Consider the following 57,671-nt stretch of genomic DNA (forward strand, 5'->3'; position numbering starts at 1 on the left):
TGTCATCGGGTATGTGGCATGCTGCCTCGCCGATGATTTCAAGGTTGCGGACCACCGCATCTATCGTTTTGGAATCCCCTTTAAATTGTTGGTAATTATACCCTTTTGTATAGTCGTGGATTCTTTCGATAGCGGCAAGGATGTCACGAATCCGGATATCCCAGCGTCTAGGCGGCATGGATAGCCTCTTTCATGATATCTGCTTTTAGCGCATGGTGGAGACCGTCGGGGGTGGTAAGGTCGACATCGCAGTTTAGCACCTGGCTGAGTTCATGTTGCAGTTGGGAAAACCGAATCATGCCGATACGTGCGTTCGGATTGAACTCCACAATAAGGTCAATATCGGAGGTTTCCGTAGCCTCATCTCTGGCTGATGAACCAAAAAGGTAGAGCTTATCTACGGAATAACGCCTTAGTAAATCCTTTTGCCCTTTGAGTATGGTTATAATTTGCTGGCGTTTCATTTAGAAATGTTTGGCCGCAAAGGCTCGGCCTGAATGGGTTTTTAAATAGTTTTCAAATGCAGCCGCTTTTTCACGGGAGCGAAATGCGATGGCAGTCTCGATTGTCCAGGGCCGATACTTGGATGTGTAAGAAACCTGACCTGCATTGTGGGCTTGGAGTCGGGTTTCAAGATTTTGGGTCAATCCTGTGTAATATCGATTGTTGTCTGATTGGCTGGTAAGGATGTAAACGTAGTGGAATGCGTTTTTCATCGGTTTTTAGCTTCAGGTTGTATTAAAGCTAATTTTAGGGGCATTTTGCAACTAGCTGATTGGCGGCCTTCATTCTCAACTGCGTTTCGTGTGAAGGCTGGCTTGCCAGGGCGTAGTTCGGAACGCAATGCGGAAGAAAGATAGTAATAGCCCGGCTTCGCCCATGGGGGCTACGCCGTGGCAGTCTTCTTTCTCAACTGCGTTTCGAACGAAGACTGGTGGAGGCGGCGGGAGTCGAACCCGCGTCCGAAAATATTCCACACAGATCTCTACATGCTTATCCTGATCTCTAAGTATCGCCTTCGCTGAGTCTCCATCAGGCGGGGTACTGCAAAGGCTATCCTGCTAAAATTTCGTCGCTACTGTAGCAGGCATTCAGTAGCGGCTATCCCACTAGTCGACGCTCTATCCAGGTTCGCGGGAAAAACCCGGTAGAACGGTAGCATTAAGCTGCTACGGCGTAGTTATAATCGTCAGCGATTATATTTAAGTCCCGCCAGTTTTACGAGTCGGCAGGAGCTCGGCATGCAATCTGAGCTTCTTTATCCCCGTCGAAGCCGTTTCGCCCCCAATTTGTTAAAGAACCATTAACCAAATTAAAATAAAGCCTGATCGGTGAAATGTCAAGATAAGCTGAAACTAAAAAATCACATGAAGCGTTTAATTACAACAAATCGTCTATCGGTGTATACGCCAAACCAAAGGCGTCGGCAACCGCTTTATAGGTGATTTTGCCGTCCACCACGTTGGCGCCCAGGCGGATTTCCCGGTTTTCCTGCATGGCTTTTTTCCAGCCCTTATCGGCGATGGCCAAGGCATAGGGCAGGGTGGCATTGGTCAGCGCCAGGGTCGATGTCTTGGCCACGGCACCGGGCATATTGGCCACGCAGTAGTGCACTACACCGTCCACCACATAGGTTGGATGGCCATGGGTCGTGGGCTTGGATGTTTCGAAACAGCCTCCCTGGTCGATGGCCACATCCACCAGCACCGAACCCGGCTTCATGGTTTTCAGCATGTCGCGGGTGACCAGCTTGGGGGCCTTGGCACCGGGGATCAGGACGGCGCCGATGACCACGTCGGCTCTTTTGACCAGGTCGCGGATGGTCGCCGGGCTGGACATCATCGTAAAACAATTGGCCGGCATGACGTCGCTCAGGTAGCGCAGGCGGTCCAGGTTCATATCCAGCAGATACACCTTGGCGCCCAGGCCGCAAGCCATCTTGGCGGCATTGATGCCCACCACGCCGCCGCCGATGACCACGACGATGCCCGGATCCACGCCAGGCACGCCACCCAACAGCACCCCCTGGCCGCCCTGGGCCATTTCCAGATACTTGGCTCCCTGCTGGATGGCCATGCGTCCGGCCACTTCGCTCATGGGGGTGAGCAGCGGCAAATGCCCATTGGCTTGCTGGATGGTTTCATAGGCGATGCACACCGCCTGGCTTTTGATCAGGGCCCGTGTCTGGGTCTCATCGGCGGCCAGGTGCAGGTAGGTGAAGATAATTTGCCCTTTGCGGATCATGTCGTATTCAGGGGGCAGGGGTTCCTTGACATGCATGACCATGTCGGCTTTGTCGAAAATCTCTTTGGGCGTGTCGATCAGGGTGGCACCGGCTTTCTGGTAGGCCGCGTCCGTAAAGCCCGACCCCACCCCGGCGTTTTTTTCCACCAGAACCGTGTGACCATTGTGATGCGCCATCACTTCCACGCCGGCCGGGGTCATGCACACCCGGTTCTCTTCTGTTTTGATTTCTTTTAAAATTCCAACAATCATGGCATCTCCTTATCAGAACCCCCAGATGATCGTTGCGGGATGGACAGACAAACAGATCCGCAGCGCTGGTTAGTAAAAGGCAAAAGCCGTTACCATACCAAAGAACAACCCAATACACAAATTATAGCGGGTTTTCATCAGGTGGGTAAGCCTTTTTTGATTCCACTGATTAGCAATATATTCCGGATGTCCCCGGATCGGAGCCCGGGCCAGGCTTATCAATCCCGGCCCGGCACATCAGGGTCTTCTTTTCGAAGTCGTTACGCCTGGCTGTCCGATTCCGGCGTGACCGTCGGTTCCTGATCATTGGCCATTTTCTTGTTGCGACGCAGGCGCATGGGCTTCCACAGGTGCGTCTGGGTAAAACAGCCCCATCCCCAGCGCAGCCAGGAGACCAGACTGAAGGCCAGCCACAGGGACCAGGCCAGCATCAGCAGGTGGTATGTCCACTGGGGCAGGCTCAGCACCCACGGGGTGGGCAGGGTTTTTTCGATCCGGTCCTGATACCAGTTGAGCTGCGTCTGGGTGGAATGGTTGCCGGCGATCTGCATGTCCGGAATACCCAGCAGTCCGCGCTCGACCGCGATGTAAAGACCGGCCAGGGCAGCGACGGTCAGCGCCACTAGCAGCAGTTGCATCAGATTGAACACCAGGGGATGGTCAGGGGCTTTTTTGCGGCAGCGGGCCCCGAGCGCCAGCAGCCAGCCCACCACCAGCACGGCAACAGGCGCCGGGATCTGGGTCAATCCCAGCCCGAGGATAATCCAGTGGTGAGTGCGAAGGGGCGTCAGGTCGGTTTTGCCCAGACCAATGGCAGCGATCAGAACCACGATCACATAGCTCCAGAAAAGCACCGCCGGCCCGAGTTTGGGTCCACCGGCAAGCAGTATCCAGCGGTTGTCGGGCATGTGAATGGTCACTGCGGCGTTAACGGCGGCATCCCCGATGTGCACCCGGGGGCCTTTGACAAGGTTCATGGATTCATTGATCTCGAGCCATTGCAAACCGATGCGTTGCAGGCCCGGTTCCAAAGGGATGCTGACCTTTCTGCCATCCTGGCGAATGGGCAGCTGAGAACCATTGACCGTCACCGACTGTAAATTGGCCATTTCAGGCAGTTCAACCTGATGATGGCCGCCCTTGCTGGACCGGATGCCAAGTGCCAGTTCCGAGCGGGCGAAGCGCTGGCCCGGCGTCAGGGTCAGCTTGGCGTCGTCAATGGTGATGGTGCGGCCCGGCACCGCCTTGGGACGGGTGACGGCAATGGTTACCTGTTCTCCCGGCCAGGGGCGCCACTGGGGCTGCCAGTTCTGCGACGCATCCTGATGGGCCACGGCGGTCAAACCGGTGATGGTGCAGTTCCATAAGGGGGCTGCATCCAGAATCCAGGATTCGGTCCAGGGCACCGTTTTGAGGGCGGTCAACACAATGGATGGGGAAATGGGAAGGGTTGCGGAAAAACGGGCCTCGGTTTGATTTGGCGCCAGGGCGATCTGGGCCATCTGATCCTCGACCAGGATGCCTTCGGTGGTCAGGGATGCACCGGTCAGCAGGGGCACGGAAAGCACTGCCGGCTGGCCCGGCGGGGTGAGTCGCTGGATACGGGTGCTCACCTCCCATTGAATGCCCAGGTGCAGGGTACGGGTGACATGAAAATAGGCCGGGACAACGGCCCTTGATGGCGCCCCTTGCGCGTTGTCGTCCGATTTTACGCGCGTCAGGGCAATGGTGGCCTCCATGCTGTTGTCCGGCAAAAAACCGCGCGCCTTCCATCCGACCCCGGCGTAAGCGCCCACATGGGGAACCATGGGAAAGACAATGCGGATTTCGTCTTTATCGTTGGTGGGACCTGTCATTTTAATCCGGTGCACCCCCTGGGAGAGTGCCATCCACAAGTTGCCCTGATCGTCACGGGCAATGCTGTCCGCCGGCATGTTGTCCAGTTTCACCGCGGTGGGACGCCAAGTGTCCTGGGTAACCGGCAGCGGGATGGCCGTGTCCACCACCGCATTTACCTGCATGATCAGACGCAATTGATCGGGTGTGGCGGCCAGCTCCAGGCGGCTCACATCGGCGCAGTGGGGATGGCAGGGGGCAGGTTCCAGCAATCGCCGCCCAAGCTCATCCAAAAGCTGTTGGGGTGGAAAAGCCGAACCGGTGTCCTCGGCCCGCACGGGCGCAGCCAGGGTTGTCAAACAAATCAGCAGCGCCAGAAAGGGTTGGGTGGCCCCACCGGTGAGCAGCGGCGCGGGAAGATGGCGGCGCCAGTTTGTGAGGTCCAGAAACACCCAGATGGACAGCAGCAGCAACACCACGCGAAGGATGCCCAGCAGCAGATTGGTAACCGGCGAAATCAGCCACAAGCGGATTTCCTGATGGCGATCCACCGGGCCGTTCCAGCGCAGGGCGACCGATTGCCACCGCCAGGCCGGCAGGCCGGGACCGGTTTGAATCAGTGCATCCGGATCGGTTGCCTGATGGGATTTGGGGGCGATGGAAGCGGCGGGGAGGGTCGACTTGAGCGATTCTGTCCGTTCGGCCAGGCGTTTTTTCATGGATGACCGCCTGGGAGCAGCCGGTCGCACTTCTTCAGCGAAATCGTCGGTGCCAAGGGTCAGCGGCCGGGGGACGATGCCAGGGTATGTCTGAACGAGCTGCGGGTAAATGGCCCTGCGCACCTGGTGGACCATGAACGGCAGGGAGATGACGATCAGGGCGATCACTGCCACGGCTCCCCACAGTTTGACGAGCCGTTTGAACCAGCTGCCCGGCAGGTACCGTAAAAGGGCGGCGACCACCAGCAGGTGCAACCACACCTGCCGGGGCGCGCCGGCTTCATGAAAGATCAGGACCAAGGTCGCCAGGATGAGGATGGCCGATTTGATGTTGCGCAGCTTGAACGTACTGATGGCAATGATCAGCACCAGAAAAAAGTCCAGCAGGGTCCAGCGTTGCAACCAGGCCCCAGGAGGTACATCCACGCCGGCAGCCGAGAAAAGCGTCCATCCCGGCGGCAGGTTGAGCGTTCCCCGGACCTGCTGGAAATCGTGATCCCAGCCCACGGCCGGAAGGGATGAGGAGTTGCGCGGCAGGCGGCTGTCGGCGTCCAGTTCAAGCTGTCCCCGGCGCAGCTGAATGCCCGGTGCCGGGGGCGTATCGCCCTGCAGGGTGATCAACTGATCCTTGCCATCCAGAGCGGCGCGGCCCAGTTCCATGGGCGGGGCCATGGCCAGATGCCAGGTACGGCTCAAGGTCCCCTCGATGCGGTCGTGAATGGTAAACCCCGCGCCGTCAAAATCAAGCCACCAGGACCGCTGTAATCGCAATTGGTCCGGTGCCGGTGCCGGATCTCCCCGGCGCAGGACATTGAAGGTCAGGCGAGCGCCCGGGGGCATCAAATAGGCTGGAAAGCGTTGCCAATTGTCGGGCATGCGGGTGCGTGAGGGCTCCACCGGGGCCGCACCGGTGATGTTGACCATACGCAGGTGATTATACGCCTTGAAGGACCAGATTTCTTCACCAAAAGGTTCATCGCCGGCGGAAAGGGCGGTGACCGGGCCAGGCAGCCGTTCCGTTAAGCGGACGTCCCATTGTCCGGGTCGGGCCTGGACCAGCAGGTCACCATTGTCCGCCAGGCGGGCCGGCAGGGGACTGTCGATCTGCATGACCGTTGCCTTATCGGGCAACCGCACGGCTAGGCGCAGTTCACGGGGGCGTCCGGAAACATGCAGGCGGATGTGGGTCAGCACCTGCATGGGGACGTCATCTTCGATCAGCCGAAACACGCTGGCGGTAATAGTGTCTTCACCCCGGGCGGCCTTGTCACGGCCATGCAGTCGTAAGCGACCGGTGGCATCCAGGTCCGGATCATCGACCTCCCGGCCATTGATTTTAAGTGAAAGCAAGGCCGCCGATACGGGCAGCTGAAGCATTTCCGGCAGTGGATCCCAGACGAATGCGCCCCGAATCCGGTAATCGCCGGGGCCAAGCCAGACACAGGGCCGGCCGCCGCGATCGGTGACCGGCAGGGGCTGCATGTCGCTGAATACGGATTCGGGCCAGTGGGTGGCATTGCCGGGCAGGGTGACCCAGGTGTTTGCATATATCGTGACCTGTTGATCGAAAAGCCCCCCCTGGTCGCCCATATCCAGGGCCAGGTGGGACGGCCACCAGCAAATATGGTGTGTGGGGTCGTTGAAAGCGGCTGGGCAACCCATTTCATCCTTGCCGTGCAGCACCCATGACTGCCACGGCGCAAGGGCCGGCGGGAGTTTGTCTGTGTCCAGCGCTGCGATAACGGTTGGAGAAATGGGGAAAAGGCAAAACAGCGTCAACACAACCACCACACAAGCCACACGATTCATGAAACCTCCTGAACAATGGATACAATGGAGCGTTTTTTTCCGCTTTTTTGTGGGCGATGAAAACGGAAACCACCTCGCTGACAGCGACAACGATTCGGAAGAAGCAACGCCCAATTATTTTGCCGGCGACGCGTTTTTTTTTACGCGCTTTTTGCTTTCAGCGCCGCGTGGGCTGCAGCCAGCCGGGCGATGGGGACCCGGAACGGTGAGCAGGACACATACGTCAGTCCCAGTTCGTGGCACAGGGCAATGGATTGGGGTTCGCCGCCATGCTCGCCGCAGATGCCGCACTCGAGTGCGGGGTTGGTCGTGCGGCCTTTTTTGACGGCCATATCGATCAGCTGGCCGACCCCGTCCCGATCCAGCGTGGCAAAGGGATTGGACGGCAGAATGCCGGTTTCCATATATTCGATCAAAAATCCGGCTTCGGCGTCGTCCCGGGAAATGCCAAAGGTGGTCTGGGTCAGGTCGTTGGTGCCAAAGGAGAAGAATTCTGCGGCTCCGGCGATCTGATCGGCGGTCAGGGCCGCTCGGGGAAGCTCGATCATGGTGCCGAACTTATAGGCGATCTCCACTTCCTGCTCGGCCATCACGGCCTTGGCTTCGGCTTCCAGCACACCTCGCTGGCGAACCAGTTCGTTGACGTGGCTGGTCAGGGGGATCATGACCTCCGGATGAACGTCGATGCCTTCCTTGACCACCATGCAGGCGGCCTCGAAAATGGCCCGTACCTGCATGGTGGTCAGTTCCGGAATGTAAATGCCTAAGCGCACGCCGCGCAGGCCCAGCATGGGATTGGCCTCCTTTAGGCTCTGGGCCCGTTTGCGCAGCTGCTCCTTCTGGCGGATATCGGCCAGAAGCGTGTCGATGGTGGTCATGTCCGGCGCATGCTTGAGGCGGATTTTCAGGTCGGCCAGCTCGGACACGAGTTCCACCAGATCGGGCAGGAACTCATGCAGGGGCGGATCGATGAGGCGGATGATCACGGGCTTGCCGTCCATCACCCGGAAAAGGCCGGCAAAATCCTCACGCTGGAAGGGCAACAGCGCGGCCAGTGCCTCGCGCCGTTCCACCGGGTAGTCGGCCATGATCATTTTCTGGAAGTGGGGCAGGCGGTCGGTTTCGAAAAACATGTGCTCGGAGCGGCACAACCCGATGCCCTGGGCGCCATACTCCAGGGCGCGCCGGGCATCCCGGGGGTAGTCGGCGTTGGTCCAGACTCCCAGGGTGCGGAATTCATCGGCCCAGCTGAGCAGTTTGATCAGCCAGGGATCCTTGATATCCGGTACCATGGTTTCCAGCTGCCCCTCGTAGACGTTGCCGGCGGTGCCGTCGATGGAAATCCAGTCCCCTTCATGGATGGTCTGGCTGTCCACGATCATCTGGCGGTTGGCCAAGTCGATGGTAAGGCCTGAAGCGCCGACCACGGCCGGCTTGCCGAACTGACGGGCCACCAGCGCCGCATGGCTGGTGCGGCCGCCACGGCTGGTGAGAATGCCCTGGGCGGCCAGCATGCCGTGCACATCGTCGGGTTTGGTTTCCGGGCGAACCATGATCACCTGTTTGCCTTCTCTTTTCGCCCAGGCCTCAGCCATGTTGGCGTCAAAGGCCACCTGGCCCACAGCGGCACCGGGGGAGACGTTAAGGCCGCGCGCCAGAAGCCGGCCACCGGCAATGGCCGTCGGTTCGAACTGGGGGTGGAGGAAAAAATCCACATGCTCGGGGTTGACGCGCAGCACAGCGGTCTTTCGATCGATGCGCCCCTCTTCGACCATGTCCACGGCAATACGCACGGCGGCCTGGGCGGTGCGCTTGCCGTCGCGGGTTTGGAGCATCCACAGTTTGCCCCGTTCAATGGTGAATTCCATATCCTGCATTTCGCGATAGTGATCTTCCAGCAACTTGGCGATACGTTCGAATTCAGCATACACATCGGGCATTTCTTCTTTGAGCTGGGACAGATCCCGGGTCATGCGGATGCCGGCCACGACGTCTTCGCCCTGGGCGTTGGTCAGGTAATCGCCCTCCAAATGCGGCTCGCCGGTGGACCCATGACGGGTCATGGCCACACCCGTGGCACAGTCATCGCCCATATTGCCGAACACCATGGTGACTACGCTGACCGCCGTGCCCAGGTCATGGGCAATACCGGCGGCATTGCGGTAATCCACCGCCCGTTTGCCGTTCCAGCTTTTAAACACCGCTTCGGTGGCCATTTTAAGCTGTTTGAAGGGGTCTTCGGGAAAATCGTGGGTCGTATGCCGGCGGTAGATGGCCTTGAACGTGTCGGCGACCTTTTTCCAGTCATCGGCGGATAGTTCATTGTCGTTTTCCACCCCGGCCGACCGGCGGGCGGCGGTAATCACCGTTTCAAAAGGCTCGTCGGCGATGCCCATGACCACACTGCCGAACATTTGAATCAGTCGCCGGTAAGAATCGTAAACAAAGCGGGCATCATCGGTCAGCCGTATCATGGCCGCCACGGTCTGGCTGTTGAGGCCGATGTTGAGTACCGTATCCATCATGCCGGGCATGGAGAATTTGGCCCCCGAACGGCAGGACACCAACAGGGGGGCCTCCTCGCCACCAAACCGTTTGCCGGTTTGGGACTCCACCGTTTGGAGGGCTGCCAAAACCTGGTCCCACATCCCCTGGGGGAAGGTACCGCCGGATTTGAGGTAGGCGTTGCAGGCCTCGGTGGAAACGGTAAATCCATGGGGCACGGGCAGGCCGATACGGACCATCTCGGCCAGATTGGCCCCTTTACCGCCCAACAGCTCCCGCACGGCATCCCAATCATCACCCACGGCGTTGTTGACCATATCCAGTTCATCAAAGGAAAAGACCCATTTTTTGGTTTGCATGGTCACCCCCATCTTTTCTCAAATTTTTAATTCTGCCTGAAAATCAGGCTCATTGATTGGATTGAAAACAAGACCTGTCGAAAAGAGCCTTTCACGATCGGAACTATTGTAAAGACCGCTTTTTATTTTGGATGGAGCGGTTTTTTACAAAAAAATAAAAACGATTGCGCCAATGCAGTCATCTGGACGATTGGCCAGATGATGGATAGGCACGTGGCTGTACAAGTGAGCAATTCGGGTTAGGAAGCGATTCGTCGATACTCGGAACGAGGAAAAATCGAATGCTTTCCAATAAGAAATGGTCGTTTGCAATTGACGGATCACTTCATGAAATGGAATAAATATTAGCTCGGAAGTGGGGAATTTGCAATTTTATTCCTTGGTATAAAAAAATTAACGGCTAATCGGGAGGAAGCCGATCAACCGTTAAGGAGGAGAAAAGATGAAAAATTATTAGGTTGAAAATAGAATTAGCAAATCGCTTGCCAGTTTTTGTCTGTTGTGTTTAAAATAAACACGGAAATTTTAATTTCTATTAATTATAAGTGGTTATAATTATTTTACCCCTTCCCGGCATTTGGTTTGGCAATTATTCCCCATGCTGCCCGTCCATAAATGTTCAAGATTATAAACCCGAAAATGCTATGTTTTTCTATATCTATTTGAAAAAACTATAATAAATCTAATTTTTAGTGAGGTTCAAAATTTTGAACCTCGGATGTCGATCATATTTGCTTTAGCCGTAACTTTTTAATACAAAAGAAAAAAATCGAGTTTCGTTTTTTAAACAGGGGGGCTTTTAAGGCCCTTGGAACTGACAATCCGAACGCTGTTACCATTGGGCCGCAAGGTGCCATGTGATCAATAATCATTCAAGGTCCACAGGGCGTCTTGACAAACCGCAAATCGCACCCATTATTGTTCATCGTATCCCTCGAACTAATTATAACCATTGGTAAATAATTGATACTGAAGCAATCAGGAGAGTCCATGGAAGCAAGAAAGGAAACCCATCAGTTTAAAACCGAAGTACAGCAGATGCTTAACCTGATCATCAATTCCCTTTATTCAAACAAGGAGATTTTTCTGCGGGAATTGATTTCAAATGCATCGGATGCCATCGACAAGGTTCGCTTCAAGGCCGAAACCGAGCCGGATATTCTTGGCGATGACACGGAGTTCAAGATCCATCTGAAACCCGATGCCATCAAACAGACCTTCGAGATCAGTGATAACGGTGTCGGCATGACTTATGATGAAGTCCTTGAAAATATCGGTACGATTGCCAAAAGCGGCACGGCCGGTTTCATGGAGGCATTGGAGCATGCCAAGGGCCATACAACACTGATTCCGGAATTGATCGGGCAATTCGGTGTTGGTTTCTACAGCGCGTTCATGGTGGCGGACAAGATCACCCTGGTCACCCGGGCCGCCGGAGCCGAGGCCAACCAGGCCGTCAAATGGGTCTCCACCGGAGACGGGTCGTTTACCATCGAAGAAGCGGAAAAACCCACCCGCGGGACCACCATTACCCTTGAGTTGAAGAAAAAAGAAAAGGACGAAAAGGATTTTACCGATCAATGGGTCATCCGCAGTATCGTCAAACAGCATTCTGATTTTGTTGGTTACCCGATCACCATGGAAGTCGAGCGCGATGAACCGCTTCCCGATGAAGAGGTCATCAAAGACAAAGATGGTAAGCCCATTGGCGCCACCACCCGCAAGGTGATGAAGGAAGAGACCTTGAACTCCATGAAGGCGATCTGGACCCGCAATTCCAGTGATGTCAAAGACGAGGAGTACGAGGAGTTTTACAAACATTTGGGGCACGATTGGAATCCGCCCATGGAGCGCCTGCATCTCAAATTCGAAGGCACCACCGAATATGATGCCCTGCTCTATATTCCTTCCAAAGCCCCCTTCGACCTTTTTACCCCTGAGCGCCGCCATGGTATTCATCTTTACTCCAAGCGCGTGTTTATTATGGATGACTGCAAGGAGCTGATGCCTGAGTATTTCCGCTTTGTCAAAGGCGTGGTCGATGCATCGGATCTGAACTTAAACGTCAGTCGTGAAATTCTGCAGCAGGATCGCCTGGTTCTTAACATCCAAAAGAACCTGGTCAAAAAACTGTTCGACCTGCTGGAAAAAATGGATGCCGAGAAATACAACCAGTTTTACGATGAATTTGGCGCCGTCCTCAAGGAAGGGATCTATACCGATCCGGCCCGCAAAGATAAAATCGCCTCCCTGGCCCGCTACAAAACCACCAAATCCGAGGACAAATGGGTATCCCTGGATGAATATGTGAAAAACATGGCCGAGGACCAGAAGGAGATTTACTTCATCACCGGCGACAAGCTTTCATCGTTGCTCAACAGTCCGCATCTGGAAAAATTGAAAGAAAAGGACTACGAAGTCCTGCTGATGACCGATCCCGTGGATGAATGGGTTGTCCAATCCCTTACCGAATATGATGGAAAACCCTTGAAGAGCGCTGAAAAGGGGGACCTGGAACTGGACACGGTGGATGACACCAAGAAAGAGGAATACAACGCGCTGTTCGGTTTCATCAAAGGCCATCTGGAAGACAAAATCAAGGAAGTCAAGCCCTCAACACGGCTTAAAGAATCGGTTGCCTGCCTTTCCGGTGACGCCTGGGATATGAGTGCCTATATGGAGAAACTCCTCAAGGCATCGGGACAGAAACCGCCTGAGAGCAAACGCGTTCTTGAATTGAACATGGATCATCCGGTGATCGAGAAAATCAAAGCCCTTTTTGAAAGCGATCGGGACAACCCCCAGCTGAAAGACTACAGCCAGATTTTGTTTGATATGGCCGTGATTGGCGAAGGCGGCAAGCTGGATAACCCGGGGCAGTTTTCCAAGATGGTGGGCGATTTGATGGCTCAGGCCATGGGATAATTGTTTTTGAGAATGAAAACGGATTCGGGGCGAAAGATTTTTCGCCCCTCCTTTTTTGTAAATGGACGTGGATTAGTCCGAGCTGTACTTGAAGGACAAATTCACCCGTGCGCGAAATGCCGTTACCTTGCCTGCTTCCACCTTCATGTCCAACTTGGTGATTTCCGCCACCCGTAAATCTTTCAATGATTTGGCAGCGGTTTCAACGGCATTTCTCGCCGCTTCTTCCCAGGAATTGGGACTGGTTCCGACCAACTCAATGACTTTGTAAACGCTTTCGCTCATGTTCTCCTCCCTTGTTTGTATGGGTTAAGCGGTGAGATGCTGCATGAACCATTCATTGCAACCGACCACCAGCTGACCAATCGCCCGATGCGCACCTGTTCATCATTTCATGAATGGGTGCGACGTGTGCATGTACTTGCTATTTTGGGGGCTTGTCTGCGGCGCCTCACGCCAGCAGTGTAACACGTGATCTTTTACAGGGAGCAATTCACAAAAAAACCAATGTATGCGTTGCGGTAACGCCTGTATCCATCAGACAGATGAAAGATAATATCAGCTTATTACGGGGCTGGTATCCGGTCAAGGGGATTTCAGGCAATGCGATTGGGGATGATTGAATTGTTTGGGAAAAATCGTTAAGAAAGAACATCAATCGTGTTCGCTGAGGGGTGACATATCCGTTGTCCGGTCCCGCAGCAACCGCGTTCATTTGCCCACAGAAAAGGTGTGATCGACGATGAAGTCGGTGAAATGGCTGTTTCATCCCATACTGGTGTTCGTTTATTCTGTTTCCGCTTTGGTGGCTTCCCTTTTTTTGTATATCTATTGGTATATTGAAGTCAGCTCCGGCCTCCAATCCACCATTGCGCGATTCAACATGGAACAGGACCAGGTCTTTGCCGCCGATACCTGGGTGGTGATCCTGGTTTTAAGTTTGCTGATCGGCATTATTTTCATGGGAATTTTCATTATTTTTGTTTTCAGTCAGAAAACCATGCAGTTGTATCGCATGCAAAATAATTTCATCAATAATTTTACCCATGAACTCAAGACACCGGTGACCTCCCTGCAGCTTTTTTTGCAAACCTTTTCCAAACATGCGTTATCGCGTGAGGATCAACTGAAATACATCCAATACATGCTCACGGATGTGAATCGATTGGCGGAAAATATCAGTCGTATTCTGGACCTGGCCAAATTGGAAGCCAGAAACTATATGGGGGACTTTGTTGCCTGTGACGTGATTCATCTTACACAGCGATTCGTGAACGAAAACGCCCATCTGTTCGGTGACGCCAAGATCACGGTCCACAGCCCGCAAACCCACCCGCTTTTCCATCGGATTAACCGCCACCTGTTCGAAATGCTCTTGATGAACATGCTGACCAATGCCATTAAATACAATAAAGCAAAAATACCACAGGTGGATATCACCATCGAATCCAAACGTCGCAGCACGCATATCCAATTTGCGGATAACGGCATTGGATTCGACCGCAAGGAGATGAAAAAGATATTCGGTAAATTTTATCAAATCGGTCGCTCGGATAACATGACCGCCAAAGGCAGCGGGCTGGGACTGTATCTGGTAAAAAATATTGCCCGTTTGCACAGGGGAAAAGTCCGGGCGGAAAGTCCGGGGCAGGGAAAGGGCTCGACCTTTACCCTGATTTTGCCGGCGACGCATGGAGAATATCAATGACGTCTTCCAATAAACTGATTTTGATCGTCGAAGATGATCAGCATATCGCCGAGGGGCTTCGACTGAATCTAACGCTTCAGGGGTATGATGTGATCGTTGCAACGGATGGGGTGGCAGGGCTTGGCCGCTGGAAAGAGAGTCGGCCGGATCTGGTGATCCTGGATATTATGCTACCGGGGATCGATGGCCTTTCCATTCTGCAGAGTATCCGTCTTGAAGATGAACGGTTGCCCATTTTGATTTTGTCGGCCAAAGGAGATCCGTCTGACCGGGTCAAGGGGCTTTCCCTTGGCGGGGATGATTATCTGCCAAAGCCGTTCAATCTTGAAGAACTGCTCCTGCGCGTGGAGCGATTGCTCAAACGCGGCAGCTGGACCCAGGAAAATGGTGGACCCCTGGCCGAGCCTGGTGTTGATACGTATTCGTTTGGCGATAACGAGATTGATTTTACGACCAACACCGCCCGCAGCCGTTTGGGGGTGATTTCTCTGACCGAGCAGGAGGCCAAGGTCCTCAAGTTGTTCATCGTCCATCGCGGCAAACCCCTTTCCCGTGACACCCTGCTTCAAATAGGGTGGGGGTATTCACGCAAAACCAGCACGCGTACGGTGGATAATTTTATCGTGCGATTCCGCAAATACTTTGAGGTGGATCCCAAAAATCCCATTTACTTCAAAAGTTTGCGCTCGATTGGGTATCTTTTCGACCATGAAGATTGATGGTCTCCAAAGCGTCGGTACCAACAACACCAGGGTGATAATCGCCTTGAACAGGTTCAGGGCCGTCGGCGAGAGCACATCGCCGCTCATCTTGAACATGATGACGGCCATGGCCCAGAATACCGCCGCGCCGAGTGAGCATAAAATGCCGACGAGATGCATACAACCGGTCCGTAATATTAAGAACGTTTGAGAAGAAAAAGCTGCACGTACCGGGGCTCCAGATTACCGGCTTTGACGGGCCCGAGTTCCCGTTCGATCTCACTGAAAAGGGCCTCAAAAACCATCCCCAAACGCTGGGGCAGGACTTCCAACGATTGGCCCGACGCCTTGGCGACCCATTGTAGAAAATCATTTTTCTTGGAATCGTCGATGATGCGCACACCCGCCTGATCGGTCCACAGGGCCCTGTAAAACCGTTTGAAGTCTGAAATCGGAACGGCAATCGTGGTGGTCTGCTGGTCGATCGGGGGCAATTTCAGCCATGCTCGCGACCACAGGGTCAGAAAAAGGTTCTTGTAGGTGAGAAACCGGGTATCGGAAAGGGATGCGATGGATATTTGCATATCGCCCAATACCTGATCAGCGGTCATTAACTGTTCGAGGCCTTTGCGTGTAATCTGGATTTCTTGGCTGGATCGAAAGTCTCGATAATTGGTGCCGGCCGCCGATGGATCATAATATTGGGGACGATCGATGAGCAGTCCCCCCAAAAGCCCCAGCCAGGCTTCATCCCAAAAGGTCAGCGGCAGATTTTGAGATCGGAACCAGCTCTTCTTGCGCCAGCGCATTGCCTCCCAGTGCAGCCGCAAGCTGCCGGCAACGCCAACCCGAAAAATATCCGCCAGCAAATAGTGCTGCAGTAATTGTGAGGCTTGGGCCTCCCGGTGGGCCTTATCGCTGCGGGTCATTTGCTCGAGTCCGATACTCAGATAGGCGCTGGTTTTGGTGACCACTGCCTGAAGTTGACTGCGGCCCAGGATGATCTCACGGTCCGCTGAAATGACCTTGTTGCAAAGGCTTGCCAGTTCCGCCTGAAGCTGTTCAATGACTTTGGTTTCGTGAATGCTTTTCAGGGCACGCACAAAAAGATTGTCTTCATCGAGAAAGCTTGCCGCCAGTTGCGGGGTTGAGATGGCGTCATCCCCGGCCGATGGGGACCCAATGACTTTTTTTTCTTTGGCCGACAGGTCGCCGGGCTGCAGCGGCTGGTATACGCCGACCGCCTCGTAGAACGGTAAAAAGCCTTTTTCGGCGAGCCTTACATTGCGCAACCGAAATTGCTCTTCTTCGGTTTCGGCAGGAAGCACATGAATGGCTTCCATGATCAGGCCCTGGTATCGGGCATGATCAAAAAGGGAGAGCCGGTCCAGCAGTTGCTTCAACATGGTATCCCGCCGCGCCTTGAAGGCTTCTTCTTCGGGGGTTGTGGTGGGATAGTCGACCAGTCGCACATAGTAGGTGTCGTCGTCGGTAAAATAGCCGTCCCCTAAATCAGATGGGCTTTCATCCATTTCCCGGACCCGCAGCTCAATATTTCTGAAAAGGTACAGTTCAAGCAGCTCCAGCTTTTCATCGAAACACCATTTGGCCAGACGATTCGGATCCGCCCTGAGCAGCAACTGCAGCCAGGTGGTGACCCTCGCATAGTCCATTTGGTCGCGATCCCATCCCTGGATGTCCCAAAAGTATTCCCACTGCCGGTTGGAGGCCAGTGAGATCAGCGGCAGGGCATCATCGGGACCAATGTCATGTACCAGAAAAAAAAGATCCTCTTCGGGAAAGGAATGCACCAGGGCCGCCGGTTGAGGATGATCGAGGATGGCCACCATGGCCTTGTCAGCCGGCATGGACAGAATCCGTTGCCGTTCATCGGCCAGTTGCTGGATGCGTTGAATATGTTTTTGGACAGGTGATTGGGATTCGGTCATTGGTTGCGATCTCCTTCCAGGAAACGATTTGGGTTTACCATAACCTGGACTTAAAAAAATACAAGCGCTAATGGGTGACGGATTCGTAAAAAGCCCGATATCGGCGTTACGCGTATCCTTCGTCACTGCGGAGTACTCTATGTACGCTGCCTACGGCACCCGCGATAGAGGTATTCCTCAGGATTCGCAAGCCTTGATCTCGGGCTTTTTACGAATCCGTCCGAACGGCGACTTTTTACGAGTTCATCAATGGGTGGCCTTTATACGTAGCAGCAACAATAGCCCCGGAATAGCGATCAGGGTGCAAAGGATGAAAAATGACCACCAGCCCATTTGGGTTGCCAGGTAGCCGGTGGGGGCTGCGGCCAGAACCCGCGGGATTCCCATCAGGCTGGTCAACAGGGCGTACTGGGTCGCCGTGAAGCGTTTATTGGTGATACTGGCCATGTAAGCGGCAAAGGCCGATGTGCCCATGCCGCCGGAAAGGTTCTCGAAAGCGATGACCGCCGACAGTGCCGTCACGCTGGGACCCAGGCTCGCCAGCAGTGCAAAACCGGCGGTGGACAGCGCCTGAAGAACGCCAAAAATCCACAGGCTGCGGATGATGCCCAGCCGGATCATGGCGATGCCGCCGGCGATCGTCCCACCCACCGTGGCCCAGAAACCGAACAATTTGACCACCGTTCCGATCTGGGTCTTGGAAAAACCGATGTCCAGGTAAAAGGGGGTGGTCATGGCCGCCGCCATGGTATCGCCGATTTTGTACATCAAGATAAACGCCAACATCCAAAATGCCTGGTGTCTGCTGAAATACTCTTTCAGTGGATCCACCACTGCGGATTTAAGGGTGGCTGGAAATGATTCCACCGTTGGTTCGGGGGTCAACAAGGTGGTCAGCACGCCGGGCAGCAGGCATAGGGCCATGATCAAATAAACCATGGAAAAGGGGATATGGTCGGCCAGGATCAGGCCGCCGCCAGAGGCCAGGAGCATGCCCACGCGGTAACCATTGATATACAGCGAGGATCCCAGGCCCAGTTCATGATCGGGCAGATCCTCGCGGCGATAGGCATCCACGACAATATCCTGGGACGCACTGAAAAAGGCGACGGCTAACGCCGCCAGGGCCAGAATCATCAGATTCAGCGACGGGTTGCTGGCCCCCAGCCAGATCAAGGCCGCCATCAGCGACAGCTGGGTGACCAGCAGCCATCCGCGCCGCCGTCCCAGGATCGGCAGCCGGTAACGGTCAAACAGCGGGGCCCATACAAATTTGAGCGTGTAGGGCAGACCGAGCAAGGCGGACAGACCGATGGTGGTCAGATCAACCCCCGCCTCCTTCATCCATGCCTGCAGAACCGATGCGGTGAGCAGCAGTGGCAGGCCGCATGAAAACCCCATGACCAGCGCGACCAGCATGCGTCGGTTGAGCAGGATGGTAATTATTGATTGAGGGGCCATGGCGTTAAGATTGGTTGACAGGTGAATAAAAAGGGCGGCAGAAAAAGTGTCTGTCGCCCGGTTAATCAATGAATCCAGTTGCCGCTTAGGCGGGGCCGATGCTTTTGGTTAGGCTCCCATTAGCTGTGCCGGTGTCACAATGGGACCGAATTTTTCCTTCAGGGCCACCAATCCCTCACGCTGTTCCCGCAACACCTCGAACAGCTGCTGGGGGATGCTTTCCTCTTTGCCATAGGCCGCTATCTGCAGGTCGATCCTGGATAGAATGTTATCCACATACAAACTGAACTGGCGATCGTACAGATCCTTGGGATAGGGTTTGTCGATCAGGGTTTCAAAAAGCGATTTCAGATCTTCGTACAGGGGGATAAACCCGATGGGGGTCTCGATGGCCTCCATATCCCCGTGGGCCCGGCGTTCGAGCCAGCCCAACCAAGCCTTGACGTCCTTTTTCTCACCCAGCAATTGCTTGCCACTACCACCGCGGGCGCCGTGGGTCAGGAAATAATTGAGGCCGGCCAGAATCGGCCGTTTGCCGTCGGCGATGGCGCTGCTGCCGAAAAAGTCGAACTGGGCTTTCATGTAGTCGCCCAAGGCGCCGGGAATGAAGGGCGCATTGGCCCACGGTGCCCGTTTGACGCCACTGGCGCCCACTTCCGTGGCCGTGGCCGCCGATACGATGCAGGCGCCGATGACCACGCCATGATCGGAGTTTTTGGCCACCCATACGGGCGGCATGGTGTCGCTGTCACGGCCGCTGTAGGTGATTACGCGGGTTTCCACGCCTTCCGGGGCCTCGGACATTTCAGAGAAATTGGCCAGGGCCGATGAGGCGATGGTGCAGCGTGCATTGGGATGGGAAATGGGAACGGCTTTTCCACCGGCATCGGTCAGTCCGTTTTTCCAGGGGCCCTGGAAATTCCGGCCCCGGATCGGCTGGGCTTCGCCATTGCCGGTCCAATGGGGGATGCCGTTTTCATCGATCAGCACATTGGACCAGATCACTTCGGAGCCGGGATTGCGCAGCCGGTCCATCAGCATCGGATCTCCTTCCAAGTTCACATCCTCGACGATGCCGAAGATGCCGCATTCCGGATTGATGGAACGGACACTGCCGTTATCATCGATCCACATCTGGGCCAGATCGTCACCCACAAAATGGTTGCCGGCCATGGCTGTGGTGGTTTTGCCGCAGCCGGACGGAGCCGCCCCCGCCACCCAGGTCACCCGGCCTCCGGGACCGTCGATTCCGGTGATAAACATATGTTCGGCCAACTCTTTGCCGTCGCCTTCGTAAACCGCTTTATCCACGGAAAACCGGTGGTTGCCCTTTTTCAGCAGCAGGGTGTTGCCGGCGTAGGTGCAGTTGAAGGAATACGTGGTGCGGTGGCTGCGGTCCATGAAAACACGGGCGTTGGGCAGGTCTTCGGCCCGGTTGAGACCCTCGCTGTGGATATTGGTGTAAAAATGGCCCAATCGCGCGACTTCCTTCTCAAAATCGGCAAAGGCGTTGCGATAAAGAATTTCCGCACTGTGGGACACGTAGGCGGAACTGGTGATTTCAAGGGCTGGATTGGCGGCCGCGGCACCCACAGGGCCACGCGAATAGAACCCCACCACCATGGTGGCGCCACTCATGATACCGACCATTTTTTCTTTGACCTCGATCAGAGCATCATCCCGCAAAATTTTATTGGCCAGCGAGCTGATTTTTTCCTCTGGATTGGCAATGTAATAGGTCCGGTCGATGATGCGTCCCTGCTCCTCCTTGAGGTCATAATGAATGGTATGACCATCCATGGGCAGGACTGCTTCTTCGCCTTTGTTCAGTGCCAGTTGACAAATAAATTGGCGGTCTGTTTCAGATCCGGTGTTGATGTAAACCCGGGCCGGGTCGCACATGGCAATGGCGTTGGCAATTTTGATCAAAATTTCAGGATGGGTCAGCATCCGTATGCGCGAAAGATGCTCGTCGTCCAGCCTTTTCTCAAATAGTGCCTGGGCCTGTTCGACATTTTGTATCCCTCCCAATTCCTTGACGATGTCGGTCCCTTCATTTTTTTTCAACATGCAAAATATCCCTTCTTGACTTTAACGATTTGCCGGCATGGTCCAGTTGGTGGGTTGAGATACGCTGACCCGGTCCTCCCCTTCCGATTCAACCACTCATCGTCATGTATCCAACAGCCGATACGATACCGACGCTAATCCTTTAAGGATAACGAAAACAGTTCATGGCGGGCCTGAAATGCCCTTATTCTCCCTGGCAACCAACAATTTCCGGCTCAGGCATGTGCTGGTCGATCCATTTCATGACCTTATCAAATTCATCCCGAATTTCGTAAAGCGCTTTGCCCCGGTGACTGACCTGACTTTTTTCGGCCATGGTCAGTTGGGCAAAGGTTTTTTCAAATGGTGGATAATAAAACACCGGATCATAGCCAAACCCCTGGTCTCCTACGGGCGCCCGGGTAATCAGACCTTCGCAGCGTCCCTCGTAGGTCAGTGCCGGTCCGGTGGGAACAGCGATGGAAATTACGCACATGAAGGCCGCTTTTCGCTCGGGTTCATTTTCCATCTGAGCCAAAAGCTTCTGACAACGCTGTTCATCGGTTGCTTCAGGGCCTGCATAACGGGCGCTGTGTACCCCCGGCGCGCCGCCCAGCGCATCCACCATCAGCCCCGAGTCATCGGCCAATGCGGGATATCCCAGCACTCTGGCGGTAAAGCTCGCTTTCTTGTAGGCGTTGTCGTCAAAGGTTTCGCCATCTTCGATCACCTCGGGAATTGGGCCAAAATCATCCAGGTTTTTGATGGTTATTGGAAAGGTGTCGAGCAGGTCGCGAATTTCTGCTGTTTTTCCCTTGTTGCGGGTGGCAATGACCAAGATCCGATTATTTCTCATAATTCCTCTAATTTGTCAGGTAGAAACCTAACCGCACTAACACAAAATCGTTGAAATATCCAGATGAAATCATTCGATTGAATTATTCAAAGTAATAAAGGGGCCTCAGCCCCTTATTTTTAGGGTATCAAAATGGTGCTACCCGTGGTTTGGCGTGCTTCCAATGCCTGATGCGCACGGGCTGCGTCTTCCAGCGCAAAGGTCTGGCCGATGGAAATCGTTACCGTACCACTTTCTACCACACTGAACAGATCACGGGCATGGGCCAGCAGGTCTTCGCGCCGGGCCGTATAGGTCATCAGGCTGGGGCGAGTCAGAAACAGTGACCCCTTGGCTGCCAGGATGCCAATGTCCAGCGCCGGAACGGATCCCGATGCCTGGCCAAAGGATACCATGGTTCCCATGGGCCTCAGACAGTCAAGCGATTGCATGAATGTGGCTTGGCCCACGCTGTCGTAAACCACATCAACGCCTTTGCCGTCGGTGATGGCCTTCACCTTTTCAGCGAAATCCACTTCATTGTAGATAATGGGGTGGTGGCAGCCGTTTTTTTGAGCGATTTTGGCTTTTTCCGCGGAGCCCACCGTGCCGATGACCTCGGCTCCCAGATGACTTGCCCACTGGCAGACAATCGATCCGACCCCACCGGCTGCCGCGTGAATTAAGATCCGGTCTCCCGCCTTCACCGGATAGCAACCAAAAAGCAAATACCTGGCCGTCATGCCGCGTAGCATCATTCCCGCGGCCTTGCGGGTGGAGATCCCATCGGGCAACGGCACCAGTCGATGGGCGGGAATGCAACGAACTTCGGCGTAGGCCCCGGGCGGGACACCGGCATAGGCCACCCGGTCCCCCGGCTTGAATCCAGTCACACCGGCACCGACTGCTTCCACCACACCGGCACCTTCAAGGCCCGGCACAGCAGGCAGGGATGGCAGTGGATAGAGCCCGGTGCGATGATATACATCAATAAAATTAACTCCTACGGCTTCCTGACGCAGGCAAACGTCTCCCGGGCCCGGTTTGCCTGGGTCGATATTTTCCCAGCGCAAAACGTCGGGACCCCCTGTCTCGTGGATGATGATGGCTTTGGGCATACTGTCCTCCTATGTAAGAACGAAAACGATTCAAAGGCTATGCCGGTACAAATTAAATCAAAGCAGCGTTCTCATTAAATGTCATTAACGTTTGTCCATTAAATAACTTAGCATAATCATAGGCGGATTTATTTCAACTGCAATAGCTTGATTAATTTCTGAATTTTTTCCATAATAATTTTGTCTTGACCCCTTTCGCTTTCCGTATTTTAACCAACAGGGTATTTTGAACAGGGAAATCGTTTAGGAAACATGAATGGCTAAAGATCTTCCGCTATCGACACGGCGCACCATATCTCGGGATTTGATGCTGAGTCTTGCGCTGATGACCGCCTTGGTCGTATCTGTTTTTGGAATCATCTATCGGGTCTACTATACCAATCAGGAAATTGCCGGCCTGGCGACTGAGGCTTCTGCCGTCGCCGATGAATTTGCCGAGGTGCTGTCGCGGCCCCTTTGGAACATGGACGGGGATACGGTTACCCAGATAACCCGGGCCTACCTGAGTTCCGATTTTTTGACCGGCGTACGTGTAAAGACGGGCCCGGAGACCTTTTTCAACAACCTTCCCAAAAATCAACATCCCAACCAGTGGCTGGTTGAAAAGCGAAACATTATCAATGCCGGCGAAACCATCGGAAGTGTTGAATTACTTTTTTCCAAAACACGGATTGACAATGTGCGTAAGCGATCGTTGCTGTTGACCCTGGTGACGGTTATTCTTGTTACCGCGGTGATCGGATTAGGGACTCATATACTGATGAAACGGCTGTTGATCCATCCCATGAATCGGTTGATGGAAGGTATCCGCACCATTGCTGCCGGAGATTACCAATACAACCTGCCGATGGAAAAGCATGCCGATATCAACACCATTATTTCCGAGATCAATATCATGGCCCGGGAAATCGACCGCCGTGAGACCGACTTGAACAAGCTGCGGGGGATGTTGAAAAACATCATTGATTCCATGCCGTCGATATTGGTGGGGGTGGACCCTGACGGACGCGTGAACCAATGGAACCGGGAAGCGGAGAAGCAAACGCATGTTATCGCCGCCCAGGCCATGGGATGCAATATTGAGACGGTCTATCCCTCCCTGACCGATGCCGTGAAAAAAGTTACTCAAGCCATTGCCGAAAAAAAAACTTACAAGGAGAGCAAGGTCACCAGTTACGTTAAAGGTGAGATGCGCTATTTGGATATCACTATTTATCCGTTGACGGCCAGTGATGCGGGTGGGGCTGTGATTCGGGTGGATGACATCACCGACCGGGTCCGGATCGAAGAGATGATGGTGCAGTCGGAAAAAATGCTTTCCGTGGGTGGTCTGGCAGCCGGCATGGCCCATGAGATCAACAACCCACTTGCCGGCATTTTGCAAAATATTCAGGTGATGCAGAACCGTTTGTCCAGCGAACTGCCGAAAAATCATGAGGCGGCCCGGAAGTGTGGTCTCAGCATGGCTGACATTCAGGCCTATATGCAGTCCCGTAATCTGCCCGAGATGATCGCTTCGATCATGGATTCGGGCAAACGGGCCGCTAAAATTGTTGAAAACATGCTGTCCTTTAGCCGCAAAAGCGAAGCGACCACGACCTTAAGTGATTTAGCGCAGCTGATGGACGCCACCCTGGAACTGGCCGAGAACGACTACGATTTGAAAAAACGCTATGATTTTCGCCAGATCGAAATCGTTCGCGAATTCGATCCGCAAGTGCCCATGGTGGTGTGCGAAGCGCCCAAGATCCAGCAGGTTTTTTTGAATATCCTGAAAAACGGGGCGCAGGCCATGGCCGAGTACCCGGATGGCCCCCCACCGCGTTTTATTCTCAGAGTGAAGCCTGACGGGGATTGGGTGTGCATCGAAATTGAGGACAACGGTCCGGGCATGGACGAGGCGGTTCGTAAACGGATTTTTGAACCGTTTTACACGACCAAATCAGTCGGTATCGGCACGGGCTTGGGCCTTTCGGTGTCCTATTTCATCATCACTGAAAACCACGGTGGTACCTTAAGCGTTTTCTCAACACCGGGTGCTGGAACTTGCTTCAGCATTCACCTGCCTGTGAAAAAAGGTTCCGTTACTAGCGCTTGACGCTTTGCCGACACCCACCGTCCCGGTTAGATCCGGGGAACGAACTGTGCCAAAATCTCCTGGAATAATTCGTCACCGATAGCGATGCCCATATCGATGAATTGGGGGCCGTAGCGCTTGCCGGTACTGGACCGGAAGGTGTCACGGATTTTTTTTAATAAGGCCATGCCTTTGGGATAACGGGAAATAAACGTTTTCAGGGGCGGGTTAAAGAATCCCACCATATCCCAGACGGTATGGGTAAAATTGTCCGGTCCCCAGCGAAATTTATCGGCATCGTACAGACAATTGGAGAGGATGCGGCCCTGCAAGGTAGGCAGACGTTCCAGATGGGTGAAGGCTTCGTGGTTGCGAATGGCTGCACAGATGTGGGTGATTTCATCTGCAGTCAATGGATAGGATTGTAAAATCCGGCCCGCTGCTTCAGCACCTTTGATGGCATGGGATTTTTCTTTGCGGCATATATCGTGCAGCAGGCCGGCACACTGGGCCAGCAGCAGATTCCGTTGGATGAGATGCTCACTGTATCCGAATTGGCGACTCTCGATGATTACCAGCGTACCGGCATCGATGGCCACCTTTTCCACATGCCCCATTCCATGGCCGAAATCGTCAGCCAGGCTTTGGGCCAGATTCTTTTTGAGTCTGACAATGGTATCCTCGGTGCGATAGAACCGTTCGGAGGTGCTGACCTCCGATGGATGGTCGAGATAAAAATCAGGCTGAGGATAGCGGGCCACGATCTTTCGGGCCACCTCTCGAATTTCCCGGTAAACATCGTTCATCGCCATGCACCATTATTGACGGCCTGATCAACGGCCGGAATCCATCCTATTCAACGATTTTGTAAAAGCGCCGGTTTTACTGTATCCGATCCTACCCCCCTTTTCATACGAGGGACCGATCCATACCGAAAAAAAAAGCCGGTTTCACGGCAAAGGTGAAACCGGCGGCGATCGCTGTCATGACCTTATCAAAAACGACAGCCATGGCTTAGCGCGGCTGCCGTTTTGCATTATTACTGATTGCTTTCCATCCAATTCATCGCTGATGAATGGACCGACTTGCATGCCTTATGCCTTTGATCCTGAACCTGGCAGTGTCGGTCAGACAACCCCGTGGCTTGAGACCTTCGCTTGACCTTAGACGGATAGTCCGTAGGGCGCGCCACACACTTTCCACTGCCCGTCTTCCTTGATCAGTTCCAGGGTTTCCTCAAAGCTGTATTTCTGACCGATACGAAAAAGCTTGGCAATATAAGAGAAAACGGGATGGATACAGGTCCGGCTTTCACCCGAAAGATGGATGGTGGCCGACGCATCATCCTGGGAAAGGGTTTCGGCCTCCAAATGGGTGATGATTTTTCTCACCATTCCGGTGTTAAATCCTCGTTGCCTGGCTTCCGTGCTCATGGAGCGTAGATACAAACTGGCTGCGGAATCATTTTCATCTTCATCACCAATCAAATCACTGCACAAATAGCATTCCAGGTCATCGTCCAGGAGGAAATAGGCCTTTGAAAATTCAACCGCCGTTTTCGTAGCCGATTGCTTGCAGTCCGCAAAGACAAAAACCACCTGAAGACATACCGCCAACACCACCAACAGGATCCACGCGGATATATTGCTACGGTTTGCCATACTTAACGCCTCCTCACCAATTAATCCCGGCGAATGTGAGTTACACCCATGCCAGGGGCCTGTGTATGATTGTAGGGAAATCAGTTAAAAGAATAAAAATGCCTGATAGCATGGATTTAACCATTAGACAAGTCCTATATAGTTGCCCTTTATGGCAATCGCCTGTAGATTTCCGGGTTGCCTTTCTTCCTGAAATTAGAGGGTCCATGAATGTCAAATGCCCAATGAAAAATGCCAAATGGTGGTATGCTATCTATTTTTAATATGAGATCCCCTTGTCTTTGAAACAAAATCAGGCTATCTGAACGATCCGTACCTTAGTCCATCGTCCATGTCATCCATGGCAATTGCTGATTGGCTTTTGAGACAACCAGAACCACAAAGAGGGGAAAAACCATGACCACGCATGAATCCATTGAATTTGATGTTCTCTTCGTCGGTGCCGGCCCTGCCAATCTTGCCGGGGCGATCCGATTGATGCAGCTGGCCGAGGAGAAAGGCCAGGAACTGGAAGTGGCCATAATCGACAAAGGCGCACAGATCGGTTCCCATGCCATCAGTGGGGCGGTGATGAATCCGGTAGCCATTGCCGAGCTGTTTCCGGACTATTTACAGCAGGGCTTTCCTGTAGAGCAAACCGTCCGCGGCGACGGTTTTTTCTTTTTGACCGGCAATCGCCACTTTAAAATGCCTTTTGTGCCGCGCCAGATGCACAACACCGGCTTTCCCATTGTCAGCCTATCCCAGGTGTGCCGCTGGCTGGGAGAAAAGGCAGAGGCGCTGGGCATCAACATTTTCCCCGGATTTGACGGCAAAGAAATCTTATTGGCCGATGACGGCCGAACCGTGACCGGCGTGCGTACCGGCGACAAAGGGCTGGATAAGGCAGGCAAACCCAAACCCAATTTCGAACCGGGAATCGATTTGTTGGCCAAGGTGACCGTGCTGGGAGAAGGCGCCCGGGGCAGTCTCATGAAATCGCTGGCCCAGCGCTTGCCCATTCGCAGCGGGCGATTGCCCGAACTATTTGAAACCGGCATCAAGGAAGTCATTCAACTCCCGGACGATCATTTTTTCACCCACAGTCCGTTCAACGATATTCATACCCTGGGCTTCCCCCTGGATCTGAATACCCCGGGCGGCGGATTCATTTATGAGATGGCTGAAAACCGTATTACATTGGGGTTTCTGGTCGCTCTGGGGTACGAGAATCCAGCCTTGGATTTATACGATACATTTATGCGCTTCAAAGGGCACCCACTGGTTCAGTCGATCATCCAGGGCGGTAAGGTGGTCGAGCAGGGGGCCCGTGCCGTTTCCACCGGTGGCTGGTATAGCATGCCGCGTCTTGCCGTCGATGGCGCACTGTTTACCGGCAACGCTGCCGCCATGCACAGCACGCCGGCCATCAAGGGTATCCATCTGGCCATGAAGTCGGGAATGCTGGCTGCCGAGACCATCCTTGATGCGCTGGCCGCCGGTCAGAGCGATCGGCAGGCGCTCGACCGCTACAGCCAGCGCCTGGCCGACAGCTGGGCCGGTGAAGAACTGCGTGAAGGCCGTAACTTTGCCCAGGCCCTGGCTAAGAGAGGTCCTATCAAATGGATTCATCTGGCGGCCCAATATGTGACCCAGGGCAAAGGGCTCATCGATCGACTGTCAGCGGTGGACGATGCCACGACCCTCAAACGGTTGGCTGGCAACCCCATGGCAGTGGAAAAAACCGAACTGCCCAAGGATGATCCGGCCATGGTCGACAAGCTTACCGGTGTGTATCTGTCTGGTACGCTGCACCGGGAAGACCAGCCATCCCACATCCAGATCCATGACCAACGGGTGTGCGTGGAAAAATGTTATCCCGTCTACGGATGTCCCTGTACGCGCTTTTGCCCCGGGGATGTGTATGAAATGGAAACCAACAAGGACGGCAGCGGCATCACCGGCATCAAACTCAATTTTACCAACTGCCTGCACTGCAAAACTTGCGATATCAAGGATCCTTTCCACAACGTCACCTGGACCTGTCCTGAAGGCGGTGAAGGACCGAACTATAAACGGGCTTGAAACCTCTGACGAGGCTACCCCATGACCGTCAGCCGTTGTTGTTTTTTACGCTAAGGTCATCATATGCGGCCTTCTTCTATCCCATGGCAGGCGACGATGACCCCGGTCTCCACCTGTTTCGGCATGGGGATCTCTTCGCGACATCGCTGGTTGGCGTGGATGCACCGGCCATGAAACACACACCCGCTGGGAAGGTGGATCGGAGTGGGCACCTCGCCTCTGAGGCGGATGTGCTGGCTTGCCGGGCGACCCAGTTTGGGGATTGCAGAGAGCAACGCCTGGGTGTACGGATGGCGCGGAGTCTCGAACAGTGGCTTGGCCGGGGACAGTTCGCACAAGGTCCCCAGGTACATGACCGCCACCCGGGTGCTGATGTGCTCGACCACCGACAGGTCATGGGTAATAAACAGGTAGGTCAGGCCGCGTTGCTGCTGGGCGTCCATGAGCAGATTGAGAATCTGGGCCTGGATGGAGACATCCAAGGCGGAGACCGGCTCATCGGCCACGATGAACTCGGGATCGACCATCAGCGCACGGGCGATACTGATGCGCTGACGCTGGCCCCCGGAAAATTCGTGGGGGTAGCGTCCGGCCCACTTGGGATCCACGCCTACCTGGGACATGACCGTGGCCACGCGCTGTCTGACGTCGGCTGATGAAATCCTGGGATTGTGAAATACGACGGGTTCCTCCAGGGTCTGCATGACGGTCTTGCGGGGATTGAGCGATGCATACGGATCCTGGAAAATCATCTGCATCTTGCGCCGGAAAGGCAGCATCTGCTGGGCATTTTTATTGTCGATACGCTGATCCCGGTAGAGAATTTCTCCCCTGTTGGGCGGATAGATACCGATGGTGGTCCGCGCCAGGGTCGATTTTCCGCAGCCGCTTTCCCCCACCACGCTGAAGGTTTCGCCGGCGGTGATGGAAAAACTCACGTTGTTCACCGCCTTGACCGTCGTGCGCCGGCGGGTTAGGCGCCCGTTTTGAAAACGCAGCTGGTCCAGAAGACCGCCGGAGATATCGAAATGTTTGACCACATTGCGCAAGGTCAGTAGTTGATCGGTTCTGGGGGTGGAGGCGATGGTCATGGTGTTTTTTCGCTGGGTTCGGGGTTAACCATGTGACAGGCCACCTCGCGGGTCTGGTGGTCCACGATAACAAAAGGGGGCTCCTGCTTGCGGCAGATGGCATCGCTCAATGGGCAGCGGGGGTTGAAGGCGCAACCCGGTGGAATGTCGGTCAAGGTGGGCATCATCCCCGGGATCTGGCTTAATCGCGCGCCGGGTTGCAGGTTGCCGGGAATCGCTTTGATCAACCCCTGGGTATAAGGATGCCTGGGATTGCCCACCACAAGGTCCGTGGGGCCGGATTCCACGATTTTGCCCGCGTACATGACGGCCATTTTTTCTGTCACCTGGGAAACCACGCCCAAATCGTGAGTGATGAGAATCAGTCCTGTTCGTTCAGACTCGCAGAGCTGTTGCAGAAGATCCATGATTTCGGCCTGAATGGTAACATCCAGGGCCGTGGTCGGCTCATCGGCAATGATGATTTCCGGATCGGTAATAAGGGCAATGGCAATCACGATGCGCTGGCGCATGCCGCCTGAAAACTCGTGGGGATACTGGCCCAGGCGTTTTTCCGGCGAGGGAATCTGCACCTTGCGCAGCTTTTCCAGGGCAATCCCTTTCGCATCACGGCGGTTGATCTGCCGGTGCGCCAGCAAGGTCTCGATCATTTGGGTGCCGATGGTCAATACCGGATTGAGGGTCATCATGGGATCCTGGAAGATCATGCTGATGTGGTTGCCTCTAATGTCGCGCATCTGTTCGGCACCCAGGCGGGTCAAGTCCTGACCGTTGAATATCACCTGGCCGCCGGAGATGAATCCCGGCTTGCTGATCAGGTTGATAATAGCGAAACCGGTTACCGATTTACCGGCCCCGCTTTCCCCCACCAGTCCCATGCGCTCTCCCCTGTCGAGGGTGAAGCGGATACCGTTGATGGCCGTCAGATCGCCGAATCGCAAACCGAATTTGACTTCCAGATCGATGACTTCCAGTAGATGAGACATAAAAAATCCGTTTATCCCTTGTAGAGTTTGGGATTAAGCACATCCCTTAGCCAATCTCCCAGCAGGTTGATGACGAGCACCAGCAATACCAGGAACACACCCGGAAACAGGGTGATCCACCAGGAACCGGAAAAGATGTACTCGAAACCGGAACGGATCAGTGAGCCCAGAGACGGTTTGGTTACCGGCATGCCCAGTCCCAAAAAGGAGAGGGCGGCTTCACTCATGATGGCATTGGCCACCTGAATGGTAGAGATGACCAGCACCGATGTCATGGTATTGGGCAATACATGACGAAACATGATTCGCCAACGGTTGAGCCCGATCACCCGGGCCGCCTCCACATACTCCTTGTTTTTTTCACCCAAGACCGATGCGCGAACGGTGCGGGCATACACCGGCCATTCGGCCAGGCCGATAATGACGATCAGCAGCGGAACGGCCAGCTCTTCATAGCGACCGATACCAAAGGCCACTTGAAAAATGGCGCTGATGAAAATCGCTACCATGAGGTAGGGGAAGGAAAGCTGAATGTCGGCGATGCGCATGAGCACGGCGTCGATTTTTCCGCCAATATAGCCGGCCAGCAGACCGACCACGATGCCAAGCAGGCCTTGCAGGATAACCGCCCCGCAGCCGATGAGAATCGACAGGCGCAGGCCAAAGATCATGGTGCTGATCAAGTCTCGCCCCTGGATATCGGTGCCCAATAGAAACGCGGTTTCCCCTTCCTCCATCCACACCGGCGGCATTTCCGAATTCATGATGTCAATATTGGCCGGGTCGTAAGGGTCGTAGGGCGAGATCAGGGGGGCCAGCAGGCCGGTAATCAAAAAGACCAGCAAAACCACGGCGCTGAAGATGGCCGTGCGGTCCTCTTTGAAACTGAACAGCAGATAAGATGTTTTAAAGCGTTGCCAGGTTCGGTTCATTGTCTTCCCGCAGTCCGGATGGTGGGGTTCACCAGTCCGTAAATGATGTCCACGAGGGTATTGACCACCACGAAAACGGCGCCAACCACCATCAAATAGGCCACCAAAAGAGAGATGTCCGAGCGTTCGACAGCCTCCAGAAACATGAAGCCCATGCCCTGCCATTGAAAGACGGTTTCGGTCAGAATGGTAAATGCGAACATGATACCGATCTGTACGCCGAATACGGTGATCACCGGCAGCAGGGTGTTCTTGAAGGCATGCACGAACCAGATGCGTTTTCGCGTAAGGCCTTTGGCCCAGGCGAACTTGATATATTCCGTTTCCAGAACCTCCATCATTTCCGATCGAATCAGGCGGATGAACAGCGGCAGCATGATCGATGCCAGGGAGAAACTGGGCAGAACCAGATGTTTCAGGCCGTCAATGGTGAAAAGGCCGCTATCCCAGCCGCCGATGGCCACGGTTGCTCCACGACCGTAGGACGGCAGCCAGTGCAGCTCCACGGAGAAGATATAGATGAGAAGGATCGCGGTGAGAAAAACGGGAATCGACACCCCCAATGTGGAAAAGGACATGATGAAGCGGGCGAACACGCTGCGCGGATAAATGGCCGCAAAAACACCCACCGGCAGGGAAACGACGACTATGATCAGTGCTGCCCCAAGGACCAGTTCAAGCGTGGCCGGGGCCTTGGAGATGATCACCGCGAGCGCCGGTTTTTTGTGAAAAAAGGAGAGTCCCAGATCGCCCTGGCTGGCGTTTCTGGCAAAGCGCAGGTATTGGGCGACAAACGGATCGTTGAGCCCCAGCTGATCGCGCAGGGCTTCGCGTTCGGCCGGCGTCACCCGCTCGCCGACCATGTCCCGTACCGGATCACCGATCTGGTTCTTGATGGAAAATCCCACCAGGCTGATGATCAGCATAACAAAAACGGCCTGGCTGATGCGTCGAATGACGAAGGCGAACATAGGCGATGTCCCGAGTGTTGAGCGATTGCAAAGAATCGGTGTAGGGGCGAAATAGTTTTCGCCCCTGTATTTTATTGTGGGTCGGTTACACGCGTTTTCAATTGATTACGAGATCGCCAAAATAAGGGAAATTCATGGTGTTGATAATCGGCGCCGCAAGGATCCCTTTTTTTGCTCCGTAAGAATGGTTTTGCCAATGAAACGGCACAAAAGCTGCGTCGTCGTAAAGAATCTGTTCGATCTGCTGCAGCATCTCGGCACGTTTATTCAGATCGGTTTCAGTCTGGGCCGCCAGCGTCAGCCGGTCCACTTCCGCATTGCAGTAGTTGCCGCTGTTGTATTGGCCGTAACCGGTTTCCTTGTTGGGACACATCATCAAAAATTCGGAGAAATTACCCGAGTCCTCGGTGTCTGAATGCCAACCGATCATCTGGATATCGGCCACCTGGGCATCGAATTCGTCCCAGTATTGGGCTTTGGGCATGGTCTTGAGATTGACTTTGATATTGATTTTGGCCAGCATGCCCACCATGGCTTCGGCAATCTTCTCATCGTTGACGTAACGATTGTTGGGGGCGATCATGGTGCATTCAAATCCGTTGGCAAAGCCGGCCTCCTTCATCAAGGCCCGGGCCTTTTTCAGATTGTAGCGGGGCACACAATTGGGGTTGTGGCCGGCATAGCCTTGGGGACTTTGCTGGCCAGCGGCAGTAGCCGTGCCCTTCATGATTTTTTTGACGATGCCCTCGTTGTTGATGGCGTGGACGATGGCTTGGCGGACCTTCTTGACTCGAAATTCAGGCCGGCGTTTCTGGTTGAGCTGAATGGTGATGATGCGGCCGCCTGGATAAGTGAAAAGATTGACATTGGGATCTTTTTCAAGGCGTTTAAAATCCTGGGGCGGGACCGGTGTAATAAAATCCACATCACCGGAGAGCAATGCCGCCACGCGGGTGGCATCTTCCTTGATGGGGGTCAGCACAATCTGGTCAACATTGCCGGGGGAGCCGGTGTCCCAATATTCGGCGAAGCGATCCATCACCATCTTCACCCCATGTTCGCGATGGGTCACCACATAAGGGCCGGTGCCGGATTCATGGGTCAGGGCAAAGGAGGGACCGATTTTCACGATGGCATCCTTGGGCTGGCCGCTCTCGTCGGTGCCGGAATAATAGTTGCTGTCCATGGGGAAGATGTACGTGCACATGCGCAGCAACAGGGCGTAAGGTTTTTTGGTCTTGATATCGACCGTGTAATCGTCGACCACGCTGGCGCCTTCGAATGGTTCGAACAATCCCTTAAAATCGATACTTTTTTTGAGGCGCTGTAAGGTAAAGGCGACATCTTTGGCGGTGAAGGGGTTGCCGCTGTGGAATTTGACTCCCCGGCGGAGGAAAAAGCGCATGGTTAAATCGTCCACGCGTTCCCAGCGGGTGGCCAGTCTTGGCTCGATGGACATGTCTTGGGCATACCGGACCAGCGGGTCGAACACCCAGTGGGAATAGGCCAGCATGCCACCGGAAAGTTGCATGTGAGGGTCGAGGGTCACCGGGTCGGCATCCAGGCCCAGCCTCATTGTGGTGGCAGCGGCAACACTGCCAAGGCCGATGATGATGGCCAGGGTCAAGATGATCACAAATCCTTTTTTCATTGGCTCCTCCTCCATGTAAGGGTGGTGTGAAAATGGTGAATCGTGGATTGCTCGAGCGATCACGGACAACCACAAACGCCGTTTTGATGTCCGTGCCGCTTTTTACCTGCATTTTTCGTAAAAAAAGCTAAAGTCAAAGAAGGGACCTGCCGATTACTTTACTACAACGGCACATCGGGGGATTGTCGTTGTAAACGAGTTACCTCCTCTTTTCATCCAACTCCTTCTGCCTGCGGGGCGGTCATATTGGCCGCCCCAAATCTTTTTTAAAAGGCAGAAAAAAAAGTTGTCGGAGGCACCCCGAAGAAGGCGCCTTTGGGGGGATCGATTTGATATCCCAGAAAGATCGTTTATTGTTCAACACAGATTCTGTTGAATGGGTGGATGGCGGATGCGCTTTCACAAAAGTTCCAATGTTTCCCTAACAGCAATGTGACATCTGATAACATCAGCTGAACAAATCGTCCTTGATTCGAATCAAGGTATAGAGCAGTTCCAAAGGCTCTCCTTGCCGTCCTGGTTTTTTATCGATAATCACCTTCCAGGAAGAGTTTTCTTCCAGTTTTTCCATTATCGAATGGATTCTGGCCAGAATGCTTTCCGCCTCTCCGTCCCTGGCGTTGATGGTTTCCGCCTCCTGAAAGGAGACGTTGTCATTCTCATTGGTTCCAGGGCCCAGGCCGACCAGCTTGGATCCTTCACCGATATCCACCAGGGCGCGGTTGATGGCTGCTGAAAGTCGCGGGGCAATCGGGGAAAGTTCCATGTGAATCAGTTTGGACAGTTCGTAAGGGGTCATTGTCGCTTCGCTCCTCGTGGTGGTGTGCGGTTTGCTCAGTTATAAAATGGCCAGTAGACCATAGATATCTTCTTTTTGGGAATAAAAATCCGACATGACACGATTCACGTCGGATTCAGACAGGCCTAATTGCTTGCGTATCCGGTCATGGTGGATCGTGTCGTTACAGAAAAGGTCGGTGTTGATACCCGACATGGTGCACATGCTGTCGGCAAGATAAACCATGGCGGTTTCGTTGGGGATGATGTCCATCCGATCCGTCAGGTGATGATCGCGAATGGCAGCTGCCAGCACATCGCTAAACTTCCAGGCCTTTGCCATTCGTCCGCCCAGATCGGCATGGTCGATACCCAGAATCCGTCGTTCCGCCGTCACCAGATCCAAATGATCATCTTGCATGGCTTGGCGGATCTGATCAACGGCTGCGTGCATGTAGCGGTCCATGACGACGACGCCGATATCCTTTAGCAGCGCGGCGGTGAAAACAATATGCTTGATCGACGCATCAGCTTTATCCGCTACGGCGCTGGCCATCAACGCGCAGGACACCGATTGTTTCCACAACTGCCCCTCTTCAAGTCCATATCCGTTTTGAGCGGATTTGATTGATTTGGTGGCACTGTGGAGCAGAACCAGTTCCACCACCCGTTTCAGACCCATCAATACCACGGCATCGTGGACGGAATCTACTTTCTTTTTAAAGCCAAAAGCGGCGGAGTTGGCCAGTCTCAAAAGGTTCGCGGTCACGATGGGTTCGTATAGGATCAGCGCTGTGATTTCAGATGTTGGTACATCCGGGTCGTCCACCAGGTCCATGAGTTGATGGATCACCTGCGGCACCGGCTCGATGCGTTCACTTTCTTTGAGTAGTTGGTCGATGGTCAGCATCATGCATTATCCTTGTATATTCTTTCTACCGTTTTTTCGGCTTGAGTTCAAGCGGCCGGTAGATATCTCCTTCCAGCTTTGCCTCATTGAAAAAAGATCTATCAAGCATTGATCAAGGGCCTATTATGGTGGTAAACAGCAATGCATGACGATTTCTCTTGATCTTACCCACCATTGTATTGAGACGGCAATTAAGCGCCGTCACAATGCATGCATTTCACGCTATTTCAAGTCCAGTGGCCATGAAAGTGAGCTGGAAAATGAAATCGAACTGCTTGGACAGACGCTCAAAACCTTTGATTTCAATTCCTTGAGAAGCCACTACAGGCCCCTGGCCGGCCATAGCGAGGTGATCGTTACGCTGACCCATGGGCCTGCCGGCCAGCCAACCCTCGTATTTGAAGACCATTCGATTGTTCCTCCAGCCAGCCCGTCCGGCTGAGCGTAGACCTATCCAGAAATAACCTCCTGTCCTGAAATTCCCGTATCCGCAATCGGCTTGTGAACCGGCAACAATAACCGGGTAAAATTTTCCGCCAATTTCCGGAAAATGTGTGTCGGTAGAATATAAATATAATTATATCAATAATATAAAAGTTTATCAAATTTGTGAATGAATATTGCAGAGATGGGTCTGATGGTCCGTTGACACCGTTGACCCGTAGTTGCCCGGTATCAAACCAAAGGGTCGATTATGGATGGGGACGCCCCCCATGGAAAGCAGTCGTATGTCTGACCCTGCTGTGTTGGTGCCCGTGCCTTATTACACACCGGCACGGATCCGCACCAATAGCGCCGTAACTTTATTTAGCCATCGCCAACGTGCCGGATCCACGACGCACGAGGTGTATCCGCAGCGGCCGGCTGCGCCCGAGGCGGATGCAGGACTGGTGTACGACAAAAGCGGGGCTTTTATGAGGGACCCGTCGCTGGGCTGGATCGTCAATATCTGGGTATAGGAACCTGCCACAAAATGAATCGTATTTTATGATTGACCCTGTTTTTCAAAACCATTATTTACGCGCACTTGGCCTGTCGTCCCTTTCTGCAGGACGGATGATCGGCTAGGATTGTTGAAGATCGACCGCTGCAAAGGATACACATTGGCCCATGGACCCTGTTTCGTTTTCTACCCTTTTTTTTCTTTGGCTGGCCGGATTATTCGCCGGATTTGTTGATTCAATTGCCGGTGGTGGAGGGATTATTTCGCTGCCGGCCCTGCTGGCCACCGGTATGCCGCCCCACCTGGCCTTGGGCACCAACAAACTGCAGGGCTCCTTTGGAAGCCTGACGGCTGCCGTCAATTATTCCCGTAAGGGGTTGGTCAGCTTTCGGGACGTTTTCATGGGCATTGTTTTTACCGCCCTGGGAGCCCTATGCGGAACGGTGATTGTGCAGGTGCTCTCTGCCGATTTTTTACGCCATGTCATCCTGATTCTGTTGGTTGCCGTTTTTGTTTATACCCTTTGTTCTCCGGACTTGGGACGCATTGACCGGCGGTCCTTGATGCGCGCACCGATTTTTTTTGGCCTGGCCGGCATGGTGCTGGGGTTTTACGACGGTTTTTTCGGGCCGGGCACAGGCTCTTTCTGGACCATCACCCTGGTGTTGGTGCTGGGGCTTAACCTCAAGAAGGCGACCGCGAATACCAAAATATTGAATTTTACCAGTAACATCGTGGCCTTGATAGGCTTTTGCATCGGTGGCAATGTCGTTTTTTCGGCAGGTCTGCTCATGGGATGTGGGCAGATGCTGGGCGCTTTTTTGGGATCCCGGTTGGTCATCCAGCGGGGGACCGGTTTTGTGCGCGTCTTTTTTTTGGTGGTTGTGGCGGCCACGATTGTCAAGCTGGCCTATAATGCCTACGCCGGCTAACGCTGTTCTACAGGAAGAAATTCATGTTGGGACGCCGGACCTTTTCCGGATTGCGATCGAAAAAAGTATTGAGTTCGACTCTGATGGTTTCCAGATCCGGTGCATTGCGAATACGATTGTAAATGCTGTGGGCAAATTTAAAGTTGGCGCAAAAGTAAAGTGCGAATTTTTGATACCGCCTGAGGGCACGTTTGGGGTCGAAATGCCGCTCCATCAGCGCTAAAAGGGTCATGGCCGTATGGCGGTACAGATCCTGTTCAGGCAGCGGGGTGCCCGTCATGCGGGCCATCAACCAGGGCTGGGCAATGGCCATGCGGCCGATGGCCACGCCGTCACAACCGGTGGTCTGCAGCATGCGCAGGCAGTCTGTTTCGTCAAATACATCGCCGTTGCCGAACACCGGGATGTCCACGGCCGCCTTGACCTGTCGGATATAATCCCAGCGGGGTGGCCGTGATCGTCGATCCGGCGCGACACGGGGATGAAACGTCAGGGCATCGGCACCGGCTGAAGCGAATCGTTTGGCCAAGTCCACGGCAATTGTCGGATCATCCGTCCAGCCTGTGCGGAATTTGACGAACAATGGGATGGATACGGCGCCTCTGACCGCCTCGACGATACGCGCCGCCTGATCCGGTGTTTTCAGCAAGGCCGCGCCGCCCTGGTGTTTGCAGATGGTAGCTACCGAACAGCCGAAATTCAGGTCCACGCCAAACAGCCCGTTATCTTCGATGATTCGGGCCGCTGTTGCCATGATCGATGGCTCATTGCCCACGATCTGCATGACCAGGTGCTGTCGCTCCGCCGACCGCCAACGGAAATACGCCGAGCCGGCGTGAATTTCGTTGGGGATGCGCCGGGCACTGCACATTTCGCCGAACAGCAGACCGTAGCCGCCAAAGCCGGCCATCAGTTCACGAAAAGCCACATGCCCCAGAAAGGTCATGGGCGCCAGCACCAGGCGCCGATCAATCACGGTTTGTCCGATGGCAAGTGGCTGGTTGAGGCGTGTTGCCAGTTCGGTTGTCATTCTTGGGCCGTTGGTTTGCTGGACCCGTCCAGGCGCCAGGCATGGCAATAGACCATCAGATCGTCGTTTTTACCCAGCGATGCCAGGGTCATGTTCAGTGCCGTGGCCAGTTGCACAGCCAGTGCCGTTGGCCGGGAGACCGCCAGGATGACGGGAATCCTTGCGCGGGCGGCTTTTTGGACCAGCTCATAGCTGATGCGTGACGAGAGGGTCAACAGGTGCGCCTGGCTCAGCCGATTGTCCATGAACAACATGCCGATGGATTTGTCCAGGGCGTTGTGGCGGCCCACATCCTCGGCAATGGAGAGCCGCGCCAAATCGCGGTCATAGATGGCGGCTGCATGAGCGGCGCGGGTTTTGGCGCGCAGGGGCTGGTGATCGCCCAGGTGAATCAGCCGATCCAGGGCGCGCTGGGCATCCAGCGGATCACCATCGGGCACCGGCGTCAAGGCCTGAACCAGGTCGTCGACAATGGATTTGCCGCAGATGCCACAGGACGTCTGGCTGATATAGGTCCGCCGATCCAGGTGATCGGCGATGCGGGTGCGCCTGTCAGCGGTCAGGGTCACGGTGACCACGTTGGTGTCTTCACCATCGCAAAAGGCGATGTTGGTGATGTCATCGGGCTGGTCGACAATGCCTTCTCCAAGACAAAATCCGGCCACATGGGCTTTTTCATCGCCCGGCGTGCGCATGACCACGGCGTAAGGCATCCCTTGAACCCGTATGGAAAGGGGTTCTTCGCCGATAAGGGAGATGGGGGCGGGTGCTGCGTGACCCGCGCTGATGATTTTTATTTTATGATCACGACTGTTCACGGCAAATTTCCTGTTCATGGTTGGTCCTAAGTAATGCGCTCAGTTTACTATAAGGCCTTGTCGATCCTTGTCCATAATTTTTGCCAATGGGGCCGGTATCAAATTTTTCTTGACAACATTCGGGGAAACCTTCATATTTCTTATTTTTTGGATTCAGGAAAATATATCCGGTTGTACAGGAGGAACAAAACATGTACGCAGTGGTTGCCACAGGCGGTAAGCAATATAAGGTCGCCGAAGGAGACGTCCTCAGGGTTGAAAAAATCAACGGTGAGGTGGGATCAACGGTTGCCTTTGACAAGGTTCTTTTATTGTCCGATGGCGAGAATGTCAAGATCGGCCAGCCCGAGGTCGACGGGGTCACCGTACACGGTCAGATCGTGGACCAGGGCAAAAGCAAGAAAATAATTGTTTTCAAATACAAACGCAGAAAACGCTATCGCCGCAAACAGGGGCATCGCCAGCCGTACACGGCTGTTCGTATCGACCGCATCGAGGCGTAATTTTTCCATAACGTTCTGCCAGGGGGCGCCGCGGCAACCGCTTGATCGGGCCGGCATCCCCTTTGTTATCAAGGAGACAACCATGGCACATAAAAAAGCAGCCGGTAGTTCGAAAAACGGTCGCGACAGCAACGCCCAGCGCCGGGGGATCAAACGCTTCGGCGGGCAGGAAGTCCTTGCCGGAAACATCCTGGTTCGCCAGGTGGGCACCAAGATTCATCCCGGCAACAATGTGGGAATGGGCAAGGATTATACGCTGTTTGCCCTGATCGACGGCATTGTTAACTATGAAAGAAAAGGACGAGACCGCAAACAGGTCAGCGTCTATGCCGCGTGAAGTTTATTGACGATGTATGGATCACCGTCCAGTCGGGGAACGGTGGCGCCGGATGCGTCAGTTTGCGGCGTGAAAAATATATTCCCAAAGGCGGGCCGGACGGCGGTGATGGCGGACGCGGCGGAGACGTCATTTTTAAAACGACGACCAAGCGGCGTACCCTTTATCATCTTCAGTACCAGAAGCTTTACAAAGCCAAGAACGGAGCCGGCGGGCAAGGGCGCAATTGCACCGGAAAAAGCGGTGAATCGCTGATTATTGAGTTGCCACCAGGAACGCTGGTGCGCGACGCCGACACCGGACAGATTATCAAAGACCTCGTCGACACCGACGAGGTCTTTGTCGTTGCGCAAGGTGGCCGTGGCGGGTTAGGTAATGCCCGGTTCAAGTCGTCCACCAATCGCACCCCGCGTTTTGCCCAGCCGGGTGAACCGGGGCAGACGCTGCGGCTGCATCTGGAATTGAAGCTGCTTGCCGATGTGGGCCTCGTGGGGTTGCCCAACGCTGGCAAATCGACCCTGATTGCGGCCATTTCTTCGGCCAGGCCAAAGATTGCCGATTATCCGTTTACCACCTTGAAACCCAATTTGGGCGTGGTTCGTTTGGGTCAGCGGGAGCCTTTCGTGGTTGCCGATATTCCCGGGCTGATTGAAGGCGCCCACACAGGCTCGGGGCTGGGGATTCAGTTTCTGCGCCATCTGGAGCGTACCCGCCTGCTTGTGCACCTGGTGGACGTGGCCGCCATCGATGCGGACCATCCGCTGAAGCATTTTGAGACGATCAATCGGGAACTGAACGAGTATAGTCCGCTTTTGGCCGGCAAGCGCCAACTCGTGGTGCTGAATAAAATGGATGTGGACTGGGCGGACGACGCGGCCGCGCTTTTCCAGGATGCGTATGGCAAGCAATCGCTCATGCGTATTTCCGCTGCTACCGGCCAAGGGCTTGATGAACTGATGCAAACCTTGTGTAATCTGTTGGATCAACTTGATGAAGTGCAAGCCGAAGAAGACGCATAATACCATTACCCGAGCCGTGGTTAAAGTTGGCAGCAATGTGCTGACGGCCAAGGCCGGTTTGAACATTGACGCCATCGTTTCGATCAGCAGCCAGATTTGTGAATTAATGACCCAGGGGATTGAAATCATCCTCGTTTCATCGGGCGCCATGGCCTCGGGTATGAAAAAAATGGGATTTGCCAAACGGCCCGACGCGATTCCCAAACGTCAGGCCATTGCAGCCGTTGGCCAGGCTGGTTTGATTTTGGAGTGGGAAAAAGCCTTTGCCCGTTTTGACCGCAGGGTGGCCCAGATTCTGCTGACCAGCGACGATCTGACCAGTCGCAAACGCTACCTGAATGCCAGGAATACCATGAACACCCTGCTGGATTGGCAGGTGGTGCCGATTATCAATGAAAACGACACGATCATGGTCGAGGAGATCAAGTTGGGCGATAATGACAACCTGGCGGCCATGATCGCCCTGCAACTGGATGCCGATATTTTTATCAATTTAACGGATATCGATGGCCTTTACGATAAAGACCCGCGCGTCCATGACGATGCCCGGTTGATCCAGCAGGTGACCACCTACAGCAAGAGTATCGAAAAATATGCCGGTGACATCCCCGGCGCGCTTGGCACCGGCGGCATGCTGAGCAAGATCAAGGCGGCCCGGAAAGTGACCGGATCGGGGATCCCCATGGTGATTGCCAAAGGGTATCGCAAAAACGTGCTCTTGCAGCTGGCTGCCGGAGAATCCGTCGGGACCTATTTTGTTCCCCGGGCGCAAAAGCTGAATCGCAAGAAGTGCTGGATCGGCTATACCGCCAAAACGCAGGGGACCCTTACCATCGATGCAGGGGCGGCCAAGGCACTGCTCAGCAACGGCAAAAGCCTGCTGCCTAGCGGTATTGTCGATGTCCAGGGGCGGTTTGCCGCAGGCGCTGCCGTGGCGGTGGTCAGCCAGGATCACCAATACCTGGGCAACGGCTTGGTCAACTACAGCGCTGAGGATATTCGACGCATCATGGGGGCCAGGAGTAACCAGATCAAGGCGCGCCTGGGCCAAAAAACCTATGATGAAGTGATTCATCGGGATAACCTGGTGATTACCGGGCAGCTCGATCAACCTTAGCGGTGAATGCCCCCGATTGATGCAAGGCCCCTGGTCTCATTTTTTTAATTTTCAATAAGAAGCGTTTTGCCAATGTCAGCCCATATACAACAACAAGTTGTCACTGACGTGGTGGGGTGGCCGTTTTTGGAATAAAAACGCTTATCAAAAGGAGCGCGTATGGATATCGAACAAACCATCCGGCAAATGGCCCAGGATGCCAAAACCGCTGCCGGCGTTATCAGCCGCAGCAGCACGGATCAAAAGAACCAGGCGCTTTTAACCATGGCCGACCTGCTCGAAAAAAGAGCCCAGGTGATTTTTGACGAAAACCGCAAGGATCTTGAGCGGGCCGAGGCGGCTGGTTTGTCGGAGGCCATGGTGGATCGATTGACCGTTTCCGAAAAAACCATCGCGTCCATGGCCGAGGGCTTAAGGGAAGTGGCCGCCTACACCGACCCGGTGGGGACCATGGGGCCGACCCGTATCCGGCCCAACGGTCTGCGGGTATCGAAAATGCGTATTCCCTTGGGCGTCATCGGTATCATTTACGAATCCCGTCCCAATGTGACCATTGACGCAGCCGGCTTGTGTTTGAAATCCGGCAATGCCGTGATCCTGCGTGGCGGCTCTGAAGCGCTGCACTCCAACCGCGCCCTGGCCGATATCATCGGTGAGGCGTTAAACGCCGTGGGCCTGCCCGCCCAGGCGGCCCAGGTGGTGCCCACCGAAGACCGGGCGGCGATCAATGTGCTGCTGGCCCAGGAGGAATGTGTGGACCTGATCATTCCCCGGGGCGGAGAAGGGTTGATCCGGTTTGTGGTTGAGCATTCCAAGATTCCCGTGCTCAAACATTACAAGGGGGTTTGCCACGTGTATGTGGATGCGCCTTCGGATATGGCCATGGCCGAAAAGATCGCCTTCAATGCCAAGGTCCAGCGTCCCGGGGTCTGCAATGCCATGGAAACCCTTTTGGTCCATGAAGCGGTTGCCGGTGATTTTCTGCCCGTCATGGCCAAACGGTTTGCCCAAGCCGGTGTGGAACTGCGGGGCTGCGCCAATACCTGCGCCCTCTTACCGGACATCAAGCCGGCTACGGATGCGGATTGGCCGGAGGAGTACCTGGATCTGCGACTGGCGGTGAAGGTGGTCGAGAGCATGGAGGCCGCCATGGACCACATTGCACGCTATGGCTCGAACCATACGGAGGCCATCGTGACCACCGATTACAAACGGGCGCATCGGTTTTTACGGGAAGTGGACGCCTCAGTGGTGCTGGTCAATGCCTCCACCCGTTTCAACGACGGCGGCCAGCTGGGGTTGGGCGCCGAAATGGGGATCAGTACCTCCAAACTGCATGCTTTTGGTCCCATGGGACTCGAAGAGCTGACCACCCAGAAATTCGTCGTCTTGGGCGACGGTCAGATCCGAGAATAACCAGATATTCGGAAGTTTATATGCGCGCAGGACTTTTCGGCGGAACCTTCAATCCGATTCACAACGGCCATTTGATGGTGGCCCAAAAGGTCCTGGCGCGTTTTGCCCTGGAATGCCTTTATGTTATTCCCTGCCGGACGCCGCCCCACAAGCAGCCGGTCTATTTGGCACCGGCCGCCGACCGGCTACGGATGATTCAATTGGCCCTGCCCGATGATCCCCGCCTGCATCTGTCCGAGATTGAGATCCAGCGCAATGGCGCTTCCTACACCATCGACACGGTGCATGCCTTTGCCGCGCAGATCACCCCTGGCGCCGACTTGTTTCTGATCATGGGCATGGACGCATTTTTCGATATCCATACCTGGAAGCATTCCCGATCTTTGCTTGAAGCCGTTCGGCCATTGGTGGTGACACGCCGTGGGGACACAGATGAAAAAGGTGTCGGCCCGATTGAGCAGATGGACCGGTATATCCAATCCCGGTTGTCAACCGATTATCGGCTGAGTGCAGAAGAAAACGTTTGGCAGACGCCGGCCGGCCAGGCCATTTATCTGCTGGAAACCCAGCCGCTATCCGTATCCTCCACCATGGTGCGTGATCGGATCCGGGCTGGAAAAGGCCTTACCGGTCTTGTGCCGCCGTTGGTTGACGCTTATATTGAACAAAAGGAACTTTATCGATGAATGAAACAATTGATCCGGATCTGGACATTTACGTTAAGGCGGTCCTGGGGAAAAAGGCCCGCAACCCGGTTTTGTTGGACGTCCATCATTTGACAAGCCTGGCCGATGCCTTCCTGATCTGCCACGGAACGTCCAATCGCCAGGTCAGCGCCATTGCCGAGCACGTCCAGCGCGATCTGAAAAAGCAGGGCATCAAGCCCCTGAGCGTCGACGGGATCAAAGAGGGACACTGGGTCTTGATGGACTACGGCCATATTATCATCCATGTCTTTTTTGAGGAAACCCGCGGTTTTTACAACCTGGAGAGCCTGTGGTCGGATGCCCGGCGAATCCAGACCGAAAGTCTTCGACATCTGGATGATTATCCGGAAGACACGACGGATACAGACGTGGACGAGTCGGTGTTTATTGAATAATCTGTCAACCATTACAGGGAGAATGGTTATGAGCAAGAAAACCCACATGCTGATCATCCTCGACGGCTGGGGGATCGGTGCCGATGAACCCACCAACGCCGTCCAAGTCGCCAACACGCCATGCCTGGATCGGCTTTTGTCCACTTATCCGTCAACGCAGCTGCGCTGCTCCGGAGCGGACGTCGGCCTGCCTGCCGGCATCATGGGCAACAGCGAGGTCGGGCATATGAATATCGGTGCCGGGCGGGTTGTCTATCAGGACCTGGTGCGGATCGACAAGGCCATTGACGAGGACTCGTTTTCCCAGAATGAGCAACTCTGCAAGATTATGGACGCGGTTATCGAAAAGGGAACGGTGCTGCATTTGATGGGGCTGGTGTCGGACGGTGGCGTGCACAGCCAGTTGACCCACCTGTTGGCCCTGATTTCCATGGCCGCCAAACGGGGCGTGCCCAAGACTTTCGTGCACGCCATTCTTGATGGCCGGGACACGCCGCCGGACAGTGGCGTGGGCTATGTGCAAACGGTGCAGGACCATATCCAGACCATCGGTTACGGCCGGGTAGCCACCCTTTGCGGCCGGTTCTATGCCATGGATCGGGACAAACGCTGGGAGCGGGTGCAGCAGGCCTATCGCCTGTACACCGAAGGCCAGGGGCGCACCCAAACCGATCCGGTGGCGGCCATCCAATCGGCCTACGAGATGGGGGAAACCGATGAGTTTGTCAAACCGGTGGCCCTGGTCGATGATAATGGCAGGCCGGTGGGAACCGTGGCCGACGGGGACGGCATCATCTTTTTTAACTTTCGCGCCGACCGTGCCCGGGAGATCACCCGGGCGTTTACTGAAAAAGGCTTTGACGGATTTAAGCGGCAGGCGACACCGGCGCTTACCGGTTATACCACCATGACCCTCTACGATGAGACCTTTGACCTGCCCATCGCGTTCGGTCCGCAGCACCTGTCGATGATCCTCGGGGAGGTGATCAGCCGGCAGGGGCTGCGCCAGCTGCGCATTGCCGAGACCGAAAAATACGCCCATGTGACTTATTTTTTCAACGGCGGTGAAGAGGCACCATTCGAAAACGAAGATCGCTGCCTGATTCCATCTCCAAGGGAAGTGGCCACCTATGATAAAAAACCGGAAATGAGTGCTCCCCAGGTGGCCGAGGAAGTGGTCACCCGATTGGATTCAGGCCAATACGATTTTATCGTCCTGAATTTCGCCAACATGGACATGGTGGGGCACACCGGTGTGATGGACGCGGCCGTCAAGGCCTGCGAGACCGTGGACGGTTGCCTGGCAACGGTTTTGGATAAACTGCAGGCGCAAGGGGGCGTTGCCCTGGTCACCGCTGATCATGGCAACTCGGAAAAAATGGCCGGACCGGACGGCAAACCCTACACGGCCCACACCACCAATCCGGTGCGGTTGATCCTGGTGGATGATGACCGCAAGGCCGCCCGTCTTAACGAGGGCCGATTGGGTGACATCGCGCCGACGCTGCTGGCCCTGTTGGGGATCCCTCAGCCGAAAGAAATGACAGGTTCAAACCTGATTGCACAAACCGCTTAGTTGTCAGTGAGAAACAAGCCTCATCAAAAGAACAGACAACAAAGGACAACATTCGGCCAATCCGCCCTGGACATTGCGTTTCGGCTATTGACCCGGCGGGATCACACCCGCTGGGAACTGGCGGGAAAATTGCGGCATAAAGGCTTTGGGGCAGGTGATGTCGACCGGGCGATTGCCCGCCTGGACGAGCTCGGATACCTGGACGATGCCAAGACCGCCAGGATCATGGCGGATCATCTGCTGCGCAAAGGCTATGGCATCTTGCGCATCCGGTATAGCCTGGGGCAAAAAGGACTGGACGATGACGCAATCGACAAGGCCCTGCGCTGCTGTGGGGACGATATGGCCCAGGTCCAACATGCCCGGTGCGTGCTGGAAAAAAAGCGATTTCGTTTGCAAAGGGAAGCGGATCCGGTGAAGCGATACCAGCGGGCCTATCGTTTCCTGGCCGGTCGGGGGTTCCCGGCAGGCATCATTCGGCAAACCATTGGTGAATGTGACGATGATTTCATGTAGACGATACTGCTCGATTACATAAACGTCAGCGTCGCAAGTAAATGAATTTGGCACTCGCTCGTCCCACCTGGCAGCGATGGGTAAAACCGTGTTGCCGGATAATGGCCAGCGCCTCTTCGGCATCGGCTTGGCGTTTTCCGAAATCGAACAGCCGGCGCTTGCCGGATGTGATGATCCAACGATCCTGACCCTTGCTGACCACAGCGCGGTCTCGATCAATGGCCACGCACGATTCGCCGCCCATCGGTCCCCAGGGGCTTCCGCCTTTGGCCAGCAAGTAGCAATAAAAGGGCCGGCCCAAAGCGCCAAGCACGCACATTCGGTTCATTGCATAGTGCTTGATCACCTCAAGGGCCTTGTTCGCCGCGGCCTGGTCAGAACCAAAATCGTAAAGCCAGTGCTTGCCGTCGATGAGTTTCCATCGCCCGTCCATTTGATTCACGCGGATGGCAGACGCATCGAACTGGACGCATTCCTCTTTATCGGAAGGCTGTAGCCGTTCCAACGGATGCTGCAACTGTGTTTGCTGGTCCTGCCGGATCCATTGTGTCCCTCTGTAGCGGCTGCTGTTCTTGGCTGACCGCAACACGCCGCCATTCTTTTGAATGGTCAATTCCAATTCACCGGAGCCCGTGGCTCTGCCTTTGGGTACATCGGCCCACCGTCCCTTGATGCGTTTGCCGTAGATACGCCCGGAAAAGACCGTTGCCCAGGCAGGGTCGGAACCCTGGGGCGCGGCGTACCAATACAGCTGCCTGCCGTCCTGACGCAAATAGTAAGTGCCGCCGTCATCACAGGACCATCTGCCGGTCAGGTCTGCCCACGCATTGACGGCTAAGGCGACAAGCACAAGGGCACTAAATCTTACGGTGGATATACGCCTCGTAATTCTTGAGTTCCTGTTCATAGGGTTGGTGAAAAACAGGGCTGGAGATTAAAAAATCGGCTGTGGCCCGGTTGCAGGCCGTGGCAATATTGTACAGCACGGACATCCGTAGCAGTGCCTTGACATCCACGTCGTGGGGTTGGGCTGACATGGGATCCCAGAAAAAAACAAGGATATCCAGCTCTGCCCGGGCGATCATGGCCCCTAGCATCTGGTCTCCGCCCAGGGGACCGCTTTTCATGCGGGTGATGGAAAGGCCGCACTGGTCGGCCAGCAGTTTTCCGGTCGTGCCGGTGGCGTACAGATTGTGTTTGGCCAATATGTCGCTGTTGCGGCGAACCCAGGACAGCAGGTCCTGTTTGCGTTCATCATGGGCGACCAGGGCAATACGTTTGGTGACTTGCATAAAAAGGTTCCATTTTATTCAGCTGGATCATTCTCATTATTGTCGGCATAGCGGATTTGGATGGCGCGAATGACGGGCATACGATCCAAAAAGATTTTTACCAGCTCGGGATCGAAATGCGTTCCGGCGCCCTGAATGATTGCCTCAACGCTGCGCTGTTCATCCCATGGGGCCTTGTAACAACGCTGGGATCTGAGGGCATCGAAGACATCGGCAATGGCCACGATTCTACCGAGAATAGGGATTTCCTCCCCCTTTTTGCCAGACGCATGATTTTCATAACCTGGCAGCGGTGCACCTGAGACCGGATCCACATGGCCGGGATAACCGCTTCCATTCCATTTCTCGTGGTGGTTGAGCGCAATGACTGCCGCCGCTTCATCATAATCGGATTGCAGGTTGGAGAACAGCCGGGCACCATGGATGGTGTGTTGTTTCATAATGTTATATTCGTCTGGGCTTAACCGGGTGGTTTTTTTCAGGATCAGATCCGAGATCGCCACTTTGCCCACATCATGGAGCATGGCGCCCATGCGCAATGCATCCCGGGTTTTATCGATTTCTTTTTGGTCGATGTTGTGCTTTCGGGCCCAGGCCTCGTAAATTTCCAGTGAGATTTCAGCCACCCGGTTGACATGCGCGCCGGTTTCTCCAGGATCGCGCATTTCCGCCATGCGGATCATACGCAGAATCATGGCGCGGGTCATCTGGGCCCGTTCCAGGGCCACGGAGGCGATCCCGGCAAAGTGCAACATGACCTTCTCATCACTCCGACTGAAAGCCCGGATACGCTTTTCATGATCCTGAGCATTGATGATTTGGAGAATACCCAACGCTTCTTTCTTGGAACTCGTCAGCGGAATGGTCAGCATGCTGCGGGTGACATAGCCGGATGCCTGATCAAATTTTTTGCTGAACCGATACTGTTTGGATGTAGAAAGTGTGTAAACATCTGGAATGCTGAGCATTTTTCCCGTGGCCGCAGCATAGCCGGCGATGCTGGTTGAATCGATGGGCAGGGTGTAGGTCGAGTAGATTAACTTCTCTCCTGAGGGAAGCTTGCGTTGCAAGGTGTCATTCTGGGAATGGGCAAATCGAAGATGCTGGTCTTCCCGGATATAGATGGTGCCGGCATCGGCATGAACAAACTGTCGCGCCCGGGTCAGGACCCGTTCCAAAAGAATGTCCAGGTCATGGATCCGGTTGAGTTCGATTCCCAAAACCATCAAAGTGTCAAGTTTCTGCTTTTCACTAAGCATGGATCCATTGCTCCCGAAAAATGGGTTAAATATTAACTTATACAGCCCCATCCGTACCCGTCAACTCAAAAAAGACCTCCACTGGTTAAGCATCAGGATCAATATTAGGCCCCATCCAGGCTTTTGATATGCTAAGAGGCTCTTTGGGTTGCGAACTGTTGTCTAACCTCCGGATGGGGGAACAACTTCTAAGAGATTGACAGATAGGATTAATATTTCTATTTTTAACAATTGGTAAACACTGTTTTTTTGACACCATGGCCAATTGAAAAGAGGAGCGCATGACGCAGATGTTATCCACCAAAGAGGTGGCAAAATTCTTGGGGATCAATGAAAAGATGGTCTACACGCTTATTTCGGAGAAGGGGTTGCCGGCCTCCAAGGTGACCGGTAAATGGATCTTCCCCCAGCATCTGGTTGAGCAGTGGGTCGAGGCCAACACGGTCAATTTCCCCGAGTCCCACAAGATTTTACCCCCGTATGATGGATTATTGGTTGTTGCCGGTAGCAATGATATTCTTCTTGAAAAAACCCTGACCCTTTTTAACAATCGTCATAGTGGGCATCTGGCTGTTTTTGGAAACATCGGCTCGGTTGGCGGCATCAGCGCCCTGCGTCGCAGTCTCTGCCACATGGCCACCAGCCATTTGCTTCAGGATAACGGTAATGAATATAATTTTGAGTTTTTGAAGCGTCAGTTCGATCGGATGCCCGTGGTGGTCAATTTTTGTCGACGGGATCAGGGACTGATCATCCAGAAAGGCAATCCCCATAATATCACCACCATCAAAGACCTGGGCAAACCCGGGATTCGTCTCGTCAACCGCACCCTGGCAACAGGGACCCGGCTCCTTTTGGACCGCGAACTCAAAATGGCGGGCGTTGCCGGTGAGCGTATCAGCGGGTATGATCATGAAGTGAGCCGCCACATGGATGTCGGGCTGGAAATCTTAAGCGGCCGGGCCGATGCCGGGCCGGGCATCCGGCCGGTGGCCTCCCTGCTGGGTTTGGATTTTTTGGCCTTAAGGCAGGAGCGTTACGATCTGCTGATCACCCGGGAACGTTTTTTTGACCAGGGAATTCAGTATTTTCTTAGTTTATTGCATGAGAAATCATTTGCCCAGACGGCCGATCAATTGGAAGGGTATGACGTGAGCATCAGCGGAAAAATGATTTTCCCCCATGAACTGGAAGCATCGGAAACCGAAACAAACGAATGATTTTTCATTATCACGCACCAATCAAAACAAAAAAGCAAAACGAAAGGATGCGAAATGGGAAATTATAGAAAAAGCGTTTTATTGATCGGTATGGTATTAACGCTGGTCGTCTTGGTTGCGTTCCCGGCAACGGCCGCTGATAAGGTGCTCATGATGGCCACCACCACCAGCACCGACAACACCGGGTTGCTCGATTATTTGGCGCCCCACTTTACCAAAGCCACGGGGATCGCGTTGAAATGGACTTCGGTCGGTACGGGCAAAGCCCTTAAATTGGGAGAAAACTGCGATGTCGATGTGTTGCTGGTACATGCCCCGCCTGCGGAAAAGGCTTACGTGGAAAAAGGCTTTGGCGTTGACCGCCGAGAGATCATGTACAATGATTTCGTGATCATCGGTCCTGACAGTGATCCGGCGGGAATAAAAGGCAAGTCGGTTGTCGACGCCCTGGCAACCATACGGGATAAAAAAGCCGTTTTTGCCAGCCGCGGGGATAATTCCGGTACCAATAAAAAGGAGATTGCCCTGTGGAAAGCCAGCGGTAAGGCCGTACCCGAAAAAGAACCCTGGTATGTGCAAACCGGTCAAGGCATGCTGGCCACGATCAATATCGCTGCGGAGCGGGGCGGCTATACCATGACCGACCGCGGCACCTATATAAAATACGCAGATACCTTGAAAGGCAATCCGCCACTGAAGGTCCTCGTGGAAAAAGATGCGATTTTGCTTAATCAATACAGTGTATTGGCTATAAACCCCAAACGCTGTGCCCAGGCCAAGTATGATCTGGCCACGGCGTTCTCGGACTGGATGGCCGGTGCCGAAGCCCAGACGCTGATCCGGGATTTCAAACTGCTGGGCAAACCCTTGTTCGTCCCCAACGCCAAGTAATGACAGCCATTCATCCCCGCATCACGAACCGAACCAAACCGGTGCGATGCATTGACTATTCAGCACAATAATAAAGGGTTGTTTTGATCAACGAAGCGGGCACCCATCTCTTCGTTGATCAAAATATAGGCTATGGACTTTATCCTCGCTGGATTTATCGAGGCGATCCACCTGCTTTTCAGCGGTGATGCCCAAACCTGGTCTGCGGTGGCTGCCACGGTCAACGCCTCGACCGGTTCCATGGTAGCCAGTCTGGTGATTGGTATCCCGGCCGGGTTTCTGCTTGGCTACTTTGATTTTCCGATCAAACGTCAGGTCCGGCTATTGGTTGATACGGCCCTGGCCCTGCCCACGGTTTTTATCGGTTTGATGGTCTACGCCTTTATTTCTCAGCGCGGACCGCTGGGATCCCTGGGGCTGCTTTTCACCTTGCGGGGTATTGCCATCGGCCAGACCTTTCTGGCTCTGCCGGTGGTGATTGCGCTCAGCGCCACGGCAGTGGAAAGCATGGACAGGCACCTTAGAACGCTGTTGATCTCATTGGGCGCCAGTCGCACCCAACTGTTATTGAGCAGCCTTTGGGAGGTGCGTTACGGCGTGCTTGCCGCAGGACTGACCGCTTATGGACGGGTGATGACCGAAGTCGGGATTTCCATGATGGTGGGGGGCAATATCAAATGGCACACGCGCACCATCACCACCGCCATTGCCCTGGAGACGGGCAAGGGCATGTTTGCCACCGGCATCGCCCTGGGAGTGGTACTGATCACGATTGCCTTTGGTGTGAACGTCTGCCTTTCTTTTCTAAGAAAGAAATAACGGAATCTACTGGAAAGACAAGCCTTGTCCGATCCTATCTACCAGATTACCAACCTGATCCATCGCTACAACCGCCAGCCGGTTGTCGAGATTGATCGGCTGGCGATCGAGCCGGCAACCATTACGGGGCTGGTGGGGCCCAACGGCAGTGGCAAAAGCACATTGCTCAAAATGATGGCCTTTATCATGCGGCCGACGGATGGCATCATTTGTTTTAATGGTAAGCCGGCGCTGCCCTTCGACGAAGCCGTTCGCTCCCAGGTTACCCTGTTGACCCAGGAGCCTTACCTGATGAAACGCACCGTATTTAATAACATCACCTATGGATTGAAAGTGCGCGGGGACCGGGGAGACTGGACCCGGCAGGTCCATGCGGCCTTGACCTTGGTTGGCCTTGATCCCGAGCGCTTTTCCCGGCGATACTGGAATGAACTCTCCGGTGGTGAGGCCCAACGGGTGGCTCTGGCCGCCCGACTGGTACTCCAACCGCGAGTGCTTCTGCTCGACGAACCAACGGCCAGTGTGGATGCCGCTTCCAGTGAATTGATCCGTGCTGCTTCGCTCGGTGCCCGCGGCGAATGGGGGGCGACCCTGGTGATTGCCAGCCACGATCGCGAATGGCTCTACGAGGTTTGCGACGAGGTCATCCATTTGTTCAAGGGAAAGATCGTCGGCACCGGAAGAAGTAACATGATTTTCGGTCCCTGGTCTGCCGAGCACGGTGATCGCCATTTCAAACTCCTTGGCGATGGCAAACGCTTTGTTGTTTCCCCCCCGCCCAAGGCCGATTCAACGGCGTTTATCGACCCTGGCGCCATCCGGCTTTTCGCCAGAGGTGAGGCGACATCGCAGACCCGCCGGATTCTGGTCGACGGAACCGTAACCCGCCTATCTTTGCAAAAGGACGGTGGGACGCTTTATGCGGATGTGCGGATCGGGGCACTGACCCTGGTTGTCCGCGTTGACGAATCCCATTTGGCGGCCATGACCCTTCACCGGGGCTGGCCGGTTACCCTGGCCTATCGCCTGAACGATATTCACTGGAAGTAATTGCTTCGTTCAAACGATTCTGTTACCTTTTGATAACACGAAGGGATCTTTTTTATGGATGATTCTTGATGAGTATTATCAAAGATTGCCTGAGAAAAAAGGATTGACAGCCCTATTTCTATTTTTTATTCATTTCATTGAGGCAAATCAATTTTCGACAAGTCTTTGACCTGACAACACATTTTCCACTTCGCCGTGATATAGACACAAAACGTTCTTTGGACGCCTAAAATCAAATAAAAATACTGCTCTACCTGGCTTCTTTTTCATTCAAAAATAAGTACAAATTTTTTTCGACAAATCGGTCTTGGCTTTCCGTCAAAAAAATTAAACAGGCGAAAAGAGTCGCTCATGGAAAACAAATTGATCATTTTTTTATCGAACCTAAGCTCAGCTTGGGAAAAAAAAATAGCCTTTAAACCCAAGGAGGATTGATGAAACGCCATTTAAAATGTGTTTCGGTTATTTTTGTTGTCCTGCTACTGGCCAGTTGTGCGCACAAGCCCGTTGAACGGGAAAGTGAGCTGGACAACCCCGCCCATCACTATTTAAGGGGCATGGAACTGATTGATGAGGGGCAGTTGGACCAGGCGGCGCTGCGCTTCGAGCGTGCCCTCACCCTGGAACCATCGTACCCGCCGGCATTGGCGGGCAAGGCGCTGGTCACCGCCATGACGGTAGACTCTCAGGCTGATGATCAGCACGGTGCCGTGGCGTTGGGACAGGCCTTGGAATTGATCGAAGAGGCCGAAGATGAAGCCGATGGTGACAGCCAGGAATTTTGTGTCCATGTTACCGCAATTCGGGTGTATACCTATGGAAAGCCCAAAAAGTGGCTCAACAGCGCCCAGAATGCCTATGATGCCGCCACTTCCCTGAAGAAGGTCAATGTGGCTGAATTACCCTATTACCGGGGCCTTGAGGCGGCGGATTATTTTATGGGAATAGCCGCCTACAAGGCTTTTCAGTTCAGGGATGCCGAAGATCTCCTGGCCCGGGTCACCGAAGTTCCCACGGGGCGCTGGCACCAGCCGGCAAGGGCCCTGTTTAAAAAAGTCCATAAGATTGTGCGGGCCATGGCCAACTATACCCTGACCGATGTGGCCAAACAGATCGCCATCAAGGATGAGGTGGTGCGGGTCGATGTGGCCGCCCTCTTGGTGGATGAGGTCCGCCTGGACCGGCTGATGGCCGGCCGTATCCCCGTACCCAACAGCCGGCCCACGAAGTCTTTCGTGCCTGCGGATATCGTCGATCACACCTTCAAGTCCGAGGTACAGACGGTTTTGGCCTGGAACCTGCGCGGGCTCGAACCCCAATATAACGAGACCAGCAAAGCATTTCTTTTTTATCCCAACGCGCCGGTGAAACGTAAGGAACTGGCGTTTATTCTCGAGGATTTATTGACCAAAATCACCGGTGACGAAAAGTTGGCGACGGCGTATTTTGGACAACAGCGTTCACAGTATCCGGACGTTTCTCCCAGTTCGCCGTGGTTCAATGCGGTCGTAAATGTGGTCAGCCGCAACCTGATGGAGACCGGTTTGTCCGGCGCCTTCCGTCCGGATGATGTCGCCGATGGTGCCGAGCTGCTTTTAGCGGTGATGCGTTTACGCGATGCGATGAATATTTACTAATCGAATGAGGAGATGGATCATGATCAAGAAGAGTATAATAATTATTGGATTATGCATTGGATTGATAAGTGCGGCCGGGGCCCAGGAAAACTGGCAGTCGGTCACCGATTCCGACAAGGTGTTCCAGGAGGGCTATGTCCAGGTGGTTGGCATGTCTGAAGAAGGGCAAAGTCGCTACCGGGCCTTGCGTGCAGCGCAAGTGGTGGCCCAACGTGATTTGCTTGAAGCCTTGCAAGGGTTGACGCTCACGGGGTCGACATCGGTAAAGGACGGCATGCTTGAATCCGATGAAATCAAAACCAGCGTTGAAGGATTTTTGAAAGGGGCCACCAAATGTGGTCAAAAATATTATTCTGACCATCGCTATGCCGAAGTGTGTATGCGCGTCAACATTCGTGGCCGGGGAGGGGTCTACGAGACCCTGTTGCCGCTGGTTAAAGAAGATCGGCTGATCAAGGAAAAAAAACCGGCCTACGAACCGTCACCTAAGGAAATTACCGAGGCCACGGCCAGCGCCGGATCAATGGAAGCGTCAACGGGTGAATCAAAGCCGGAAGTGGCGGCCCCGACAGAAATCCAAAATCCCCATGACGGCCTGATTATCGATGCCCGTGGCTTTCAGTTCCGGCCGGCACTGGTCAACCGGATCTTAACCGAGAATGAACAGGTTGTTTTTGATCCCTCCAAAATTTTAAGCAATGTATTGGTCGAGCGTGGATGTGGTGGGTTTACCACCGACGATGGAAAAGCCAAGGCCCTGCTTGACACCTGGGGCAGCAAAAATCCCATGCTGATCCGCTGTGTTGACGTATCTAATTTTACTGAAGCCAAAATTTCCAAGGATGATGCCGCTGCGGTGTATGTCCACGATCAGAAGTCCAATTTATTGGCCCAGGCAAGGGTTGTATTTCTTCTGAAATAGGTCACCGATATGGATGGACTATCAATCCAAAATAAGTGCAAGCTTATGTTAATACAGCGGCGAATCAATTGGATGCTGTTGATTGTCGGGTGCCTTATCTGGGGCGTGTCAGCTTGCGCCCCAACCCAAACGACCACCGATGCGACATCCATCGACGAAGCAGCACTGCCGACAACATTGGCAGTGCTGCCGATCCACTTTCTTCCCATTGAAAAAGAGGTGGCCGGAGATTTTCCCATCGAGGCCGATAGCGAAAAAGGCCAGTTTGTGGCTGAGTTGGCCCGGGGGGTGGTCCACAATCAATTGGCCGGCAAGGGATACGACATGCGTGTCCTGAGCAAGGTGGATCAGAATCTGGGGGATGATGCCTGGCAAGACCTGGCGCCCGAGGCGATTTGTGAGAAACTCGACGTCGACGGGATCATTTACCCTGAAATTGTTACCGCCACCATGGTTGCTGCCGTAGCCTACGATCTATTCAAGATCGAGGCCAGGGTAAAGATGTTCAATCGAACGGGGACGGAATTGGGTGCCTGGAAGGAAAGCGCATCGAAACGCAAAATCTCCCTTCCCACCAGTGTGGTTGGGTTAACGGCCACAGTGGTGGGGGCGGTGATCGATGAACCGGCGAAAAAACAGATGCGCCTGGTCATTTATGATTGGGGGTATCGGGTCAGCAAGTTTGTGCCGGACAATCCCCAGGGAACCCGTTTGCCCGAGATTGTGTCCGTGGAGTCCAACATTGACAAGGACGTGTTTGCCGCCGGTGATTCAATCAAGGTTCAGGTTAAGGCTGAAAAGGATCTGACCTGCTCATTTGATCTGGGTGAATTTAAAACCCGGTTGCCCATGGCGCCGGTAAGCGATGGCCTTTACCAGGGGGTATATGTGGTTCAAGCGGGCGATCAGATTGCCGGACAACCCCTGAGCGTTCGTTTGCGACGCCCCAACGGTGTAGAGCGGGTCTGGATCGAGGCGGGAGCGAGTGTCACCATTGACGGCATTCTGCCACCGGTCCCGCAGAAACTCACCGCACAGGCCGGCCATGAAGGGGTGCAGTTGACCTGGACCCTTCCCCAAGGGGAAGCGTTGAAGGCATTTGTGGTTGAAAAAAGCACCACCGCTGTGGGCGACTTTAGCGTTCTGGCCCAGAGCAAGCAACTGCAGTTCCTGGACAGTGATGTTTCTCAGGGGCAGACCTATTATTATCGGGTGTGTACCGTTGATTTGGCGGGCAATCATTCCGCTTATGGACCAACAGTTCCGGTCACGGTGCCATTTTTTGATGAGATGCCGTTAACTGCAGTCTTATCCGGCCACTTGGTCCCCGGTGTTTACCGGTTGGCAGAGGATGCGACAATTGCTTCCGGTAGCGTGCTTTCCATTGGCCCCGGCACGTCGATTATTTTTGAGGGTGACAACCGTATTGTGGTGGACGGCATATTGCGTGTTGCCGGTTCAAGCCAGCGTCCAGCGGTTTTTGAGGGCCAGGGGTGGGGGGGGATTGTGGTGACTTCCCGCGGGCAGGCCAAAATAACCGATGCCGTGTTGAAAGGTTGCCGTCCCTGTCTGGAAACCGCTGGTAACGCGGAACTTGAAGCGGTATCCATAAAGGGTGCCCAGGGAGACGGCCTTGTGCTCAAAGACAACGGCATCATGTCACTGAACCATGTCGATGTTTC

50 protein-coding genes and 1 other RNA gene (2 of these 51 cut by a window edge) are annotated in these 57,671 nt (G+C 54.3%); 24 read left to right on the plus strand and 27 right to left on the minus strand.

The window, feature by feature from the left end; all coding sequences use genetic code 11:
• The 7 genes from Dvar_RS04600 to ppdK form a co-directional block, all read right to left on the minus strand.
• Positions 1–178, minus strand: the 5' portion of a protein-coding gene (locus tag Dvar_RS04600; RefSeq protein WP_419660528.1) for a DUF86 domain-containing protein. 158 nt of this gene lie to the left of the window's left edge; only the first 178 of its 336 coding nucleotides appear in the window; its start codon is at positions 176–178; the stop codon falls past the left edge of the window.
• Positions 168–464 carry a nucleotidyltransferase family protein gene (locus tag Dvar_RS04605; RefSeq protein ID WP_419660529.1) on the minus strand — a complete coding sequence of 99 codons (297 nt, stop codon included), beginning with the start codon at positions 462–464 and terminating at the stop codon, positions 168–170. Before Dvar_RS04605 ends, Dvar_RS04600 begins: the two co-directional genes overlap by 11 nt.
• Positions 465–716: a GIY-YIG nuclease family protein gene (locus Dvar_RS04610; protein WP_419660530.1), complete on the minus strand. Its 252-nt coding sequence runs from the start codon at positions 714–716 to the stop codon at positions 465–467. It abuts the gene before it with no gap.
• Between the two features lie 216 nt (positions 717–932).
• Positions 933–1,286: a transfer-messenger RNA gene (ssrA, locus tag Dvar_RS04615) on the minus strand.
• 94 nt (positions 1,287–1,380) lie between these two features.
• The gene (gene ald, locus Dvar_RS04620; protein WP_419660531.1) at positions 1,381–2,496 is read right to left on the minus strand and encodes an alanine dehydrogenase; all 1,116 of its coding nucleotides are present in this window, start codon (positions 2,494–2,496) and stop codon (positions 1,381–1,383) included.
• Positions 2,497–2,756: 260 nt separating this feature from the next.
• Entirely contained in the window at positions 2,757–6,860 is a 4,104-nt protein-coding gene (locus Dvar_RS04625; protein WP_419660532.1) for a hypothetical protein, read from the minus strand.
• 140 nt (positions 6,861–7,000) lie between these two features.
• The gene (gene ppdK / locus Dvar_RS04630) at positions 7,001–9,724 is read right to left on the minus strand and encodes a pyruvate, phosphate dikinase (protein ID WP_419660533.1); all 2,724 of its coding nucleotides are present in this window, start codon (positions 9,722–9,724) and stop codon (positions 7,001–7,003) included.
• Between the two features lie 990 nt (positions 9,725–10,714).
• Between ppdK and htpG the strand changes: the two genes are divergently transcribed.
• Entirely contained in the window at positions 10,715–12,649 is a 1,935-nt protein-coding gene (gene htpG / locus Dvar_RS04635; RefSeq protein ID WP_419660534.1) for a molecular chaperone HtpG, read from the plus strand.
• A 72-nt stretch (positions 12,650–12,721) separates the two neighbouring features.
• On the opposite strand, the gene Dvar_RS04640 is transcribed toward htpG, so the two are convergent.
• Positions 12,722–12,934, minus strand: a complete 213-nt coding sequence (locus Dvar_RS04640; protein ID WP_419660535.1) for a dodecin family protein — start codon at positions 12,932–12,934, stop codon at positions 12,722–12,724.
• Between the two features lie 457 nt (positions 12,935–13,391).
• On the opposite strand from Dvar_RS04640, the gene Dvar_RS04645 reads away from it, so the two are divergent.
• Together Dvar_RS04645 and Dvar_RS04650 are read left to right on the plus strand one after the other, a co-directional pair.
• Complete coding sequence (locus Dvar_RS04645) at positions 13,392–14,357, plus strand: sensor histidine kinase (protein ID WP_419660536.1); 966 nt, start codon at positions 13,392–13,394, stop codon at positions 14,355–14,357.
• Complete coding sequence (locus tag Dvar_RS04650; RefSeq protein WP_419660537.1) at positions 14,354–15,076, plus strand: response regulator transcription factor; 723 nt, start codon at positions 14,354–14,356, stop codon at positions 15,074–15,076. The genes Dvar_RS04645 and Dvar_RS04650 overlap by 4 nt, the downstream gene beginning before the upstream one ends.
• Before the next feature lie 179 nt (positions 15,077–15,255).
• Here the strand turns inward: Dvar_RS04650 and Dvar_RS04655 are convergent, their stop codons facing one another.
• The 5 genes from Dvar_RS04655 to Dvar_RS04675 all read right to left on the minus strand — a co-directional run bounded on the left by Dvar_RS04655 (position 15,256) and on the right by Dvar_RS04675 (position 22,470).
• A complete protein-coding gene (locus Dvar_RS04655; protein WP_419660538.1) occupies positions 15,256–17,007 on the minus strand; it encodes a DUF6178 family protein in 1,752 nt (583 codons plus the stop codon).
• A 246-nt stretch (positions 17,008–17,253) separates the two neighbouring features.
• On the minus strand, positions 17,254–18,537 hold the full coding sequence (locus Dvar_RS04660; protein WP_419660539.1) for an AmpG family muropeptide MFS transporter: 1,284 nt from the start codon (positions 18,535–18,537) through the stop codon (positions 17,254–17,256).
• Between the two features lie 39 nt (positions 18,538–18,576).
• Positions 18,577–20,538, minus strand: coding sequence for a phosphoenolpyruvate carboxykinase (GTP) (locus Dvar_RS04665; protein WP_419660540.1), 1,962 nt, complete (start codon positions 20,536–20,538; stop codon positions 18,577–18,579).
• A 184-nt stretch (positions 20,539–20,722) separates the two neighbouring features.
• Positions 20,723–21,373: an XTP/dITP diphosphatase gene (locus Dvar_RS04670; RefSeq protein WP_419660541.1), complete on the minus strand. Its 651-nt coding sequence runs from the start codon at positions 21,371–21,373 to the stop codon at positions 20,723–20,725.
• A gap of 119 nt (positions 21,374–21,492) precedes the next feature.
• Positions 21,493–22,470, minus strand: a complete 978-nt coding sequence (locus tag Dvar_RS04675; protein WP_419660542.1) for a quinone oxidoreductase family protein — start codon at positions 22,468–22,470, stop codon at positions 21,493–21,495.
• Between the two features lie 256 nt (positions 22,471–22,726).
• On the opposite strand from Dvar_RS04675, the gene Dvar_RS04680 reads away from it, so the two are divergent.
• Entirely contained in the window at positions 22,727–24,568 is a 1,842-nt protein-coding gene (locus Dvar_RS04680) for an ATP-binding protein (RefSeq protein WP_419660543.1), read from the plus strand.
• Between the two features lie 26 nt (positions 24,569–24,594).
• Here the strand turns inward: Dvar_RS04680 and Dvar_RS04685 are convergent, their stop codons facing one another.
• Together Dvar_RS04685 and Dvar_RS04690 are read right to left on the minus strand one after the other, a co-directional pair.
• Positions 24,595–25,353, minus strand: coding sequence for an HD domain-containing protein (locus Dvar_RS04685; protein ID WP_419660544.1), 759 nt, complete (start codon positions 25,351–25,353; stop codon positions 24,595–24,597).
• Between the two features lie 357 nt (positions 25,354–25,710).
• Positions 25,711–26,208, minus strand: coding sequence for a hypothetical protein (locus Dvar_RS04690; protein WP_419660545.1), 498 nt, complete (start codon positions 26,206–26,208; stop codon positions 25,711–25,713).
• A 396-nt stretch (positions 26,209–26,604) separates the two neighbouring features.
• Between Dvar_RS04690 and Dvar_RS04695 the strand changes: the two genes are divergently transcribed.
• Positions 26,605–28,272 carry a 4Fe-4S dicluster domain-containing protein gene (locus tag Dvar_RS04695; RefSeq protein WP_419660546.1) on the plus strand — a complete coding sequence of 556 codons (1,668 nt, stop codon included), beginning with the start codon at positions 26,605–26,607 and terminating at the stop codon, positions 28,270–28,272.
• 59 nt (positions 28,273–28,331) lie between these two features.
• Here the strand turns inward: Dvar_RS04695 and Dvar_RS04700 are convergent, their stop codons facing one another.
• The 7 genes from Dvar_RS04700 to Dvar_RS04730 all read right to left on the minus strand — a co-directional run bounded on the left by Dvar_RS04700 (position 28,332) and on the right by Dvar_RS04730 (position 35,593).
• Positions 28,332–29,363, minus strand: coding sequence for an ABC transporter ATP-binding protein (locus Dvar_RS04700; RefSeq protein WP_419660547.1), 1,032 nt, complete (start codon positions 29,361–29,363; stop codon positions 28,332–28,334).
• A complete protein-coding gene (locus Dvar_RS04705; RefSeq protein WP_419660548.1) occupies positions 29,360–30,349 on the minus strand; it encodes an ABC transporter ATP-binding protein in 990 nt (329 codons plus the stop codon). The genes Dvar_RS04700 and Dvar_RS04705 overlap by 4 nt, the downstream gene beginning before the upstream one ends.
• Before the next feature lie 11 nt (positions 30,350–30,360).
• Positions 30,361–31,281 carry an ABC transporter permease gene (locus Dvar_RS04710; RefSeq protein WP_419660549.1) on the minus strand — a complete coding sequence of 307 codons (921 nt, stop codon included), beginning with the start codon at positions 31,279–31,281 and terminating at the stop codon, positions 30,361–30,363.
• A complete protein-coding gene (locus Dvar_RS04715) occupies positions 31,278–32,252 on the minus strand; it encodes an ABC transporter permease (protein ID WP_419660550.1) in 975 nt (324 codons plus the stop codon). Before Dvar_RS04715 ends, Dvar_RS04710 begins: the two co-directional genes overlap by 4 nt.
• A 97-nt stretch (positions 32,253–32,349) precedes the next feature.
• Positions 32,350–33,903 carry an ABC transporter substrate-binding protein gene (locus tag Dvar_RS04720; RefSeq protein ID WP_419660551.1) on the minus strand — a complete coding sequence of 518 codons (1,554 nt, stop codon included), beginning with the start codon at positions 33,901–33,903 and terminating at the stop codon, positions 32,350–32,352.
• A 448-nt stretch (positions 33,904–34,351) separates the two neighbouring features.
• Positions 34,352–34,702 (minus strand): hypothetical protein, encoded by a 351-nt coding sequence (locus Dvar_RS04725; protein ID WP_419660552.1) that lies wholly within the window; start codon positions 34,700–34,702, stop codon positions 34,352–34,354.
• A 39-nt stretch (positions 34,703–34,741) separates the two neighbouring features.
• Positions 34,742–35,593, minus strand: a complete 852-nt coding sequence (locus Dvar_RS04730) for an HDOD domain-containing protein (protein ID WP_419660553.1) — start codon at positions 35,591–35,593, stop codon at positions 34,742–34,744.
• Positions 35,594–35,735: 142 nt separating this feature from the next.
• Here Dvar_RS04730 and Dvar_RS04735 point away from each other — a divergent pair, with 142 nt between their 5' ends.
• The 3 genes from Dvar_RS04735 (at position 35,736) to Dvar_RS04745 (ending at position 37,465) form a co-directional block, all read left to right on the plus strand.
• Complete coding sequence (locus Dvar_RS04735; protein WP_419660554.1) at positions 35,736–36,032, plus strand: hypothetical protein; 297 nt, start codon at positions 35,736–35,738, stop codon at positions 36,030–36,032.
• Positions 36,033–36,303: 271 nt separating this feature from the next.
• Positions 36,304–36,549, plus strand: a complete 246-nt coding sequence (locus Dvar_RS04740; protein WP_419660555.1) for a hypothetical protein — start codon at positions 36,304–36,306, stop codon at positions 36,547–36,549.
• A gap of 151 nt (positions 36,550–36,700) precedes the next feature.
• A complete protein-coding gene (locus tag Dvar_RS04745; RefSeq protein ID WP_419660556.1) occupies positions 36,701–37,465 on the plus strand; it encodes a TSUP family transporter in 765 nt (254 codons plus the stop codon).
• 7 nt (positions 37,466–37,472) lie between these two features.
• Here the strand turns inward: Dvar_RS04745 and Dvar_RS04750 are convergent, their stop codons facing one another.
• On the minus strand, positions 37,473–38,495 hold the full coding sequence (locus tag Dvar_RS04750) for a tRNA dihydrouridine synthase (RefSeq protein WP_419660557.1): 1,023 nt from the start codon (positions 38,493–38,495) through the stop codon (positions 37,473–37,475).
• Entirely contained in the window at positions 38,492–39,331 is an 840-nt protein-coding gene (gene fdhD / locus Dvar_RS04755; RefSeq protein WP_419660558.1) for a formate dehydrogenase accessory sulfurtransferase FdhD, read from the minus strand. The genes Dvar_RS04750 and fdhD overlap by 4 nt, the downstream gene beginning before the upstream one ends.
• A 173-nt stretch (positions 39,332–39,504) precedes the next feature.
• Between fdhD and rplU the strand changes: the two genes are divergently transcribed.
• From rplU to Dvar_RS04800, 9 genes are all read left to right on the plus strand, one after another.
• The gene (rplU, locus tag Dvar_RS04760; protein WP_419660559.1) at positions 39,505–39,816 is read left to right on the plus strand and encodes a 50S ribosomal protein L21; all 312 of its coding nucleotides are present in this window, start codon (positions 39,505–39,507) and stop codon (positions 39,814–39,816) included.
• A gap of 82 nt (positions 39,817–39,898) precedes the next feature.
• Positions 39,899–40,153 (plus strand): 50S ribosomal protein L27, encoded by a 255-nt coding sequence (rpmA, locus tag Dvar_RS04765; RefSeq protein ID WP_419660560.1) that lies wholly within the window; start codon positions 39,899–39,901, stop codon positions 40,151–40,153.
• Positions 40,150–41,172 (plus strand): GTPase ObgE, encoded by a 1,023-nt coding sequence (gene obgE / locus Dvar_RS04770; protein ID WP_419660561.1) that lies wholly within the window; start codon positions 40,150–40,152, stop codon positions 41,170–41,172. The genes rpmA and obgE overlap by 4 nt, the downstream gene beginning before the upstream one ends.
• On the plus strand, positions 41,144–42,289 hold the full coding sequence (gene proB / locus Dvar_RS04775) for a glutamate 5-kinase (RefSeq protein WP_419660562.1): 1,146 nt from the start codon (positions 41,144–41,146) through the stop codon (positions 42,287–42,289). The genes obgE and proB overlap by 29 nt, the downstream gene beginning before the upstream one ends.
• Positions 42,290–42,448: 159 nt before the next feature.
• Positions 42,449–43,705: a glutamate-5-semialdehyde dehydrogenase gene (locus tag Dvar_RS04780; protein ID WP_419660563.1), complete on the plus strand. Its 1,257-nt coding sequence runs from the start codon at positions 42,449–42,451 to the stop codon at positions 43,703–43,705.
• Positions 43,706–43,725: 20 nt separating this feature from the next.
• Entirely contained in the window at positions 43,726–44,391 is a 666-nt protein-coding gene (gene nadD, locus Dvar_RS04785) for a nicotinate-nucleotide adenylyltransferase (RefSeq protein WP_419660564.1), read from the plus strand.
• Complete coding sequence (gene rsfS, locus Dvar_RS04790) at positions 44,388–44,807, plus strand: ribosome silencing factor (RefSeq protein ID WP_419660565.1); 420 nt, start codon at positions 44,388–44,390, stop codon at positions 44,805–44,807. Before nadD ends, rsfS begins: the two co-directional genes overlap by 4 nt.
• Before the next feature lie 28 nt (positions 44,808–44,835).
• On the plus strand, positions 44,836–46,383 hold the full coding sequence (gene gpmI, locus Dvar_RS04795; RefSeq protein ID WP_419660566.1) for a 2,3-bisphosphoglycerate-independent phosphoglycerate mutase: 1,548 nt from the start codon (positions 44,836–44,838) through the stop codon (positions 46,381–46,383).
• Between the two features lie 6 nt (positions 46,384–46,389).
• Positions 46,390–46,899 carry a regulatory protein RecX gene (locus Dvar_RS04800; protein ID WP_419660567.1) on the plus strand — a complete coding sequence of 170 codons (510 nt, stop codon included), beginning with the start codon at positions 46,390–46,392 and terminating at the stop codon, positions 46,897–46,899.
• 25 nt (positions 46,900–46,924) lie between these two features.
• On the opposite strand, the gene Dvar_RS04805 is transcribed toward Dvar_RS04800, so the two are convergent.
• Genes Dvar_RS04805 through Dvar_RS04815 form a run of 3 tightly spaced genes read right to left on the minus strand, consistent with a single transcriptional unit; the run spans position 46,925 to position 49,450 of the window.
• Positions 46,925–47,749 carry a hypothetical protein gene (locus Dvar_RS04805; protein WP_419660568.1) on the minus strand — a complete coding sequence of 275 codons (825 nt, stop codon included), beginning with the start codon at positions 47,747–47,749 and terminating at the stop codon, positions 46,925–46,927.
• Positions 47,750–47,756: 7 nt separating this feature from the next.
• The gene (locus tag Dvar_RS04810) at positions 47,757–48,191 is read right to left on the minus strand and encodes a methylglyoxal synthase (RefSeq protein ID WP_419660569.1); all 435 of its coding nucleotides are present in this window, start codon (positions 48,189–48,191) and stop codon (positions 47,757–47,759) included.
• A 14-nt stretch (positions 48,192–48,205) separates the two neighbouring features.
• On the minus strand, positions 48,206–49,450 hold the full coding sequence (locus Dvar_RS04815; RefSeq protein WP_419660570.1) for a GAF and HD-GYP domain-containing protein: 1,245 nt from the start codon (positions 49,448–49,450) through the stop codon (positions 48,206–48,208).
• Between the two features lie 281 nt (positions 49,451–49,731).
• Between Dvar_RS04815 and Dvar_RS04820 the strand changes: the two genes are divergently transcribed.
• The 7 genes from Dvar_RS04820 to Dvar_RS04850 form a co-directional block, all read left to right on the plus strand.
• Complete coding sequence (locus tag Dvar_RS04820; RefSeq protein WP_419660571.1) at positions 49,732–50,670, plus strand: substrate-binding domain-containing protein; 939 nt, start codon at positions 49,732–49,734, stop codon at positions 50,668–50,670.
• 54 nt (positions 50,671–50,724) lie between these two features.
• Positions 50,725–51,561, plus strand: a complete 837-nt coding sequence (locus Dvar_RS04825) for a substrate-binding domain-containing protein (protein WP_419660572.1) — start codon at positions 50,725–50,727, stop codon at positions 51,559–51,561.
• Positions 51,562–51,693: 132 nt separating this feature from the next.
• A complete protein-coding gene (locus Dvar_RS04830; protein WP_419660573.1) occupies positions 51,694–52,380 on the plus strand; it encodes an ABC transporter permease in 687 nt (228 codons plus the stop codon).
• Between the two features lie 24 nt (positions 52,381–52,404).
• Complete coding sequence (locus Dvar_RS04835; protein ID WP_419660574.1) at positions 52,405–53,430, plus strand: energy-coupling factor ABC transporter ATP-binding protein; 1,026 nt, start codon at positions 52,405–52,407, stop codon at positions 53,428–53,430.
• 434 nt (positions 53,431–53,864) lie between these two features.
• Positions 53,865–55,067: an S-layer homology domain-containing protein gene (locus Dvar_RS04840; RefSeq protein ID WP_419660575.1), complete on the plus strand. Its 1,203-nt coding sequence runs from the start codon at positions 53,865–53,867 to the stop codon at positions 55,065–55,067.
• Between the two features lie 19 nt (positions 55,068–55,086).
• Entirely contained in the window at positions 55,087–55,989 is a 903-nt protein-coding gene (locus Dvar_RS04845) for a hypothetical protein (protein ID WP_419660576.1), read from the plus strand.
• Positions 55,990–56,034: 45 nt separating this feature from the next.
• Positions 56,035–57,671, plus strand: the 5' portion of a protein-coding gene (locus Dvar_RS04850) for a hypothetical protein (RefSeq protein ID WP_419660577.1). Its footprint extends 676 nt past the window's final position; the window shows 1,637 of its 2,313 coding nt (coding positions 1–1,637); it begins with the start codon at positions 56,035–56,037; its stop codon lies beyond the right edge, outside the window.

The sequence above is a fragment of the Desulfosarcina variabilis str. Montpellier genome (genome assembly GCF_048565275.1).
In the GTDB taxonomy this organism is placed as follows: Bacteria; Desulfobacterota; Desulfobacteria; order Desulfobacterales; family Desulfosarcinaceae; genus Desulfosarcina; species Desulfosarcina variabilis.

Coding starts and splice junctions, on each gene's coding strand:
- Dvar_RS04605 (WP_419660529.1), bottom strand. CDS start 464: ATGAAACGCCAGCAAATTATAACCATACTCAAAGGGCAAAAGGATTTA.
- Dvar_RS04610 (WP_419660530.1), bottom strand. CDS start 716: ATGAAAAACGCATTCCACTACGTTTACATCCTTACCAGCCAATCAGAC.
- ald (WP_419660531.1), bottom strand. CDS start 2,496: ATGATTGTTGGAATTTTAAAAGAAATCAAAACAGAAGAGAACCGGGTG.
- Dvar_RS04625 (WP_419660532.1), bottom strand. CDS start 6,860: ATGAATCGTGTGGCTTGTGTGGTGGTTGTGTTGACGCTGTTTTGCCTT.
- ppdK (WP_419660533.1), bottom strand. CDS start 9,724: ATGCAAACCAAAAAATGGGTCTTTTCCTTTGATGAACTGGATATGGTC.
- htpG (WP_419660534.1), top strand. CDS start 10,715: ATGGAAGCAAGAAAGGAAACCCATCAGTTTAAAACCGAAGTACAGCAG.
- Dvar_RS04640 (WP_419660535.1), bottom strand. CDS start 12,934: ATGAGCGAAAGCGTTTACAAAGTCATTGAGTTGGTCGGAACCAGTCCC.
- Dvar_RS04645 (WP_419660536.1), top strand. CDS start 13,392: ATGAAGTCGGTGAAATGGCTGTTTCATCCCATACTGGTGTTCGTTTAT.
- Dvar_RS04650 (WP_419660537.1), top strand. CDS start 14,354: ATGACGTCTTCCAATAAACTGATTTTGATCGTCGAAGATGATCAGCAT.
- Dvar_RS04655 (WP_419660538.1), bottom strand. CDS start 17,007: ATGACCGAATCCCAATCACCTGTCCAAAAACATATTCAACGCATCCAG.
- Dvar_RS04665 (WP_419660540.1), bottom strand. CDS start 20,538: ATGTTGAAAAAAAATGAAGGGACCGACATCGTCAAGGAATTGGGAGGG.
- Dvar_RS04670 (WP_419660541.1), bottom strand. CDS start 21,373: ATGAGAAATAATCGGATCTTGGTCATTGCCACCCGCAACAAGGGAAAA.
- Dvar_RS04675 (WP_419660542.1), bottom strand. CDS start 22,470: ATGCCCAAAGCCATCATCATCCACGAGACAGGGGGTCCCGACGTTTTG.
- Dvar_RS04680 (WP_419660543.1), top strand. CDS start 22,727: ATGGCTAAAGATCTTCCGCTATCGACACGGCGCACCATATCTCGGGAT.
- Dvar_RS04685 (WP_419660544.1), bottom strand. CDS start 25,353: ATGAACGATGTTTACCGGGAAATTCGAGAGGTGGCCCGAAAGATCGTG.
- Dvar_RS04690 (WP_419660545.1), bottom strand. CDS start 26,208: ATGGCAAACCGTAGCAATATATCCGCGTGGATCCTGTTGGTGGTGTTG.
- Dvar_RS04695 (WP_419660546.1), top strand. CDS start 26,605: ATGACCACGCATGAATCCATTGAATTTGATGTTCTCTTCGTCGGTGCC.
- Dvar_RS04700 (WP_419660547.1), bottom strand. CDS start 29,363: ATGACCATCGCCTCCACCCCCAGAACCGATCAACTACTGACCTTGCGC.
- Dvar_RS04705 (WP_419660548.1), bottom strand. CDS start 30,349: ATGTCTCATCTACTGGAAGTCATCGATCTGGAAGTCAAATTCGGTTTG.
- Dvar_RS04710 (WP_419660549.1), bottom strand. CDS start 31,281: ATGAACCGAACCTGGCAACGCTTTAAAACATCTTATCTGCTGTTCAGT.
- Dvar_RS04715 (WP_419660550.1), bottom strand. CDS start 32,252: ATGTTCGCCTTCGTCATTCGACGCATCAGCCAGGCCGTTTTTGTTATG.
- Dvar_RS04720 (WP_419660551.1), bottom strand. CDS start 33,903: ATGAAAAAAGGATTTGTGATCATCTTGACCCTGGCCATCATCATCGGC.
- Dvar_RS04725 (WP_419660552.1), bottom strand. CDS start 34,702: ATGACCCCTTACGAACTGTCCAAACTGATTCACATGGAACTTTCCCCG.
- Dvar_RS04730 (WP_419660553.1), bottom strand. CDS start 35,593: ATGATGCTGACCATCGACCAACTACTCAAAGAAAGTGAACGCATCGAG.
- Dvar_RS04735 (WP_419660554.1), top strand. CDS start 35,736: ATGACGATTTCTCTTGATCTTACCCACCATTGTATTGAGACGGCAATT.
- Dvar_RS04740 (WP_419660555.1), top strand. CDS start 36,304: ATGGAAAGCAGTCGTATGTCTGACCCTGCTGTGTTGGTGCCCGTGCCT.
- Dvar_RS04745 (WP_419660556.1), top strand. CDS start 36,701: ATGGACCCTGTTTCGTTTTCTACCCTTTTTTTTCTTTGGCTGGCCGGA.
- Dvar_RS04750 (WP_419660557.1), bottom strand. CDS start 38,495: ATGACAACCGAACTGGCAACACGCCTCAACCAGCCACTTGCCATCGGA.
- fdhD (WP_419660558.1), bottom strand. CDS start 39,331: ATGAACAGGAAATTTGCCGTGAACAGTCGTGATCATAAAATAAAAATC.
- rplU (WP_419660559.1), top strand. CDS start 39,505: ATGTACGCAGTGGTTGCCACAGGCGGTAAGCAATATAAGGTCGCCGAA.
- rpmA (WP_419660560.1), top strand. CDS start 39,899: ATGGCACATAAAAAAGCAGCCGGTAGTTCGAAAAACGGTCGCGACAGC.
- proB (WP_419660562.1), top strand. CDS start 41,144: ATGAAGTGCAAGCCGAAGAAGACGCATAATACCATTACCCGAGCCGTG.
- Dvar_RS04780 (WP_419660563.1), top strand. CDS start 42,449: ATGGATATCGAACAAACCATCCGGCAAATGGCCCAGGATGCCAAAACC.
- nadD (WP_419660564.1), top strand. CDS start 43,726: ATGCGCGCAGGACTTTTCGGCGGAACCTTCAATCCGATTCACAACGGC.
- rsfS (WP_419660565.1), top strand. CDS start 44,388: ATGAATGAAACAATTGATCCGGATCTGGACATTTACGTTAAGGCGGTC.
- gpmI (WP_419660566.1), top strand. CDS start 44,836: ATGAGCAAGAAAACCCACATGCTGATCATCCTCGACGGCTGGGGGATC.
- Dvar_RS04810 (WP_419660569.1), bottom strand. CDS start 48,191: ATGCAAGTCACCAAACGTATTGCCCTGGTCGCCCATGATGAACGCAAA.
- Dvar_RS04815 (WP_419660570.1), bottom strand. CDS start 49,450: ATGCTTAGTGAAAAGCAGAAACTTGACACTTTGATGGTTTTGGGAATC.
- Dvar_RS04820 (WP_419660571.1), top strand. CDS start 49,732: ATGACGCAGATGTTATCCACCAAAGAGGTGGCAAAATTCTTGGGGATC.
- Dvar_RS04825 (WP_419660572.1), top strand. CDS start 50,725: ATGGGAAATTATAGAAAAAGCGTTTTATTGATCGGTATGGTATTAACG.
- Dvar_RS04830 (WP_419660573.1), top strand. CDS start 51,694: ATGGACTTTATCCTCGCTGGATTTATCGAGGCGATCCACCTGCTTTTC.
- Dvar_RS04840 (WP_419660575.1), top strand. CDS start 53,865: ATGAAACGCCATTTAAAATGTGTTTCGGTTATTTTTGTTGTCCTGCTA.
- Dvar_RS04845 (WP_419660576.1), top strand. CDS start 55,087: ATGATCAAGAAGAGTATAATAATTATTGGATTATGCATTGGATTGATA.